Source organism: Streptomyces sp. NPDC029292, assembly GCF_055569295.1.
In genome coordinates this window covers 136,739-193,064 of the sequence record NZ_JBVHXR010000021.1, presented here as the reverse complement: position 1 = coordinate 193,064, position 56,326 = coordinate 136,739, and the positions used below count along the sequence as shown (strand labels likewise).

Here is a 56,326-nt window from a genome sequence, read left to right as displayed (position 1 = left end):
ACGGCCGCGCTGCTGCGCGAAGGGCTGGTCATGGCCGCGGTGACGTCGTCACCGGACCCCGTGACGGGCTGCTCCGTCCGTGCCCTCGGCCGGATGCGCTATCTGCCGGTGGCGAGTCCCGGCTTCACGGAGCGATGGCTCGGCGGCCCGAAGGACGCGCCCCTGCGCGCGGTGATCGGCGACGCGCCCCTGGTCGTCTTCGACCGGAACGACGGCCTCCAGGACGAGTTCGTCCGCGCGATCCGAGGTGGCCGCGCCGCGAGCGCGCGGCGGCACTTCATGCCCACGTCGGAGGGCTTTGTGGACGCCGTGGTGGCCGGAATGGGCTGGGGCATGGTGCCCGACGTGCAGGCCGAACCACTGCTGCGTGCCGGGCGGTTGGTCAACCTCGCGCCGGACCGGATCGTCGACGTCCCACTGTTCTGGCAGCAGTGGAAACTCGACTCCCCGGCGCTCGCGGCGGTGGCCGAGGCCGTGGCGGCGGTCGCCGCCGAGACGCTCGCCACCGTGCCGGGTTCCTGAACCCTGGCTCCTGAACGACTCGCCACCGGCCGGGCCTCGGCACCACTCGCAGCCGGGCCGGACTCGCGAACCGGTCAGCGCCGGGCCAGGGCCGTGAGCCACAGCCGGGCCGGACTCGTGAACCAGTCACAGCCGGGCGGGTCCCAACGTCGCACGAACCCGGTATCTTCGCGCTGAGCACATCTGAGCGCAACCGCGACAAGCGGCGCGCGCAGCCCCGTGCTCCTGAGGGCGTCGAGGTGCGGTCAGGAGCCTGGGAGGCGCATTCTTGCTGTGTTACCCCCCTGGCGGCGGGCGGACGAGGGCAGACCGATGACTGGGAGCGCCGAGTGTGAGGACCAGGCGCTGGCAAGCCTGGCAGCCCTGCTCAGCGGGGCCGTGGCGGACGCGATCCGGGCGGCCCGCGCCTTCGCGGGAGGCGTGTATCTGCGCTCGACCACACCCGGACTGCTGAGGCTGGCCGTACTCGCGGGGCTGCCCGGCCCGCTCTTCCGCCCCTGGTGGCGCATGCACGTGGACCTGCCGTTCCCCGTCGCCGACGCCCATCGGCTCGGCGTGGAGGTGCTGCTCACCGACGCCACGGAGACGATGCGGCGCTACCCGCAGCTCGCGGCCGGGCTGCCGTTCCAGTTCGGTTCGCTGTACGTCCCCGTCGTGGGCGCGTCGACATCCTTCGGGGTCCTGACGGTGCTGCGTCCCGCCGCCTCGGACGCCACCGAGGTACTGCCGGACCGCGAGCGGATGACGGCGGTGGCGGACGGTCTCGGTGCCGCCCTCGCGGCGCTGGAAAAGAACGGGCCCGCAGTCGTCTGGGACGGTGATCCCCTGTGTGTGCGGCCGCCGGCCGACGGCCCCTCCGCGCGGTGTGTCGGAGGGTTCACCTGGGACCCGGCGGTCGGCACGGTCACCGCGGACGATGCGCTGTGGTCCCTGCTCGGCGCCCGTCCCGAAGGCTTCACCGGGACGCCGGAGGCGCTCGCCGACGCCGTGACCCATGACGACCCGCGCCTGCTGCTGGCCGCGCTGCGCGAGACGTCCGCGGGACGCCCGCCGCCCCACCCCTTGCCGGTGCGTGCCGCCGACGGCGGGCTGCGTCTGCTGGAGATGTGGACCTCGGGTGCGGCACCCCTTCCGCCGTACCGGGTCAGCGGCGTGGTCGTCGATCCGGGCCCGGGTCCGGCGGCGGCCGGAGCGGCGGATCTGCTCCCGGAGGGCGTGTTCGCGCTCGACCGGCTCGGACTGATCACGTACGCCAATCCGCGCGCCGCCGAGCTGCTCGGCCGACCGCGGGCGGAGCTGCTGGGGCGGCCGCTGTGGCAGGCCGTGCCCTGGATGGACCGGCCCGCGTACGAGGATCATCTGCGCGGGGCGCTGCTGTCGCCCGATCCGGTGCACTTCCAGGTCAGAAAGCCGGGCGGGACCAGCCGGGAGTCGACGCCCGGGCGCACCGGAGGCACGTGGCTGACGGTGTCGGTCTATCCCGGCCCCGGCAGCCTGACGTGCAAGCTCGTGCCGATGGGGCGTGTCGCGGACACCACGGAGGCCGCGCCGTTCGACGCGGGCGCGGCATCGGCCCAGGAAGCCGACGTCGACGAGGACGGAGCTGCTCTCCCCACGACGGGGCCGCTGTACCGGCCCATCGTCCTCGCCATCGCGTTGACGGAGGCGGTGACGGCCCGGCAGGTGTCCGAGGTGGTGATGCGGGAGCTGCTGCCCGCGTTCGGCGGACGCCGGCTCGCCATCTATCTGCTCCAGGACCGGCGCCTGTACCTGGCCTGGGAGACCGGTTTCCCACAGGGCTTCCTCGCCCCCTTCGACGGCGTGGGCCTGGACGCGAAGCTGCCCGGGGTCGAAGCGCTCACCGGTGGCCGCCCGCTCTTCTTCGAGTCGATGCACCAGTTGGCGGCCGCCTATCCGGGCATCGCGCTGGACTCCAAGGAGGGCTCCCGCGCCTTCCTGCCGCTGATCGCCTCGGGGCGGCCGGTCGGCTCCTGCATCCTCGGCTTCGACCGTCCCCGGGGCTTCAGCACCGAGGAGCGTGCGGCATTGACGGCGCTCACCGGGCTGATCGCCCAGGCCCTGGAGCGGGCCCGGCGCTACGACAACGAGGCCGCCCTCGCCCGCGGTCTCCAGGAGGCCCTGCTCCCGCACCGCCTGTCGTCGCATCCCCAGGTCAGGACGGCCGGACGATATCTGCCCGGCACCCTGGGCATGGACGTGGGCGGCGACTGGTACGACGTCGTCGAGACCGGCGACGGGCTCGCCCTGGTCATCGGTGACGTCCAGGGGCACGGCGTCCAGGCGGCGGCCACCATGGGCCAACTGCGCAGTGCTGTACGGGCGTTCGCACTCGGCGACCGCTCCCCCGACGAGGTGATGAGCGGCACCAACCGGCTGCTCATCGATCTCGATCCAGGTCAGTTCGCCAGTTGCTGCTACGTCAGGCTGGACCCGGTCACCGGTGTCGCCCGAGCCGTGCGGGCCGGGCATCCGCAGCCTCTGCTGCGCCACCCCGACGGCCGTACCGAGGTGCTGGACCTGCCCGGTGGGGTGGTGCTCGGGGTGGATCCGAAGGCCCGGTACCCGGTGGCCGACCTGCTGCTGGAACCCGACGCCATCCTGGCCCTGTACACGGACGGCCTGGTCGAGCGGCCCGGGACCGACATCGACGAGGGGGTCGAGGCCCTGCGCGCGACCCTGGCCCGCGCGGCCACCCCGCGCGGCCGGCCGGGCGGGGCCGCCTTGTCCGCCGCCGCCGACCTGCTCACCGCGGAGGCCCGGCAGGCCACCGAACGCCCCGACGACATCGCGCTCCTCCTCACGACACGCCGACGCCCGCGCGCCGATGGCCCGTAGGCACCCATCACCGGCTCCTCAGTGGGCCGCGTCCAGCCGGGCCCGCTGATCCGGCGTCAGTTCCAGGTCCACCGCAGCCAGGTTCTCCTCCAGTTGCGCCACGGAGGACGCCCCGGCCAGCGGGATCACCGGCAGCTCCGCGCCGATCTGCCAGGCCAGCACCACCTGGTTGACGCTCGCGCCCGTCTCCTTGGCCACGTCCCGCAGTACGGCGAGCCGGGCGGGCGTTCCCGGGTGGTCGTAGTCGGACGGCAGCGGCTTGTCCTGCCGTACGTAGGCGCCGGTCAGCAGCGGCGAGTAGGCGACCAGGGTCAGGGTGGGCTCGGCCCGCAGGTAGCTGAGCAGTTCCCCCGTCGCCGCGCCGAGGTTTCCCTCCGGGAAGAGTTCGCTGGGTACGTCGGCGCGGGGCCGCAGGAGGCTGTGGTGGTACTGGAGCACCTCGTAGCCGGGCAGTCCGGCCGCCGCGGCGAGGGCGCGGGCCCGCTCCACCCGCCAGATGGCATGGTTGCTCACCCCGAGCAGCCCGACGCTGCCGTCCGCCACGAGTTCGCCGAACGCCTCCACGGTCTCCCGGGGTGCGACGGTCCGGTCCTCGATGTGCGCGTACAGCAGATCGATCTTCTCCACACCGAGGCGTTCCCGGCTGCGCTCGGACGCCTCGCGTATCACCTTGGCGGACAGGCCCTCGGGATTGTCGACGTATCCGGTGCCAGGGGCCAGCGGTCGCGCGCCCAGCTTGGTCGCGACGACGATCTCGTCGCCGATGCCACGACTGCGCCGCCAGCGTCCGAGCAGTGTCTCGCTCTGCCCTCCCTGGCCGCCGTCGGTCCAGAAGGCGTAGTTGTCGGACGTGTCGATGAAGTTCCCGCCTGCCTCGACATAACGGTCGAGTACGGCGAAGGACGTCTTCTCGTCCGTCCGTGAGCCGAACAGCATCGCGCCGAGCGCGAGGACACTCACCTCACGGCGGGTCTTCGGGTCGGCGCCGATCGTGCGGTACTTCATGGTGTCCCTCCCGTTCGGGCCCGCAATCCGCGGGCCCGAACGGGAGTCTGGAACTTGAAGTGCTCTTCAAGTCAAGCCCTCTTGAAAGGTCCGTCGAGAGCCGCCCACTGCAACAGCATGATGGTCTTCGCGTCGGCGATCTCTCCGGTGCGGATCATCTCCAGGGCGCTGGTGAAGGGCAGTTCGACGATCTCGATGTCCTCACCCTCCTCGTCCAGCCCTCCGCCCTCGTGGGTCCGCGTGGAGGGGCCGTACGAGGCGGCGTAGAAACTCACCCGCTCGGTGACCGAGCCGGGGCTCATGTAGATGTCGAAGACGTGCTGGACCTCGCCGACGGTGTGGCCGGTCTCCTCGATGACCTCGCGGCGCACGGCGACCTCGGGATGCTCGTCCTCCTCGTCGAGGAGTCCGCCCGGTGTCTCGATCAGCATTCCGTCGGGGTGCCCGTTGACGTACACGGGGTAGCGGAACTGCCGGGTCAGCAGCACCGTTTCGCGCTCGGCGTCGTACAGCAGGAGGGTGGCCCCGTTGCCCCGGTCGTGGGTCTCGCGCTCCTGGGTGCTCCAGGTGCCGTCGGCGTGCTGGAAGTCGAAGGTCGTGGTCCGCTCCACGTACCAGTGGCTGGACAGGAGTTTCACGTCCTGGACCTTGACCCGGGGGTTGCCGGTCAGGTCGCGGCCCGCGTTGTCGAGTCCGGTGCGGCCCCGGCGGTCCGGGGTGTCGATGCCTGCGGTCATCGCGCGCGGGCCGGGCGGGAGCGGGAGAAGTCGGTCATGCCCACTGTCTACCATCCCGAATCGAATACCGAGGTCACAGCGGAGCTTCGCCCGTCTAGGCTCACGGCATGGAACAGACGGAGATCATCCTGCGCGCCATCGGCGTCCTCACCGAGACCAACGCGATGGTACGCAGGATCGCCCAGGACGAGGACGCCGAGGTCGAATCGACCGAGACCCAACTCGGCGCACTCGTCACAGAGGTGTTCCCCAGGGTCGAGGTGCCCAGTGACGCCGGCCCCGCGGAAGCCGGACAGGCCGTCGCGGACGCCTACCTGCCCGCCACCATCTCGCTCGTCGGAGCCTTCGCGTTCCTCTTCTCCGAACTCGCCGACCTCCACGACTCCGGACGGACCGACGTCAAGACGGCCGACCTGCTCCAGAATCTCGCCCTGCGGATGTCCCGGGCGGACAACACCTAGGAATCAGCGGTGTGCGGACCCGCCCGGCGAACCGGTCACCTCTTCTGCTCGACGCGCACCCAGTCGATCTCGGCCTGCACTCCCCCGGCAGCGACCTGGTCGACGCTCGACTGGGGCAGCCCCCAGTACGGCGTGGTGGCCTGGTTCCATCCCGCCGGATAGGCGCCACCCAGAGCGAGGTTGAGGATGACGTACTGGTTGTGGTCGAAGACCCATTGACCGCGGGTGGACTCCAGCTTGTTGCGCGTCGTCTCCTGGACCAGGGCGTCATCGACGTAGAAGCGCATGGCCGTCGGGGTCCACTCCACGGCATAGGTGTGCCACTGGTCGGCGCGGCCCCCGGCGGGGTAGGTCTGACGGGCCCCGATGTTGCCGTCCGCCGAGTAGCCGGGGCCGTGCAGGGCCGTGCTGGTCCAGTCCGGGTAGCCGATGTTCTCCATGATGTCCGTCTCGCCGGAGGCGGGCCACGACACGGACGGATCGTCGACGTTGCTGCCCAGCAGCCAGAAGGCGGGCCAGAATCCGTCGCCGACCGGCAACTTCATCCGGGCACTCACCCGCCCGTACGTGAAGTCGAATTTGGTGTTGGTGTCGACGCGCCCGGAGGTGAAGTCGTAGGTTCCGCCTCCTGCCTGGGTGCAGCCCTTGCAGTACTTGGCCTTCAGGACGAGGCTGCCGTTCTGCGTGCTGATGTTGTCGGTGGAGTCGACGTACGCCTGGGACTCCCCGTTGACCGGGCCCATCTCCTGGCCGGTTCTGACGACCCGCCACTTCGAGCGGTCGAGGCTCGCTGTGGTGAAGTCGTCGAAGAACGTCGTCTGGTACGTCCCCGACTGTTCCCCGGCCAGTGCCGGGTACGCGGCGGCTGCGCTGCCTCCGGTGCCCCAGACCTGGAACTCGTAGAGGGAGTAGCCGAACTGGGCTGTGGCGGGCGCGGGGTTGTAGAAGGAGCGGCGCTCCTTGCCGAGCATCCGCACATAGCGGCCGGTCGCGAGCTGCGGCAGGGTGACGGTGTCGTGGCGGCCCACCGCGTCCGCGGGGGATTTCACGTCGGCGCGGCGGGCGGCGACCTCGGCGGCGGACGGCTGGTAGACGGTGCGCCAGGTTCTGTTGTCGTCGGAGACCTGGACTTGGTAGTCGACGGCGTAGGCCGCCTCCCAGTACAGGTCGACGGTGTCGATGGTCGAGGTCGCGCCCAGGTCGACGGAGATCCAGCGGTCTGCGTTCCAGTCGCTGGACCAGCGGGTCGAGTCGGCCTTGAGGTCGGCGGGCCAGCCGCCGTCGGTGGCGAAGGCGGGTGAGTTGCCCGCGTGCTGGTAGAGGTTGGAGTAGGCGGGGTGGTGGAGGGCGAGGTTCGAGCGGGTGGTCGAGGCCGGGGCGGGTTCGCCGCCGTAGACCTTGAAGGCGTACAGCGAGTAGCCGTACGGCGTGGCGCGTTCGACGCCGCGCATCCGCACATAGCGGCCGGTGACTTCCTGCGGGTAGGTGTGGGCGGTGACCGATCCTCCGGCGCCGGCGTTCTCGGTGTAGAAGGGCGTCCAGTCGGTGCCGTTCTTGGACACCTCCAGCACATAGCGCTTGCCGTAGGCGGCCTCCCAGTCCAGGGCGACCCGGTCGATGCGCAGGGTGGCGCCGAGGTCGACGCGGATCCAGGCGTCGTCGGCGAACTGGCTGGACCAGCGTGTCGAGGCGTTGCCGTCGAAGGCGAGGCCCGGCGTGGTGCCGGAGTTCTCGCTTCCCGAGGCGGTGACGGCGCCCGGGTTCGCCGCGTAGGCGGCCGCTGCCCGGTCGGTGTCCCAGGTCGCGTCGGCGGCCGCCGCGACGCGCTCGGGCGCCGGGTCCGGGACCGGGACCGGGGCCGGGGCCGGGGCCGGGGCCGCGAAGGAGGGTCCTGCCGGGAGCAGCGCCAGGGCGGACAGGGTGGCGAGGGCGGTCATCAGCGTGCGGGGGGTACGGGGTGGCATGCGGCTCTCCTAGGGGAGGTTGGGGGTGCCGGTTCCGTGAACTGATGTGCTGATGTGCTGATGTGCGGGGGTACGGGGGTACGGGGGTACGCGGATGCAGAGGTACGGGGTTCGGTGGCGCGGTGACGTGAGGGGTCCGGCACCGACGTGCCCGGCGCCGGGGGTGTGCTGCCCGGCGGGTGGTACCGGAGAGGTATGTACGGTGCTCGCAGTGCGTCTAGAGGGCCGGTGTCGACCGGCGCGCGATCATGCGCGTGGGAAGGACGACCGGGGCGGTCGGCGACTCCTCGCCGGCCAGGCGGGCGAGGAGCATCCGGGCGGCCGTCTCCCCCATCTCCCGCATGGGTTGGCGGACCGTGCTCAAGGAGGGCTCGGTGTGCGGGGCCACCGGAATGTCGTCGAAACCGATCACCGCGACGTCGTCCGGAACCCGGGTCCCGGCGTCCCGCAGGGCGCCCAGAACACCGACCGCCGCGAGGTCGTTGTGCGCGAAGACCGCGTCGAACTCCCGCCCCTCGGCGAGCAGTCGGCGCACCGTCGCTCGGCCGTCGGCCTCGGTGAAGTCGCCCTCGACGACGAGGTCGACCCCCACACCATGCTCGGCGCAGGCGGCGCGGAACCCGGCCAGCCGGTCGCGTACGCAGCCGAACCGCAGGGGCCCGGTGAGCACCAGCGGCCTGCGTCGGCCCGCGGCCAGGAGATGACGGGCCGCGGCCGCCCCGCCCTCGGTGTTGGCTGCGGTGACGGACGGGAACTCCGGGTGGTGTCCTCGATCGTCGACGAGGACGACGGGCAGGCCCTCGCGGTGCAGCGCCGTCAGCATGTCGAGGGTGTTCTCCGGCTCCACCACGAGCAGCCCGTCGAAGGCGCGCGCCGACACCTGGCTGGTGAAGCGTGCGACGGACTCGGCGCCCCGGTTGCAGGTGAACAGCAGCAGGCCGAAGTCGGCGGCTTCCACCGTGTCGACGACACCCTGCAGGACCTCGCCCATCCACGGCCAGGTCAGTGAGGGGACCAGCATGCCCACGGTCCGGCTGCTGCCCCGGGCCAGGCCGACGGCACCGGAACTGGGCACATAGCCCATGCGGTCGATGACCTCGCGGACCCGGGCAGCCGTCGACGCGTCGACCTCGCCGCGGGTGTTCAGCACCCGCGACACGGTCGTCTTGCTCACGCCGGCCGCCTGGGCCACATCGGCGATGGTCACAGCCACAACTGCCTCCCGGCACACGGGGATCGCACCTTCGCGCCCTCACCGGAACCGGTACCGGAACCGGTACCGGCGCTGGGCGGGGAGTCAACCGGACTGTCATAGTGCCGTCAATACTTCACGTCGAAATTGCCTTGCCTTGACGCCAACACCGGCGACGCCTTCAGAACTTGAACGCTCTCGGTCGAAGCGGTGCCGGGTGGGGCTTGACCAACCCACCCGGGACGGGGAGTTCACGGAGTTGAGCAGCGGTGTCGCAGGTGCGGCGATCATCTCGGTGCGGCCACCTGGGCGGGTTCCGGCGCGGTGGGTTCCGGCGCGGGCCGAGCCGTCAGGCGGCCCGAGCGCGCCAGCAGGCCGACGCACCCGGCACACAGTGCTCCGGTCGCTGCGAGCGCCCACCATGTCAGCTCCGGATGCCCCATGCGGTCGGCGGCGTCCCAGACAGCGCCCGTGGCCAGGTTCCCCAGAGTGATGCCGAGGCCGGAGACGGTGTTGTACAGACCGTAGTGGGTGGCGACCAGACGCCCGCCCGCGAGCGAGACGACGATGTCCATCTCGAACGGGTAGACCACCGCCGTGCCCAGCCCGAGCAAGGTGACCGTTGCGAACAGGGGCGCGAGAGCCGTCAACCAGCCGAGGACATCGGCATCTCCGCGCACCGTCTCGGTGCCGGAGAGCATCGGCAGGAAGGCTCCGCCCATGAGCGCGATGCCGTGGATGATGGCGCGCCGCGAGGTCCAGCGCGCCCGGGCCCACGCCGTGATCTTCACCTGCCCGGCCACGGCCACCGCGGCGGAGACCGCGAACAGGGCCGTGGTCAGCGCGTCGCCACTGTCCGGTGCCACACGGCGCGCCTGCAGCGGCAGCGCGAGGTAGATCTGGAAGGACAGGACGTACGAGCCGATCATGGCGGCGGAGAAGAACAGGAAGGGCCGGTTGCGGACGACGGTGCGCCAGTCGGCCAGGACTCCCCCGGGTTCATCCGGCCGGGTGCCCTTGCTGTCGGGCAGCATGCGGAACTGAATGACCGTCAGGGCGAGGAACAGTACGGCCGCAACGGAGCAGACCAGTCCGAAGTCGGCGGCCAGCAAGGCGAGTCCGATCAGCGGACCGACGAACATCCCGGCTTGATAGAAGACGTTGAACGTCGCGAACGCTTCCACTCTCCGCTCCCCGGCCTCCTGCGCGAGGCAGGCGCGGACCGCCGGGTTGAACAGGGCTCCGGCGAACCCTGTCGCCGCCGATGCCGCGACGAGAGCCGACAGCGAGTCGACGCATCCGAGCAGTCCGAATCCGACGGTACGGAGCACACATCCGGCCATGATCATGGGCTTGTAGCCGACCCGGTCGGCGAGCGTGCCACCGACCAGGAACATCCCCTGCTGGGTGAAGTTGCGTACCCCCAGCACCAGGCCGACCGCCCAGGCGGCCATGCCCAGCCCGTCCGCGAGATGAACGGCGAGATAGGGCATCAGCATGTAGAAGGCGGTGTTGATGGTGAACTGCTGGACCATCAACAGCCGGACGCATCCGCTGAACGAACGGAACTGTTCGGCCAGTGACGTCATCGCGCCGCCCCGTCCGCCTGGACGGGTGCGGTGACGCCGGCGCAACGGGTCCAGCGCCCGACCGTGCGCTCGCCCGGGTGCGTGATCTCGTCCGGCTCGGCGGCCGGGAAGCGGCGGAGGAGGTCATGGGTCCGGCAGTAGTCGTCGCTGTAGACCGTGTTCCAGTAGCGGTGCACCCCGTCGGGGAAGATCGCCGCGATACGCGTGCGCGCAGGCTCCGTACGGGCCAGCCAGTTCGCCACCAGCGCGACCGCGCCGACACTCCATCCGCCACTGGCGTAGTGGCCGCGGGCCAGCTCGCGGCAGGTCCACACCGCCTCGCCGGGGGCGACCCAGTGGACCTCGGCGAAGGCGGCATGGTCGACGTTGCCCGGATGGATGCTGCTGCCGAGGCCACGCATCAGGCGCGGGCCCGCGGGCTGGCCGAAGGCGGTCGAGTTCACCGAGTCGACGCCGACGAGTTTGAGGTCCGGATGGAAGGCGCGCAGGGTGCGGGCGATGCCCGCCGAGTGTCCGCCGGTGCCGACGGCAGCCACGAGGACGTCGATCCGCCCGAGCTGGACGGTGAGTTCGAGGGCGAGCGAGGCGTAGGCGGCGGCGTTGTCGGGGTTGTTGTACTGGTCGGGGCACCAGGCCGAAGGCGTACGGGCGAGCAGTTCGCCGACCCGTTGTCTGCGGGCCTCCTGCCAGCCTCCCACCGGGTGGGGCTCGGTGACGACGTCCAGGTGCGCGCCGAGGGTGCGGAGCTGGTGCACCATCAGTGGCTCCAGCCCGGGGTCGGTGACCAGCGTGACCGGGTGGCTGTAGGTGATCCCGGCCAGCGCCAGGCCGAGGCCGAGGGTGCCGCTGGTGGACTCGATGATCGGGGCGCCCGGCGCGAGGTCGCCGCGCTCACGCGCCGCGGAGACCATGTGCAGCGCCGGGCGGTCCTTGATCCCTCCGGGGTTGGCGCTTTCGAGCTTGGCCCAGAATCCGCGTCCCGGGGGGTTGAAGGGCTCGCCGATCCATAGGACGGGGGTGTTGCCGACCATGCCGGCGGGCGACCGGTGTGGTGCGCCGACCGGGTCGGGGAGTTCATGTGCCGCGAGGAAGGAGGAGAGGTCGCGCGAGGAGATCCGGCGCAGGGCTGTGCTCATGTCGTGGTCCTTCCGCGGCCCCTGACGAGGCCGCGTGTCTGTGCCGTACGGGAAGGTGTGCCGGAACACCCGGCGGGCATGCCGGGCGGGCAACGTCAGGTACGGCTGACGCAGACGAGTCGCAGCAGTTGGGGACCGCCGGGGGACCGTGCGCCGACGGTTTCTCCTCGCCCCGGTGGTCCGCGGGACGTCGCCGGGCCCTCCCCGCGGCGGCGGAACACGAGAAGCGTGAGCAGCGACAAGGCCAGGAGCAGGGCCCCGGTCGGCGCGCGCAGGTTCGCGGTCCAGTCGGCCGGGTCACAGCAGGTGGCGCCGTGTCCCGGGTGTTGGTCGGCTTCGCCGTTCGCCGAGCAGTGCGACAGGTGGGTGACCAACCGCGGCACGTCGGCGCCGGATTCGGCATGCGACTCCGCATGCGTCGAGGACGCGGCCGCCGCGGGGTGCATGTGACTCTCGGCCGCGTGCGCGGCACACGCCACGACATGGGCCATGAGTAACAGAGCCAGGCCCACGAGGAGAGCGCGGGCCGGCTTGCGCGGCACCGCGCGGCCGACTGGTTCCTGCGGCATGCGACTGATCGTAAGGGCAACATCCCGGTACATCCGCATTCGCCCTCTTTTGCGATCTCCGGTCACGCCTTTGCCCTCACCCCCGGGGCGAAGGCGCAGGCCCTCGGCATCGACAATCCGACCCCCGCCACCGCACCGAACCCCTGAACAGATGGCCCGCACCCGCTACTGCGCGCTGGGCCTCGCGGCGGGCTCGGCCGCGGACGGCACGCTGCCACCGCTCGCCATCATCGCGCTGCCGCTGATCTTCGCCGCCGGCATGAGCCTGATGGACACCACCGACGGCGTCTTCATGGCGAAGGCATACGAGTGGTCGTTCTCCAACCCCGTACGCAAGATCTACTACAACCTCACCATGACAGGACTGTCGATCTTCGTGGCGTTCGTGGTCGGCACGGTGGAGCTGGTCTCCCTGCTGGCGGACCGGCTCGGCGCCGCCGATCGACGGCCCTGGTCGTGGCTCACCGGCATCGACCTCAACACGATCGGCATCGTCATCGTGGTCACCTTCCTGATCACCTGGATCGGTGCCGTCGCACTGTGGAAACTGCGTCGTTTCGACGAGCGGTATCCGGTCCGCCAGGGAGCCATGGAGCAGTAGGGCGCCCAAGTCGGCGTAGGCGCCAGTGGGCCTGAGATTCCTTGCGCCGACGTATGCCGAAGCGGCCCACGCCGGTCAGGACGGTGACCTTCACCAGGACGACGCCCACGGCCCAGCCCGTCCAGTGCCAGTTCGCCAACAGGACCGAGCCCAGCCCGAGGTGTACCGCGAGGGCCAGCACACCGGCCGCCACAAGGGCTGTCGTCGTGCCGTGCCGACGGTTTCCTACGACTCCCCCTCGCGGCGCCGGAACCACGCCGGCGGCTTCGCCGGGCGATTGCGTCGCGGCTTCGAGCCCCTGCCACGTCGCCGCCAGCCCCTCGCGCCTGCCGAACCTCTCCACATGCCCGGCGACGAGATCTTGGAGACGCCGCAGGTTCTCCTTGTCCACGGCTTCGACGTGCACCGTCAGCGCGCCCCTCGTCACGAGGTGCCCCAGTCCTCAGCGGCGGCGCCACCGACGTCGTTTCCGGTGAGCCTGGAGAACCTTGAGGTTGTCGGCGGCGACAGGGTTGCCGGCCTCGGCCGACCGGCGGAGCCAGCTTTCGGCCTCGACGCGGTCCCCGCAGTCACGCACCAGGAGCCCGAGCAGCACCGCGCCGCGGGCCGTGGGGTCGTGGGGCCCGTGACCCCAGTGCTCCACAGCATCGTGACTGACGGTCACTTTCCTTGTTTCGAGCACCTCTTGAACTCAACCGCTCCACCGCCACACAGTCCGAGTGAAGCCCAAATACTGCTGAACTACCGCACACCAAACGCCAGTTGGCCGCTCACGAGGCAACAACATGCGCGACTCCGGTCGCAACTCTTGACGCGTCGTTCACACGGATGAAGCATGCATCGGCAAGAGAGCGCTCCCCGCACCTTCCATCGTTCACTTCCTGAACCAGGAGAGTCGCCCCCATGCCCCCTGCCCCCACACCTGCCTCGGACTCCGGCCGCTCCCCACTGGCCCGGCGGTCCGTTCTCGGAGCGATGGCCGCGGCGGCCACCGCGCCCGGTCTGCTCGGCCTGTCCTCACCGGCCTCCGCAGCACCCGTCCAGCAGCCGCGCGCCCTGCCCGGCGGCGGCGATCTCGGCCCGAACGTCATCGTCTTCGACCCCTCGACCTCCGGCATCCAGGCCAAGCTGGACGAGGTGTTCAGACAGCAGGAGTCGGCCCAGTTCGGCACGGGCCGCTTCGCGCTGCTGTTCAAGCCGGGCACCTACAACGGGCTCAATGCCCAGCTCGGCTTCTACACCTCGATCGCGGGCCTCGGCCTGTCCCCGGACGACACGACGATCAACGGTGATGTGACTGTCGACGCGGGCTGGTTCAACGGCAACGCCACGCAGAACTTCTGGCGTTCGGCGGAGAACCTCGCGCTGAGCCCGGTCAACGGCACCAACCGGTGGGCGGTCGCACAGGCCGCCCCCTTCCGGCGCATGCATGTCAAGGGCGGTCTCAACCTCTCCCCCACCGGCTACGGCTGGGCCAGCGGCGGCTACATCGCCGACAGCCGCATCGACGGCTCGGTCGGTCCGTATTCGCAGCAGCAGTGGTACACCCGCGACAGCTCGGTGGGCGGCTGGGTCAACGCCGTCTGGAACATGGTCTTCTCGGGCGTCCAGGGCGCACCCGCGCAGTCCTTCCCGAACCCGCCCTACACCACGCTCGACACCACGCCAGTGTCCCGGGAGAAGCCGTTCCTCTACTTGAGCGGCAGCGAGTACCGGGTCTTCCTGCCCGAGCTGCGCACCAACGGGCGCGGCACCACCTGGGGCAACGGCACGCCGCGCGGCTCGTCGCTGGCGTTGACGCAGTTCTACGTGGCCCAGCCGGGTGTCACCGCCGCCACCCTGAACGCCGCACTCGCTCAGGGCCTTCACCTGCTCCTGACGCCCGGGATCTACCACCTCGACCAGCCGATCCAGGTCAACCGCGCGGGCACCGTCGTCCTGGGCCTCGGATACGCCACTCTGATCCCGGACAACGGCGTCACCGCGCTCAGGACGGCCGACGTGGACGGCGTCCGGCTGGCCGGATTCCTCATCGACGCCGGTCCCGTCAACTCGTCCACCCTGCTCGAGGTCGGGCCCTCCGGGGCTTCGGCGGACCACTCCGCCAACCCGACCACCGTGCAGGACGTCTTCATCCGCATCGGCGGCGCGGGCGCCGGCAAGGCCACCACGAGCATGGTGATCAACAGCCGCCACACGATCATCGACCACACCTGGGTCTGGCGCGCCGACCATGGCACCGGCGTCGGCTGGGAGACCAACCGGGCCGACTACGGCATCCGCGTCAACGGCGACGACGTCCTGGCGACGGGTCTGTTCGTCGAGCACTTCAACAAGTACGACGTCCAGTGGTACGGCCAGCGCGGCCGCACCATCTTCTTCCAGAACGAAAAGGCGTACGACGCGCCGAACCAGGCCGCCATCCAGAACGGTGCCATCAAGGGGTACGCCGCCTACAAGGTCGGCGACTCCGTGACCACGCACGAAGGATGGGGCCTGGGCAGCTACTGCTACTACAACGTCGATCCGACGATCGTCCAGCACCACGGATTCGCGGCGCCGAACACACCGGGCGTGAAGTTCCACGACCTGCTGGTCGTCTCACTGGGCGGCCAGGGGCAGTACGAACGCGTCATCAACGACACGGGGTCGCCGACCTCGGGCACCTCCACCGTGCCGTCCACGGTGGTCTCGTACCCCTGACCGGGCCGCACGGAGCCTGCCCTCAGCACGAGGTCAGGCTCCCGAGGTCCACCGCGTCGGCCATCGCCTGCATTCCCTTGTCGTTGGGGTGCAGGTGATCGCCGCCGTCGAAGAACGGCAGGATCAGTTGCGGGTCGTACGGACTGCGCGTGATCTTGTCGAAATCCGTCACGGCGTCGAGCGCGCCGCTGTTCCTGATCCAGTCGTTGACGCCCTGGCGCACGGCCTCGGAGGCGGCGTCGTACTCGTACCAGCCCTTGAACGGCATGACGGTCGCGCCGACGACACACTTGCCCGCCGCGTGCGCCCGGTCGATGATCTGCTGATAGCCGGCGATCATGTCGTCCACCGTGACGCCGGAGTGGGCCTTGATGTCGTTGATGCCTTCGAACAGGAACACCGTGCTGACCCCGGGCTGGGAGAGCACATCACGCTGCAGCCTGTTCAGCGCGGCCTCCCCGGCGCCGTCCGCGAGCACCTTGTTGCCCGAGATGCCCTCGTTCGCCACTCCCTTCACGGTGATGCCGGACGCGGCCTGGAGCCGCCGGGAGAGATAGTCGGGCCAGCGGCGGTTCTCGTCCGTGGTCGAGGCCCATCCGTCGGTGATGGAGTCGCCGAGGGTCACGATCGAGCTGACCGCCGTGGACGTCTCCACGTCGACGGCGTCGAGCCAGTACCAGGAGCCCATCGGATCGGTCCAGTTGACCGCGCCCTCCTCGGCGGCGTGGTTGCCCGCGGTCGCGTAGTTGGTCTGCATGGCCATGCCGTGCCCCGTCGTCGGTCCCTGGGCTCCCGTCACGTACAGGCTGATGACGAGATTGCTCTGGGCGGCCAGCTTCCCGGGCAGCGGATCGCTCAGCACGGTCTCGCCGGCCGGGACGGTGACGGACGCCGCTCCGCCGAAGGACAGGGGGCGGTTCGAGCCGTGGACCAGCGCCGCACCCTGCTTCTGCAGCCCGGCGTACGCGCTCGCGAAGGTCACCGGGTGGTCGCCGAAGGCGTTGGACAGCCGGATACGCATGTTCGTGCCGCCGACGCTGGTACGCACGATCAACCGGTAGCTGCGGTCTGCGGGCCCGGCACCCTGCCGGTCGGCACTGGCGCCCCACGTGACGACGGAGTGCTTGCCCTTCGCGGCGGCCGGGGTCGCCACCGTGCCCGTCGGGGCCTGCGACAGCGGCTGCGCCTGCGCTGGGGACTGCGCCTGTGCCACCGACGAGGCGGCCAGGGGTCCGCAGACCGCCAGGACCAGTGCGGAGACGACACCCACCGCGCGGCGCCGGTACCGGGCGGCCCTCATCCGAGGTTCCGCAGCGTGACGGACTCACCGGGCTTGAGGCTGATCTTCCGCGAGGCGCCGTTGACGACGACGGTCGCGCCGCTGCCGCCGACGCTCTTCAGCGTCGCCAGGGTGACTTTGCCGTTCCTCCAGCTGAGGTCGGCGACAAAGCCTCCGCGGACGCCCACGCCGGACGCCGAGCCGGAGGCCGCCCAGGCGACGGGCAGCGCGGGCAGCAGCTCGATGTGCCCCGGACGCGAGTAGACCAGCATCTCGACGATCGCGGCCGGGGTGCCGAAGTTGGCTTCGATCTGGAAGATGCCGTGGCCCTGTGCCACCTCGTAGATGTCGAAGAGGTTGAACGCGGTGCCGTTGCTGCCGTTGGCCGACGGCTTCAGGTTGTTCACGACCAGCTGGTACGCCTTCTCCGCGTTCTTCAGCCTCGCCCAGCACAGGCTGCGCCAGGCGTTGGCCCAGCCGAAACTGTTCATGCCGCGCGCGGTGAGGAGGGCCGTCGCGCCGTCGAGGATGTCCTTCGGGGTGGAGTCGTCCGGACGGATCCGGTCGCCGGGGAAGAGGCCGAAGAGCGGGGAGAGGTGCCGGTGCGTGGTCTCGCCGAGGTTGTCGGGCGACATCCACTCCTCCAGCCAGCCGGTCTTGGGGCTGACCACGGGCAGGTACAGGCGCTCGCGCAGACCGTCGATGGTCTTGCGGTAGGCGGCGTCCTTGGCGAGCGCCTCGGTCGCCGTGTGGAAATTGCCGAAGAGGTTCCACACCAGTTCCTGGGCGTAGGTGATGCCCTTGGCGTCCAGCGGGCCCTGCTCGGGCGACCAGTCGCTGTCGGCGATCAGGACCTCGCGCGAGGCCCCGGACGCGTCGGTGACGGTCGTGGTGATCAGCCGGGCCTCCCAGAACTCCACGGCGCCCTTGAGGAGGGGGTAGACCTTCTTGAGGTAGGCGCGGTCCTGGGTGTACTCGTAGTGCTCGAACAGGCTCTGGCAGAGCCAGGCGTTGCCGGCCGGGTGCCACCACCAGCCGCCTCCGCCGTAGGGGTTGGTGGAGATGGCCACGGTCCAGCCGGCGATCTTGCCGCTGGAGTTGCGGTATCTGTTGGTGGAGTCGTTGAACAGCCGCTGGGTGACGTCCGTCCAGTCGGGCAGCTGCGCGAGGCAGTAGTCCGTGAAGGCGTCGAAGCAGTCGGACAGGCCCGCGCGGTCGGCCATCCAGTAGTTCATCTGGATGTTGATGTCGGTGTGGTAGTCGGCCATCCAGTCCGGGTCGTTGCCGTCCAGCCACGGGCCCTGGAGGCCCATCGGCAGGCTGCCCCGCGATCCGGAGATCATCAGATAGCGGCCGAACTGCAGGTAGGCGGCCTCCAGTTCCGGGTCGGGGACGTCGTCCCGGTGGCGCGCCTGCACCCGCGCCCAGGTGTCCAGTTCGCGCTGCGCGGCGGACGACGTGCCGAGGTTGATGTCCAGCTGTCCGAACACGGCGCGGAAGTCCGCGACATGCGTGTGCAGCAGCGTGCCCGCCGAGTGGCCGGCCGCGCCCAGGACCTTGGTCCTGGCGAGACGCTGCGGGTCCACGGACGGGTCGCGGAACTTCGCGGCCGCGTCGGGCGCGTAGTTGGTACCACCGCTGACGACGACGGTGAGGTCGTTGCAGCCGCTGAAGGAGATCGACGTACCGTCGACGCGGACCCTGCCGGTGCTGCTGTAGGCGGTGACGGCGGCGCCGTACTTCAGGCCGTTGGCGAAGGAGGCGCCGAACGACGCGTACCGGCCCGCGCTGTTGGCGGTGGTGGACTCGCCGTGGGTGCCGGCGAGGGAGACGGTGCCGGTGTAGGAGCCGCCGCCCTGCTGGGAGAAGTACAGGACGATGGCGTCGTCGGGGCGGCTGGCGAAGATCTGCCGCCGGTACGTCACGCCGGAGATGTCGTACCAGGTGCTGACCAGGCCCTGGGCCAGGTCGAGGGTGCGGCGGTAGTTGTTGACGTTGGCCAGGTCGTGGTCCGGGATGGCGACGGTGAGCTTGGCGAGCAGGGTCAGGGAGCCGAAGTCGTCGCGGCCGTAGGGGAATTGGCCGTCGCTCTGCAGCTTGTCGTTGAGACCTCCGGTCCACAGAGTGGCGTCGGTGATCATCAGAAGTTCATTGGAGGGGTCGTTGCTCGCGAGCGCCCCGAGGCGCCCGTTCCCGACCGGCAGCCCCTGCTCGATCATCGAGTTGGAGGAGCCGGGAGCCTGCCACCACAGCTGGTTCTTCGCGGCGTCGGCCGCGGACAGCATCGGCGACTCGGTGGGGCGCAGGGGGGCCGCCGAGGCGGTGAAGGCGGGCAGACCGCCCAGTGCGGTGGCCGCGCCGGCAGCGGCGGCGAGAGCGAGGAAACCTCTGCGGTTGGGTCTGTCGTCACGTGGTTCGGTGTGCTGGATGTCCACTGTGGTGCACTCCAAATCCGGGGAACGGCTCGTGCAGGGACGGCTCGTGAAGGAACGGCTCGTGCAGAAACGACGACTGCGGGCCGTCGGCGTTGGGCCGGTCCTCGCGGGGCCCGGGTCGTGACACCGGGCCCCGCGGGAGCGGGTCGGACGGGCTGAGAGAGGTCAGACGGATTGCGGGACGACGATCCTGTCGATGTCGGGTGCGTATCCGCTGCCGCTGTCGAAGGTGATGGTGTTGGAGCCCGCCTTCAGGGCCAGCTGGACGCTGACGGTCTCGGCCGTGCTCCAGTCACCCGTGGAGGGGAACTTCTGGCTGGCGCCGTTGCCGCTGTTGGAAGAGACGGTCACCGAGCGGGCGTCGCCGCTGACGTAGGCGACCTTGACGGTGTAGATCCCGTCCTTCTTCACCGTGATGTCGTTGAACCGCAGCTTGCCGCCGGTGTAGAGGTTGCCGACCTTCTTGCCGCCGGAGCAGGCGTCGCAGCCGGCGACGGAGGCGTTGCCCGACAGGGTGTTGGCCGCGGCCTCGGCCTCGTAGCTCGTGGTCGTCAGCGTGCTGCCGCCGGGATTGACGGTGAACAGCCGCGAGCCGTGGGCGGGCAGCGCCTCGGTGATCTTGTTCTTGTAGGTCCCGAGGTTCGCCTTGTTCCACAGGTCGCGCACGGAGGCGTTGCCGGTGAAACCGAAGGAGGCCCAGTTCGCGGTGACGGAGGCCGGGGAGTCGCCGAGATTGAACAGGGCGACGGTGTAACTGCCGTCGGCGTTCTTGGTGCCCCAGACCTGCTGGTCGCCGACCGGGGTGACCGGGCGCGCGACGGGTGAGTCGTTCTGGTCGACGGCGATGACTTCCTTGTTGGTCAGCAGGGAAACCCCGTAGCTGTCCAGCTTGGTGATGTCGTCACCGGTGAACAGGGGCGACTTATTGATGGCCCACAGGGTCATGTAGCTCTGCCGCTCGGCCTTGGTGAGGCCGTCCATCTCCCCGTTGCCGACGTCGATGCCGTCGAGGTCGTTCCAGCCGCCCGGGCCCGCCTTGCGGCTCCACGCCGGGGCGTCGTCCCAGCGGTCGTTGACCGAATTCTCCCAGCTGACAAGGGTGTTGCAGTAGCACTCGACGTCGGTGTCGATGCGCCAGCCGTTGGAGTACTGCTTCCAGTCGGCGGCGTGGCCGATGTCGAGCGACCAGGAGAGTTCGAGGTGGATCGGGCGCCCGGCGGCGGCGATGGCCTTCTGCCAGGCGGCCACGTCGGCGACGTTGTTGTAGTTGTCACCGGACTTGAACGAGCCCGGGCCCACACCGTCCAGCTTGAGGAAGTCGTAGCCCCAGTCGGCGAACATCTGCGCCTGGGAGTCGATGTACTTCTGCGCACAGGAGTTGTCGAAGTCCAGTTTGTAGGCGCTGTCCCAGCCGTTGGTGGTGCGCAGGTCCGGGTAGACGATGTCGGCGGTGGTGCAGCCGGGGGCATTCCAGATGGGCACCTTGCCGTCGCCGTACGCCCCCTTCTCCAGCCCGACGGGCAGGTAGATGCCGGCCTTGAGGCCCTTGGAGTGGATGTGGTCGGCGACCGACTTCATGCCGTTGGGGAAACGGACCGGGTCGGGCGTCTGCCGACCGTACTGGTCGAACCCCGACTTCCAGTTCTTGTCCATCCACCAGCCGGCATCGATGTTCACATGGTCGTAGCCGTACTGCTTCAGCTTGGAGGCGAGGGCGTCCGTCTGTTTCAGGACGTTCGCCTCGGTGAGGTAGCTGTAGTCGCCGTCCGGGTTGAGGCCCGGGTATTTCGACGACTGCATGCTCCAGCTCGACCAGCCCATGTACGGCTTGGCGGCGATCGGTGCGGCGGCGGTGTCCACCTGAGTGGAAGTGGTGTCGGCCTGGGCGGCCGGGACGGTCGTCGCGACACCGGTGAGGGCGAGGACCAGCACGGCTCTCAGCGCGCGGATGGGCATGACGGAGTACGAGGATGACCGCATGGGTCGGACCTCCAGGGACGGTGTCAGCGGGGGCGGTGAAGGCGGGGGCGGCTCGCGCCCCGGCGTTCCGGCGGCTCAGCCCTTGCCCGAGCCGATGGTGAGTCCGCTGATGAACTGGCGCTGGAGCGCGAAGTACACCAGCAGCGTGGGGATCGCGGTCATGAGCGCACCGGCCGCGATGAGGTTGGGGTTGGTGAAGTACGCACCCTGGAGGTTGGCCAGGGCGGAGGTGATGGGGCGCTTGTCGCCGGACTCGATCAGCGCGAGCGGCCAGAAGAAGTCGTTGTAGATCCAGATCGATTCGAGGGTCGCGAGGGCCGCGAAGGCGGGGCGGCACAGCGGCAGGATGATCTGGAAGAACTGACGCCAGACGGGGGCGCCGTCGACGAGCGCGGCCTCGGAGATCTCCTTGGGGATCGTCTTCATGTAGTTGCTGAGGACGAAGGTGCAGAACCCGGACTGGTAGGCGATGTGGATCGCGATGATGCCCCAGGCCGAGTTGTAGAGGAGGAGCGAGTCGCTCATCCACTGCGGCAGCGGGATGAGGAGGTAAAGGCGGTACAGGGGGGTGATGAGGACCTGCGCCGGGAGCAGGTTGCCCGCGGTGAAGAGCATCAGCAGGACGATGTTCCAGCGGAAGTCGAAGCGGGAGACGAAGAAGGCGACGGCCGCCGAGAACAGGAGGGTGCACAGGACCGACGGCACGGTGATGAGGACGGAGTTCCAGAAGAAGTGCGGCATCCCGGACTGGTTCCAGGCGTCGCTGAAGTTGCCGAAGCTGAGGCTGTGGGGCCAGGAGAGGTACCCGTGCTTCGCGGTGTCCGAGTAGGGCCGCAGCGAGGTGTACATGGCCCACAGCAGCGGGACGAGCCACAGCAGGGCGATGCCGCCCAGCATCAGATGACGGCCTGTCTGGCGCCGCGGCCCCGGTGAGGTCCTCGGCTTCTGCGGCTCCCGACGGGTCCGCAGTCGGGAGGCCGGACGGGACACGGTCGTGGTCACTGGTCCTCCTTGCGGAAGTTCTGGACGAGGAAGGTCCCGATGGCGGCAAGGGAGACCACGAGCAGGACGACCGCGAGGGCGGACGCGTAACCGATGTGACTGGACTCGCCGATGATGTTGTCGGTGATGAGGAGCGACAGGAGTTCCATGCCGGGCTTGCTTCCGACGCCGCCGCCGAGGACGTAGACGACGTCGAAGGACCGCAGGGACTCCATGACCGTGATGACCAGGATGATGACGTTGACCGGTTTCAGGGCCGGGAAGACCACCCGCATGAAGGTCTGGCGCCCGTTGGCTCCGTCGAGCGCTGCGGCTTCCTTGAGGGCCGGGTCGAAGCCTTTCAGGCCTGCCAGGTAGAGGATCATGATGTAGCCGGTGTGCCGCCAGCTGGAGGCGACCAGGACGGCCCACAGGTTCAGGTCCGGGTTGCCGAGCCAGTCGATGTGGTGGCTGGATCCGGCGGCGCTCAGGATGCCGTTGAGGAGTCCGGTGTCGGGGTTGTAGATGATCTCCCAGATGAAGCCCACGACGGCCAGCGAGAGCACCATCGGCAGGAAGATCGCGGTCTGGTAGATCCTGGTGAAGCGGATCTTCCGGTCGAGCTGGTAGGCGAGGAAGATGCCGAACGGCGTGGGCAGCAGGGCCGTGAACAGCAGCCAGATCACGTTGTGCCGCACCGCGGGCCAGAACGGCGGGTAGTTGGTGAAGATCTCCTTGTAGTTGTCCAGGCCGATCCAGTGGATGTCGGCGAGGTCGATGCCGTCCCAGGTGGTGAAGGACAGCCCCAGGGAGGCCAGTGCGGGCAGCCAGACGAAGAAGAGCAGAGCGGCGAGCGGGATGCCGATGATGACGGTGAGGAAGAGCCGGTCGCCGGGGCCTAGGCGGCGGGGGCGGGAGCGGTGGCCGAGTCGGGGGCGGGGGCGTTCGGGCGTGACGGGCGCGGTGGACACGGTGGGGCGACCTTTCCGGTCTGGATCAGGCCGTGAAGAAACGCGACCGCTGGGACTCGATCTTCTTCAGCGTCCCCGAGCCGTCGTCGGGATGGCTGAGCCACTCGGTCAGGCCGGGCAGGACGACGGTGGAGATGAAGCCGGGGTCACTGTCGCGGTCCGCGAACTGGCTGATGTGCTGGGCGGAGGCGATGAGTTCGGCTGATTTCTTCTGGAGTGCGTTGTACGAGCCGGTGTCGGCCTGCTCGTTGACGGCGAGGTTGCTCGGGTCGACGCCCATGTACAGCTCTTCGGTGTGGGCGCCGCCGAGGAACTCCAGGAACTTCTTGGCGCCGTCCTCGTTCTTGGGCCTGCGGCTCAGCATGAAGCCGTCGGTGGGGGCCTCGACGGCGTCCTGGCCGTGGGTGGCGTCGATCTCGGGGAAGGGGAAGAAGTCGATGTCGGCGCGTATCTTCTCGTCGGTGATCTGCTGGCCGAGGAAGAGGCCGATGACGGCCATGCCGGACTTCTTGTCGAGCAGGGACTGGGCGGCGTCCTGCCAGGAGCGGCCGCCCGCGCTCGGCTGGTAGTAAGGGGTCAGCTCACGCCACAGGTCGAGGATCGCGAGGGTGCGCTTGTCGGTCCAGGAGACCTTGCCGCGCATCAGGGACATGTGGAAGTCGTAGCCGTTGGCGCGGAGGTTGAGGTAGTCGAAGGCGCCGAGGATGCTCCAGCTGTCACCGCCGCCGTATCCGGAGGCGATCGGGGCGAGGCCGTCCTTCTTCATGCGCTTGGCGAGCGCGATGAACTCGCTCCACTTCTGCGGGACTTGGTAGCCGCGCTCCTTGAACAGACTCTTTCGGTAGAAGACGGCCCACGGGTAGTTGTACAGCGGCACGAAGTAGTACTTGCCGTCCTCGCCGCGCGAGAGCTGCTTGGTGGCGTCGCTGAAGCCGGCGCCGATCTTGTCCCACACGTCGTCGAGGGGGCTGCAGAGCTGCTTCTTGGCGAAGTACTGCATGCGGTAGCCCGCGAACCAGGTGAAGACGTCGTCCGGGGTGCCCTGCAGATAGGTGGAGATGCTCTTCTGGAAGGTGTCGTGGTCGACGGTGTTCGTCTTCACCTTCAGCCCGCTGTCCTTGGCGAACGCGTCGGTCACGGCGGCGTAGGCCTTCTTGGGCGTGGCGTCGGCGCCGTTGGATCCGAAGGTCACCGTCTTCGGGTCGGCGCCCGCTCCCCCGCCACAGGCGCTCAGGACGGGCGCCCCCAGCGCGGCCGCGCCGAGTCCGAACAGCCCACCGACCACTCTGCGCCGACCGGGGCCCCGCGCAGCCAGGTGATTGCGGCTCTGCTGCGTCATCGTTACTCCTCGTGCGTGCTAGTACGTGTCTGATCTGATGAAGGACTGGATCGCGGTGGCCGCGGCCCCGCGCGCCCACTCCTCGAAGGGCAGCGGGCGGGTCTGTACGTCGCACCGCGCGGCCGATCCGAAGGCGGCCGCGGCGAACGCGTCGCGGATCTGTTCGGCGAACAGGTCGTAGGCGGCCAGGCCCTCGCCGGAGATGATCACCCGCTCGGGGCCGAGCAGGTTGGCCACGGTCGCGATACCGCGGCCGATCGCCTCGCCCGCCCGTGCGTACACCTCCCGTGCTCCGGGGTCGCCGTCATGGGCCAGGTCCAAGGCCTGCGCCGCGTCGGCCACTTGTACGCCGGTCACCTCGCGGATTCTGCCGACGATCGCGGAATCCGCGGCGATCGCCTCGACGCAGCCGCGGTTGCCGCAGTGGCAGAGGGGGCCGGCCGGGTCGATGGCGACGTGCCCGATCTCGCCGGCGACGCCGTGCGCCCCCGACACGACCTGCCCGTGCACCACGAGACCACAGCCGATGCCCGCGCCGACGGTCACCACCGCGAAGTCGGAGAGCCCCACTCCGGCGCCGAACCACTGCTCGGCGACGGTCAGCGCCCGGACGTCGTTGTCGACCGTGACGGGCAACCCCGTTGTCATTGCGGCCAGTTCGGCGAGCGGAACGTCGCGCCACTCCAGGAAGGGCGAGTAGCGCACCGCCCCGGCGGCACGGTCCACATCGCCGGACACCGCGATGCCCAGACCCTGGACCTGCACTCCGAAACCGTCGGCCTCGGTCAGCAGCTCCTGGACGAGCGCCGCGGTCGAGGCCAGCACCGCCTTGGGGTCATGGGTCGTGAGGGGCACATGCCGGGCGACCCTGATGCGGCAGCACAAGTCCGTCAGCACCGCGATCAGTTCGTCACCCGTCATCTTGACGCCGATGAACAGCGCCCTCCCGCCGTCGACCCGCACCGGGTTCGCGGGCCGCCCGAGAGACGGCTGCCGCGCGTCCTCGTCGATGTCCTCGATGAGGTAACCGGCCTCGATCAGAGGCCGGACCGCCTTGGTGACCGCCGCCGCCGACAGCCGCGTCCGTCCGGCTATCTCCGACCGGGTGAGCGGGCCGTGCGACAGCACGGTGGTGAAGATCTGAGAAGCGGCCGGCGTGTGGGCCGGGAACGCCTCGGTACGAGAGGTCGAGCGCATGGCCGGAACCTAAGTCCCTTATTTTCTGCTGTCAATGAAAGAAGCAGGATTATCTTGAGGACCTTCTTTGATCGACCTATGACCTGCAAATGCCAGACACCCATGAAGTGTTGACATGTGATCGAAGGTCACGGTTGGCTTTCGAGTGTCTCGTGGCACCACCGCAACGTGAGGAACCCTGTCGATGATCTCCTTCGCCCCGGACACCGGGGTCTGGCTGCTGGCCACACCGCATACGTCGTACGCGCTGAGAGTCGACGAGACCGGGGCGCCCTGCCATCTCGCGTGGGGCCCCCGTCTGACACTTGCGGAAGCCGGGGAACTCGCCGCGCCCCGGGCCCCGGCGACCAGCAGCTTCGAGGGAAGACCCCCGGTCGGGGAGGAACTTCCCGTCGACGGCGGAACGCGCTACGGACCGCCGTCCCTGCAAGTGCGGTTCGCGGACGGCTCCCGCGCCTTCGAGTGGCAGCCGACGGGCCATCGTGTCGACGGGGGTGAGCTGGAGCTGGCCTTCCGTGACCGCCGCTACCCCCTGCATGTGGCGCTCCACTACCGGGTACGGGACGACACGGACGTGATCGAGCGCTGGACCGTCATCCGCAACACCGGCGACGAGCCCGTCACACTGCTGCGCGCCGACTCGGCCGCGTGGACCCTGCCCCCGCTACGGGACTACCGACTCGGCCACGTCACCGGACAGTGGTCCGCCGAGAGCCAACTGCGCCGACATCAACTCCCGTACGGCGAGACCATGTTGACGAGTCGACGTGGGATCACCAGCCATCACGCGAACCCCTGGGTGATGCTGGACGGGGGCGAGGCGACGGAGGACCACGGCAGAGTCTGGAGCGCCGCGCTCGCGTGGAGCGGGAGTTGGCGGATCACCGCGCAGCGCACTCCGGACGGGCGGGCCGGATTCACCGGAGGCGCGGGCCACGACGGTACGACCGTGCCGCTCGCGCCGGGCGAGGAGTTCGCCACTCCCCCGTTCGTGGGCCTGTGCACCGACGGCGGATTCGGCGCGGCCAGTCGCGCCTGGCACACGTACACCCAGGCCCATGTCCTGCCCCATCCGGACGAGGTCGCACCGGTGCTCTACAACTCCTGGGAGGCCACCGGCTTCGACGTCGACGAGGTCGGCCAGAAGGCGCTCGCCGAACGGGCGGCGGAGCTGGGGGTCGAGCTGTACGTCGTGGACGACGGCTGGTTCGGGGCGCGGCGCAGCGACCGGGCCGGACTCGGCGACTGGACGCCCACCCCCGACCGCTTCCCGGAAGGGCTGGCACCGCTGGTCCGGGCGGTGCACCGGCTCGGGATGGGCTTCGGCCTGTGGGTGGAGCCCGAGATGGTGAATCCGGACAGCGACCTCTACCGCCGGCACCCGGACTGGGTCCTGCACTTCCCCGACCGCCCCCGCTCCGAGCTGCGCAACCAGCTCGTCCTCAACTTCGCCCGCCGCGACGTCGCCGACTGGGCCTACGACTGGCTGACCCGGCTGGTCGGCGACCACGGCATCGACTTCCTCAAGTGGGACATGAACCGGGCGTTCAGCGAGGCCGGATGGCCCGGACAGCAGGACGGCGCCGATCGCGTCGGAGTCCAGTACATACGCAATCTCTACGAGGTCATCGACCGCCTCCGCGCGGACCATCCGACGCTGCGGATCGAGTCGTGCAGTGGCGGTGGCGGCCGGGTCGACCTGGGCATCCTGTCCCGTACGGACCAGGCCTGGGCGTCGGACAACACCGATGCCGCCGACCGGATGTGGATCCAGCACGGCTTCGGCCAGGTCTACCCGGCGCGCACGATGGGTTCGTGGGTGACGGACGTGCCGAACCAGCTCACCGGCCGTACGGTTCCGCTCCGCTTCCGTTTCCATGTGGCGATGGCCGGAGCCCTGGGCATCGGGGGTGACCTCACCCGCTGGTCGGAGGAGGAACTCCGCGAAGGCGCCGCCCTGGTGGCCGAGTACAAGAAGGTCCGCCCTCTTGTGCAGCACGGCAGGCTGGACCGCCTGTCTCCGCCGTCCGAGGACGCGGTCTGTGTGGTGCAGTACACCGCCGCGGACGCCTCGGAGACCCTGCTGCTCGCGTGGCGGCGCGTCTCCCGCCACGGCGCCCCGCAGCTGCCGGTCCGCCCACGCGGCCTGACCCCCGCGGCCCGCTACCGCGACGCCCGCACCGGCACCGTGCACCACGCCACCGTGCTCGGCGAGTACGGGCTCCACATCGACCTGCCGCCGGGCGACTGGTCCAGCACGGCGGTGCACCTGGTGCGTGAGCCGGAGGCCTGACGTCGGTCAACGGCCCTGAACGCGCTCGGCGTTGAGCGGGTCCACCGCGCCCCGGGTGTCCCCGATCGTCGCGTGGTCCACGGCGACGAAGTTGACCGGCCGGCCACGCCCACGCTCACACTGGTGGACGCGGTGCAGTACGTCGTCACGTCGGTTGATCTGCCCCGCGTCCAGTCGGCTGGATGCGGCAGCCGTGGCCAATCGGACGACTCGCCCTCGGGCATCCGATCCGGCGACGGACGGCTCCGCCCCGCAACGGTTCGAATCGGCGCCCGGGGCGCGGGCGCGCGGCTGAGTCACGGGCGCGCGGGCCGACGAAGGGGTCAGTAGCGCTGTGCCTTGGCCAGCCGGGGGGTCAGTACGGGTTCGGCCGGCTGCCTGCTGATGGCGATGGGCTGGGCCCGCGCCCCCGGGGCGAGGTTCTCCGCTCCGACGAACCTGGTCTCCACGACCTTGCCGTCGGAATCCTTGAAGTCGATCTGCACGGCGTACGACGCCTTCTTGTCGGTCTTGTTGGTGATGGTGACGAGCACGGCGAGCAGCCCGCCGGTCTCTGCCCTGGGCAGGCCGGTCATGGCGACGTCGGACATCGCGTTGCCGCTGCCCTTCACGTCCTTCAGCTCCTTCTCCGCGGCTGCGGAGGCACGCGCCGTGTCGGCCGAGACCGACGCCTCGAACGCCGACGCGGCGGCGGACGCGGACGAGGCCGCCGCCGACGCCGAGGCGCGCGCGGAGCCGATGATCGAGGACGCGGCCGAGGACAGGGCGGACGGCGGCGTGCCGGTGAAGTTGGACTCGTTCGGCGCGGTGGCGCGCGGGGTGACCGAGGAACCGCCGCTGTTGCCGCTGTCCGTGCTGCACGAGACGAGCACGGAGCCGCACGCGAGCGTGGCGGCCAGGAGGACGGCGATCCGGCGTGACCGACTCGATCGGCCGTGGTTGTCGGGAATGCGTCTGCTCATGAGGGCTCGTCCTCTTCCTGCCGTACGGGACTCCCTCATGTTCCGTGCCGGGCTCGGGGTCCGCGAACGGCGACGGCCCATCGGAGTGACTCAGGGGGCGGCCGGGCCGCCCTCACGTGCGAGCCAGTGCTCCGAGATCGCCAGGGCCACCGCCATGATGCTCAGCTGCGGATTGACCTCCGGACAGCTCGGCAGGACCGAGCCGTCCGCGACGAGGACTCCGTGGACGCCGCGCAGCAGGCCCTCGGGGTCGGTCGGGGCCCGCTGGGGATCGGCGCCCGCGGCGGCCGTGCCGGTCGGGTGGAACGCCGAGAGGTGCAGGTTCCGTGGCCCAACTCCCCTGAGCAGCATGTCCAGTTCGTCGAGCGAGCGGGCGTGCGGTGCGTTCGGGACGCCGGTGAGGACCTCCTCGGCGCCCGCCGCGAAGAGCAGGCGTCCCATGGCTCGTACGGCCGTCATCAGCCGGTCGCCGTCGCGGCGGTCCAGGTCGTAGCGGACGAGAGTACGGTCCCGGCCGATGACCCGGCCCGAGGGGCGGTCGGCGATCATGGCGCCGAGGGTCGCCAGGTGTTCCACGTCCTCCAGCTCACGCCGCAGCTCGCGTCCCAGGCCGGGCAGGACGAAACTTCCCAAGCCGGGCGGGCTCGCGGTCGCCTCGATGAGTACCCCGCGCCCGTGCAGTTCCTCGATTCCGACGCTCTGCAGCACGCCTCGCCACGAGGTGACCGGTTCGGCGAAACGTCCCGCGACGCTGGTGGCCGGGTGCACGCTCAGGTTGCGGCCCAGGCGCGGATGTCCGCCCAGTCCCGAGCGGCGCAGCAGAGGCGGTGTCTGCAGTGCCCCGGCCGCCGTCACGACGAGCGGGCTGAGGATCTCCAGTTCGCTGCCGTCCGGCCGCCGCGCCTGTACGCCGGCGGCGCGCGGCGGTCCCGGACGGTCGTGGTCCAGCAGGATCCGGCGTACGCGCGCGCCCGTGACGATCCGGGCCCCCGCGGCGCACGCGTCGGGCAGGACGGACAGCTGCACACTCTGTTTGGCCCCGGTGGGGCAGCCCACCACGCACTGGCACGAACCCTTGCAGCCGGGCGCGTTGCGGCGCAGCGGTCCGGCCCGCCAGCCGAGCCGCTCGGCACCGGCGAGTGCGAGCAGGCCGTTGTCGCCCAGGACGTCGAGCGGCTGGGTGGCCACGCGCAGGGTGCGTTCGATCTCGTCGAGCCGGGGCCCGAGGTGCTCGGCGAGCGCGAACCCGTACTCAGTGCTCCACCGGGCCAGCGCATGATCCGGAGTCCGGTAGCAGGTACCGGAGTTGACCACGGTGGTGCCGCCGACGACCCGTCCCACGGGCAGCAGGAGCGGCGGGTTGCCCAGGGCCACCGTGCCGCCGCCGTCCCGGTACAGCTCGGCGAAACGTTCGAGCGGCGCCCGGCGTCCGAAGGAAGCCGTCGAGTGGTGTTCGCCTTCTTCCAGGACGACGACGCTCAGTCCGGCGCGCGCCAGCGTCCGGGCGGCCACGGCACCGCCCGCGCCGGACCCGACGACCACCACGTCGGCGGTGGAACGTGCCGGCCACTCCTGCGCCGGTGTGCAGTCGAGGGGCGGGTCCTCGGGTGCCGTCACGGCAACCGGCGGGACCGGCATCCTCTCGGTGCCCGCCGCCAGCATCACAGGCACCTTGAGGACGTCGAGCAGCGGGACGAGCCGGGGGCGTTCGGCCACCGAGCCGAGTACGCCCTCGCGTTCGTCGGGATCGAGTGCGGCCAGGCGTCTGCCGGTGCGCAGGACGGCGTACGTCTCCAGGGCCGCGACCGCGGCGTGTATCCCGGCTCGGGCGGGCCCGGGCAGCGCGGCGAGCACCGTGTCGAGTCGGTTCGGCACGCGGGCGGGCCAGTCCTCGTCGCCCGTGTCGGCAAGCAGCGCGGCGACGAGCCCTTCGGCGGTCACCGGTCGCCCGCCTCGGCGTGCGCGGTGCCGTCCAGGGCCCAGGAGGCCTCCGAGCGCCAGCGGCCCCACCAGCGCTCCAGCACGATGCGGGCATCGGCGGACTCACTGTTGCGGCACACCGCGCGAGCACCGTCCGGGTCGCGGTATTCCAGGGTGAGGGTGCGGTCGGCGGGCTGGCGGACCTCGACGCGGATGCGGCGCAGCGCCGTCCGGCCGGTCACGGTCCACTCGGGCAGGCCGAACTCGGCCCGGAAGCGTCCGACACCCAGCCAGCCGATCGCGGACCGCTCCGCCCGCCGCGGCCAGGTCCGGCCGCGGCGGCGCAGGCGCAGGAAGACCAGCGGAGGCAGCCGCCGCAGGCCCGGCCGGGTGGACACCGCCGCAACGATCTCCAGTACGTCGCCGTCCCCCAGCTCCGCGTGGAGCCATGTCCACCGGTGGGCGTTGCCGTGCCCGTAGATGCGGGCCGATGCGCCGGGTGCGCCGTGCAGGGTCAAGGTGTGCTCGCCGTAGGAGAATGCGCCCTCGTACGTGGCCCGCGCGGCCGGGAGCATCTGGGCGGCGGGCAGCAGCGGGCGACGCCAGGACCAGCGCGGGAAGGTGAACAGCGGTGGCCCCGTGGGCTGTTCGGCGAGGTCCCAGCTGAAATCGCCGGCGCTGCCGGTCAGTCGTCCGGGCGTGGCCGTGACCTTGTCTCCCGCGAACCCGTCCGCGGGCCGGGTCCAGGGGGCGGGCCCGAAGCGGGCGTGCCGCACCTCGCCCTTGCGGGGAAATGCCGCGACCCATCCGTGGGCCACCGGCTCGGAGCCGTCGGCGGGCGCGGTCATTTCGTGGTGCAGCCAGATGCCCGTGCCGCTCTCCGGGTCGGTCAGCGTGGTGTACCAGACCTCGGTGCGGCCCGGTGTGCCGTTCCAGCGCGGCGCGCAGTGCTCGGCAGGGCTCTCGCGCCGTGGGAAGCGGAAGCTGAGGAGGAACGGGGCGAGGCCGGTCGCCAGGGGGAAGCGCAGGACTCCTTCACCCACGCGCGCGTCGCCGTCGTACAGCGTGAACGGCAGGACGGTCATCGACGCGACCGGGCGGCGCGGGGTCACGGACTTCCAGCCGTCCAGCGTGAGGCGGCGCCCGTCGGCGGTGAACGCCAGCTGATAGCGGATCCGCCGCCGGGCAACCGGCGACACCTCCAACTCACCTGTGGCACAAGGGTCGTCGGCGCATCCGGTGATCCGCACCCGGCCGCTCAGACGCGCCTGGGTCGTCCGGTGCGGGCGCAGTACCTCGTCGGCGTCGGCGCGCAGGTCGAGGCGTATGCGGCGCACCCGCGTCTCGGCGTCGAGCCGGACCGTCCCGAGCATCGTCTCGGTGAACGCGGTGCCCCTCACGCGAGGCCGTCCAGCATGGCGCGCTCGGTGGCCCGCAGGTAGGCGTCGGCTGCCGCGTGCGCCTGTCGGGCGTCACCGGCCGTCACCGCTTCCACCACCGGTGCCAGCCGTTCGTACGCCGCCGCCGGGTCGGTGAAGGGGCCCTTGAGCAGGGAGCGGACGGGCAGGTAGGCGTTGAACAGCGTGTTCGTCAGCAGGACGTAGACGCGGTTGCCGGTGGCCCGCGCGAGGGCCCGGTGCACCTCGACATCGGCCAGCTGCACCGCGTCGGCGCTCTCGGCCTCCCGTACGGCTTTCAGAAGCGCGCGGAGCTCGCCGTGCTGCCTGCGCGTGGCTCTCGTCGCGGCGCGCTCGGCGATCAACGCACCGACGCTGCACCGTACTTCGAAGATCTCGTGGACCCATTTCGCGTCGTGGCGCACGAGCATGGGCAGCAGATCCGCGCCGCCCAGGCGTGCGTAGTCGCGCACCCGGGTACCGACGCCGTGCCGGGTTTCGAGCAGGCCCGCCTGGACGAGTCGACCGAAGGCGTGCTTGAGCGTGGTGCGGGTGACTCCGTAGCCGTCGGCGAGTTGCCGCTCCGGGGGCAGGTAACTGCCCGCCGGGTGACGGCCGTTGAGGATGTCCGAACGCAGCCGGTCCTCCAGAACGTCCACGATGGTCTCGCGGGGCAGTGCCTCCACGGTTCCCCCTCGGCAAGTGGATGAGTGGCTGATCCACTGAACCAGTGAGCGTCTTTTGTGGTCAACCCCTCGTCAACGGACGGTCGTTGGACTGCTTCCTCACAGGAGTTCAGGTGGTCGGCACCCTTTCCGCGACTCCAACGCGTGTTGGCCCAGCGTGTTGATGACGCTGTGCCCAGCGGACGGCAAGCGGTGCCGCCAGGCCCGTCAGGGTGAACAGTGCCCCGACGACGTACCACCCGGGGCGGCCCCAGGTGATGCAGAGCGAGATGAGCAGGCTGGGCCCGACGGCTTCGGCCAGGCCGGCACCCAGGCCGAACACGCCCAGGTACTGGCCGGTGGCGTGCTGCGGGGCGAGGGCGAAGGACACCTCGAAGCCCGCGGCGGAATGCCACAGTTCGCCGACCGTATGGATCACCACCCCCGTCATGAGCAGCGCCGCGGCAGCCCACGCCGGTATCCCCGCCGACAGCGAGATCAGCGAGCAGGAGACGAGGAAGGCCACGCCCGACCGACGGTAGGCACCCGCGCCGGCCGCGGGGGAATCGATGGTGCGGCTGGCTCGTACCTGAAACGCGATGACGATGACGGTGTTGACGAGCATGGTGCCCGAAATCAGCCAGCGCGGAGCGGTGGTGGCCCCGATCAGCCAGAGCGGAATGGCCACGGTGAGCACCTTGAACTGTATGGCCATGATGCCGTCGAGGGTGGTGAGCAGCAGGTAGGGCCGGTCCCGCAGGGCGACCCAGCGAGGGCCGCCGGCGGTAGCGGCGGACCTGACCGGCGGCAGGTGGACCAGGACGGCCGCGGAGGCGGCGGAGGAGATCGCGACGCCGATGACGAGCAGCTGGTAGGCGGTGTGGGTGCCCGTTTGAACGGCCCAGCCCGCCAGTAAGGCACCGAGGGAGATGCCGATGTTGGTCACGGCACGGAGATAGGGTCGCCCATGAGGGGCGAGCCGACGCCTACGGCCGTTGCCCCGGCGGCCAGATGGGCCCGGGCGGCGGCTTCGTCGACGCCACCGACCGGCACGAACGTCTCGTGCGGGAACGGGCCGCGCAGCGCTGTGACATACGTGGGCCCACCGGCCTGGGCAGCCGGGAAGATCTTGAAGGCTTCGGCGCCGAGGGCCCGCGCGGCGAGGATTTCGGTCGGGGTCATCACTCCGGCGAGTACGGGCATGCCGAGGTCCCACGCGGCCCCCACGCCGTCGCCCAGACCGGGCGTGACCGCGAAGTCCGCTCCCGCCCGGTGCGCGGCACGGGCGTCGTCGGCGCTCAACACCGTCCCGGCCCCCAGAGGTCTGCCGGGTCCGAGCACCTTCCTCGCCCGCTCGATGACGGTGAGCGCGTCCTTGCCGGTGAGCGACACCTCGATGAGCTCGACGCCCTCTTCGGCCAGGGTCAGCACGGTGCGCAACGAGGCTTCGGCATCGCGGCCGCGCACGATGGCGACGAGGCGATGGAAGGCCAGGGCGGCCTGCAGGTCCACGGGTGGTGGTTCCTTCCTCGGGCGTACGGATCACCGGACGGCATTGACCAACGCACGGCATTGACCACCGGACGGCATTGATCAACGGACGGTACTGATCATCGGATCGCACGGGGCCCGAGGGCGGCCGAAATTGGACCAGACCAACCGTGCGCACATCGTTGACATGTACGCCGCCCAGCGCAACGCTTGAGAGCGTGCTTGAGAGCGCTCTCAAGGAGACACCGCACAGCTCCCGTCCACAGGAATCCACCTGATTGGAATCCCCATCAAGGAGGAAGAGAGTGCCCAGACAACTCAGATGGCGGGCCTTAGCAGCGGCCGCGGCCACCCTCACCGCTGCGCTGTTGACGTTCGGGTCCCCGTCCCGGGCCGAGGCCGCCGTCCCGGCGACCATCCCGCTGACGTTCACGAACAACTCCGGCCGCAGCGACCCGGTCTACGTCTACGACCTCGGAACACTGCTGTCGACGGGCCAGCAGGGCTGGGCCGACGCGAACGGCACGTTCCACGCCTGGCCCGCGGGCGGCAATCCGCCGACGCCCGCACCGGACGCGTCGATCGCGGGACCGGCCAACGGGCAGTCGAAGACCATCCGGATCCCCAAGTTCTCCGGACGGATCTACTTCTCCTACGGGCAGAAGCTCGACTTCCGGCTGACGACCGGCGGTCTCGTACAGCCTGCCGTGCAGAATCCGAGCGACCCCAACCGCAACATCCTCTTCAACTGGTCCGAGTACACACTCAACGACGCCGGACTGTGGATCAACAGCACACAGGTCGACATGTTCTCGGCCCCGTACGCCGTCGGAGTCCAGCTCGCCGACGGGACGACGAAGAACACCGGCCACCTCAAGCCGGGTGGGTACACCGGGTTCTTCAACGCCCTGCGGGGCCAGCCGGGCGGCTGGGCCAATCTGATCCAGACCCGGTCCGACGGCACCGTCCTGCGGGCCCTCGCGCCCGGCCACGGCATCGAGGCGGGCGCGCTGCCCGGCACCGTCATGGACGACTACGTCAACCGCGTGTGGCAGAAGTACAGTTCGTCGACGCTGACGGTGACCCCGTTCGCCGACCAGCCGAACACGAAGTACTTCGGCCGGGTCTCCGGTGACGTCATGAACTTCACCAACAGCGCCGGAGCGGTCGTCACCAGCTTCCAGAAGCCCGACTCCGACAGCATCTTCGGCTGCTACAAGCGGCTCGACGCCCCCAACGACCTGGTGCGCGGCCCGATTTCACGCACCCTGTGCGCGGGCTTCAACCGCTCCACGCTCCTGGTCAACCCCAACCAGCCGGACACCGGTTCGGCGAACTTCTACCAGGACGTGGTGACCAACCACTACGCCCGCAAGATCCACGCACAGATGGCCGACGGCAAGGCCTACGCGTTCGCGTTCGACGACGTCGGGAACTACGAGTCGCTCGTGCACGACGGCAATCCCCAGCAGGCCTACGTCACCCTGGATCCGTTCAGCTGACGTCGTCGGGGTCGAGGCAGAGTACGGGGACCCGCTGGACGAGGTTGTTCGCGAAGCCGCCCCGGTTCCACGGCTGGTCCAGGGGCTGGGTGTGACCCTCGGCATCGGTGGCCCGCGCGCTGAGCACATGACTGCCGGGCGCGGCCGTCCAGGTCTGAGTCCAAGGACGCCAGGCCCAGCGGTGGTCGCTTCCCGGGCCGAGGTCGGCCGCGCCCCAGGAACGTCCCCCGTCCGTGCTCACCTCGACCCCGGTCACCGGTGCGCGCCCCGACCAGGCCCGTCCCTCCAGCCGTACGGCACCGGGCCGGACCACCCGCGTCCTGGACATGAAGTCCGGGAAGCCGGGCGGGATCAGCAGGGCGCGCGGGGCGATCAGGGTGACCGGTTCGCCTTCGTCTCCGGCGTCCTGCCGGAGTCGGTAGGCCACGGCCTGCTGGAAGCCCGTGAACCGCGTGTCGGTCACCGTGATGTCGCGCAGCCACTTCACATGCGCCATGCCGTACCAGCCGGGCACCACCAGCCGCAGCGGGTGTCCGTGCTGCGGCGGCAGCGGGGCGCCGTTCATCGCGTACGCCACGAGAACCTCCGGCTCGCCGCCGGTGGCCACGTCCAGCGGCAGGGCACGCTGGTAGTCCTGCTCGACGCCCCGCTCGACCCCGTGGTCGGCGCCGGTGAACACCACGTCCACCGCCCCGGGTTCGACGCCGGCCTCGGCGAGCAGCACCCGCAGCGGCACGCCGGTCCACTCAGCCGTACCGACTGCCTCGACCAGCCACGGCTGACTCACCGGCCGGGGTGTCAGCAGGGCCCGCCCGTTACCCGCGCACTCCAGCGTCACGCGCTGTGTACTGGCGGAATACGTCCTCAGGTCATCGACCCCGAGCCGCAGTGGCTGCCGCACCCTGCCGCCGAGCGCGAGCGTCCACGAGCCGTCCTCCGCGTACGGGATGTCGTAGTGGGTCAGCACATAGTGCAGGCCCGGCGGGGTGAGGTCGTAGCGCAGGGCCTCCAGCGGCAGCCCGTGATTCCGGGCGGCGAGGGCCAGTTCCTCCTGGCTGATGCCCTCCTCCGGGCCGGCCAGCCGGGCAGATCCGCTCACATCATCAAGGCGAAGCCCCATACCCGCATTGTCCGCCTTCCCTGTGAGGGGGCGCTAGGCGGACAGCGGGCACGTACATCGGTCCACGAGGTCGTGCCAGCCGGACTCCAGGCGCTCCAGGGACATACCGCGCTGTCGGGTCAGGTGGTGGATGAGGGCGGGTTCCAGGTATCCCATCAGGGTCTGGGCGATGAGTTCGCAGTCCGCGGCGGGGACGGCCTCGCGGAGCAGCATGGTGACGTGCGTGAAGCGGACGCGGTACGGGGCGGAGTTGAAGCGGCGGTCGGCGTCCGGTTCGGCCGCGAGGTACAGGTCGAGCTGCTCGGAGTTCTGGCGCAGGGCGCCGCAGCCGAAGGCGTGCAGCCGCTCCACCGGCGAGGCGCCGGGACCCATCGGGGGCGGACCGCTGAAGAAGGCGGCCTGGAACCGCTGCTCGGTGTGGTCGAGCAGTGCCATGAGCAGGCCGGTGCGGTCCCCGAACCGCCGGAAGACGGTCCCCTTGCCCACCGATGCCGCCGCGGCGACGGCCTCCATCGTCACATTGGCCACCCCCTGCTCCTCGACCAGGCGGGCGGCGGCCTCCAGCAGACGCGCGCGGTTGCGCGCCGCGTCGGCCCGCAGCTGCGGCGCGGCGCCCCTGGACGTGAGCTCCAGCAGGACGGGCTCACCGGATGGTTCCTGCCCCTTCGGGAAGGGCGGCAGTGGGGTGGACATGAAGCCAGCGTAACGGCAGACCAGGACAACTGGACTCCGGTCCGCTTCGGTGGTAGACATTTAAGCGGACCTCGGTCCGGTTTGTTGCCGCAATGTTTCAGCTTCGGGAGTTCTCATGTCTGTACGTATCCTCGCTCTGGTCGGCAGCCTGCGCGCCGGCTCCCACAACCGCCAGCTCGCCGAGGCGGCCGTCAAGCTCGCCCCCGAGGGCGCCGAGGTCGAGCTGTTCGAGGGCCTGGCCGAGATCCCCTTCTACAACGAGGACATCGACGTCGAGGGCAGCGTGCCCGCCGCCGCTGCCCGTCTGCGTGCGGCCGCCGGCCAGGCCGACGCCTTCCTGCTCTTCTCGCCGGAGTACAACGGCACGGTGACGGCCGTGCTCAAGAACGCCATCGACTGGCTGTCCCGCCCGTTCGGTTCCGGCGCCTTCGGCGGCAAGCCGGTCGCCGTGGTCGGCACGGCGTACGGCCAGTTCGGCGGCCTGTGGTCGCAGGACGAGGCCCGCAAGGCCGTGGGTATCGCGGGCGGCACCGTCCTGGAGGACGTCAAGCTCTCCATCCCCGGCTCCGTGGTCCGCTTCGCCGAGACCCACCCCGTCGACGACGCCGAGGTCGCCGGCCAGCTCACCGAGGTCGTCCACCGTCTCTACGGCCAGGCCAAGACGACCGACGCCGCCTGACAACTCCCGTGCGGGCCGGTCCGGTTGACCCGGCCCGCCTCTTCCGTGGGTCCGGATCTCCGCGCTCCTGGCGGAATGAAATCCTCCGGGACAAGATGCCCGCATGAAGGGTGATCTTTTTTCCAGTGACCACATGGTGCAGCCCGCCGTCGCGCCGGGCATGACCATCCAGAACGCCAAGTCGATCAAGTACGCCGTCAACGGCGACATGCTCGCGCGGCAGGGGGCGATGATCGCCTACCGGGGGAATCTGCAGTTCGAGCGCAAGGGCCAGGGCGTGGGCGGCATGCTCAAGCGGGCGGTCACCGGTGAGGGACTGCCGCTGATGACCGTGCGCGGACAGGGCGAGGCCTGGTTCGCGCACGAGGCGCAGAACTGCTTCATCGTCGGCATCGAGCCGGGCGACGTGTTCACCGTCAACGGGCGCAACGTCCTGTGTTTCGACGCCACGCTGTCGTACGAGATAAAGACCGTGAAGGGCGCGGGCATCACCGGCGGCGGCCTCTTCAACAGCGTCTTCACCGGTCACGGCAGCCTGGGGCTGATCTGCGAGGGCAACCCGCTGGTCATCCCCGTCTCGCAGCAGCAGCCGGTGTACGTCGACACCGACGCGGTGGTGGGCTGGACCGCCCACCTGCACACCTCGCTGCACCGCTCGCAGTCGATCGGCTCGATGATCCGAGGCGGCTCCGGTGAGGCCGTGCAGTTGAAGCTGGAGGGCGAGGGCTACGTCGTCGTACGTCCCAGCGAGGTGACGCCGCAGAAGGCGCAGCAGCACTGAGACCGGACCGGAAAAGGGTGCCCCGCCGGATGGCGGGGCACCCTTTTTACCCACGTCCGTCAGTGTCCGGCGGAGGGGGTGTTGGCGGTGGTGACGTTGACGGCGGCCCACGCCTTGTCCACCGTCATGTACTCGGTGCTGCTCGCCCCGTACATGTCGGCGGCGGCCTTGAGGGTGGCGTTCCGCGCGTCGTGGAAGTCGGTCGTGGAGACCATGTAGCGGGTGAGCGCCCGGTAGAAGATCGCCGTGGCCTTGGCCCGTCCGATGCCGGTCACCTGTGAACCGTCGTACGTCGGCGAGTCGTACTTCACGCCGCCGATCGTCTTCTGGCCGCTGCCCTCGGCGAGCAGGTAGTAGGCGTGCGAGGAGACGCCGGAGCCCGCGTGGACCTCGGTGTCGTAGACCTCGGGCGACCAGTAGTCGATCGTGCCCTCGAGCTTGTCGAGGGAGGGGTGGTCGAGGCGACGCAGGAACTTCTGCGCCAGGCCCAGCTTCTCGCCCATGAGGTAGTTCGGCGGGTTCTTCGGGTTGTTGGCGGAGAACTCGACGTTCGAGCCGAAGATGTCGGCGAGCGACTCGTTGAGGGAGCCCGGCTCGCCGTACTGGTTGCCGTCGGCGTCGACACGAGTGGGTTCGAGGGCGGCGGTGGCGTCGACGACGCCGTGGGTCAGCTCGTGACCGGTGACGTCCAGGACGACCAGCGGCTTCTTGAACAGGTCGCCGTCACCGTCGCCGTACAGCATGCAGCCGCACACCGAGTCCCAGAAGGCGTTGCCGACCTTGTTGCCGAAGTGGACCATCGCGCGGGCACCGGCGCTGTTGTTCTTGATGCCCTTGCGGCCGAAGGTCTTCTTGTAGAAGTCCAGGGTCTTGGTGATGCCGTACTGGGCGTCGACCGCGGCGGTGGTCCGGCTGGCGGTGGTGCCGGTGCCCCACTTGTTGTCGCCGTCGGTGAACTTCTTGCCGCGCGAGAAGGCTTCCAGTTCCTGCCCCTTGGCGTCCCGGGTCTCGGTGTTCCACCGGGTGGGGTCCTTGAGGAGGAAGCTGGTGCGCGCGGTCTGGGTGGTGGTCAGGCCCACCTTGCCGGCGAAGAGGGACGCGCCGCTCCCGGTGGCCTTGACCGGGTAGTGGGTGGCTCCCGTCGCGCCGACGAGGCCGGACTGCTGGGCAGCCACGCCCGTCGCGGGGGTCGCCTGCTCGCCCCGCTTGCGCAGCGTCTCCGCCAGGGACGGCGAGATGAACTCGTCGCTGTCGGGGGTGTTGCTGCGTATCTTGCCGGTCCGGGCGTCCACGACGACCGTGCGGGAGCCGCCGGCCTCCGTGGAGTCGCTGTCCGTCACCCGCACCTGGTAGGCGAGGGTGGCCGCACCGTCGCGGGCGTCCACGACGAGTTCGGCGCTGCCCGCGTCGCCCTGGGCGGCCGCGGCGGCCTTCTGCTCCGCCTGCTCGGGCGTCAGCTTCGCCTCGGTCGTGGCCGGCTTGACCACGTGGTCGGCGGCCCGGGTCACGCCGAGGTAGGCGGACCGCTTGCTGAGGTGGACGACCAGGTCGCCACCGAGGACCGGGAGCCCCTCGTGGGTGCGGACGAAGCGGACGTGCTGCTTGCCGTCCGGGTCCGTCATGACGTCCTTGGCCCGCAGGGTGTCGCCCTGGGTGACACCGGTGGCCGACGCGTGGGCGAAGGCTGCGGCCCGGGCGGCGTCCACCGGCGAGGAGGCCGAAGTCGCGGCGCGGGCGGGCGAGTCGGACGCGGCCGCGAAGGCGGGGCCCGACGGGAGCGTGACGGCCGTCGTCACCGCGACGGCGATCGCCACGCGGCGTATGTGGGGTCTACGCACTGAGTTCCTTCGAACAGGGGCGGCCGGGATCGCCAACCGCCATGAGACACAGCGCTGTTGGGCGCCGTGGGGGCTGTCGGGCCCCGAGGCGCAACCTTCACTGATTCACCATGTACATGTAAAGAAGGAAAATCCCTTTTACGGTTTTCCGGGTGATCTCTTTACGAATGTTCACTTCTCGGTGATCAAGGCGTGACCAACTGTGCGTCGCCCGGACAGATGTGCGGCGGAATCAGGTGGTTGCCTGGTGGGGCACGATGACACGTGCATGTGACCGACGTCGCAGCACCTCCGGCCCCCGCAGCGGACGGGGCCGGAGGCGAGGAGGCGTCAGATCGCCCGGTGGGCCAGGGAGGACAGCAGAGCACGCAGCTCGCCGGCGGGGCGGGCGGCCAGGGACGCGTCCGCCAGGAGCAGGTGCGCGGCGCCGAGATGACGGCGGGCCTCGCGCAGTGCCGCGGTGCGGCCTCCCGCCTGTTCGACGAGGATGGCCGCCCCGCGTACGGCGGTGTCGTCGAGGGCGACCGGCGAGGCGAGGAGTTCGGCGAGCGCGGCGTGGCCGGGCGCGTTCAGGGCGGCGAGGACCGGGAGGGTCTTCTTGCCCTGACGCAGGTCGCTGTGGACCGGTTTGCCGGTGACAACCGGATCGCCCCAGATGCCGAGAAGGTCGTCGGCGATCTGGAAGGCCACCCCGAGATGACGCCCGGCGCGGTCCAGAGCGGTGACCGTCTCCCGTGGCGCCCCCGCCAGTTGGGCTCCCAGGGCCAGCGCGCAGCCGAGCAGAGCACCCGTCTTCTGCTCGGCCATCGTCTCGTACTCCCCCACGCCCACCGCCTCGGGACCGGTCCAGGGGCGGTGGGCGAACAGCAGGTCGTCCGCCTGGCCGCGGACCAGGTCGCCCAGGGCCGTCGTCAGCAGTCGTACGGCCTCTCCCGCGTGGGGAGTTGCGGGTGCCGCGGTGAGCGTCTCCACGGCCAGGGCGAACAGCGCGTCGCCCGCGAGAACGGCCGGGCCGGTGCCGTACGCCGTCCACACCGCGGGGCGACCCCGGCGCAGCGCGTCGCCGTCCATGATGTCGTCGTGCAACAGCGAGAAGGTGTGCACCAGCTCCACCGCGACGGCCCCCGGCACCCCCGCCTCGGCCGGACCTCCGGCCGCCTCCGCTCCCAGCACGGCCAGCGTCTGCCGTACGCCCTTGCCCTGGCTGTGGGTCGCGGGGGCGCCGCCCACCTCGCAGCGGCCCAGCGCGTATCCGGCCATCTCGGCCACCCAGGGGTGCAGCCCTGCGATCGCCTCCGTCAGCGCGGGGGCGACCAGTTCGCGGCAGCGGTGCAGGATCCGAGGGGCGGCGGGGGCTTCCGGGGATGCGGACAGCAGCTTCATCGAGCGGCCTCCGCACCCTCGGCCGGGGCCGCGGCGGACGGCACGAGGCCGAGTTCCTTCCGCGCCCGTTCGACCATCTGCCGGGCGTGCCGCAGCCCGATGTCCTCCAGTACGCGGGCCAGTTGATCAAGGTCTGCGGCGGTCTCGGCGCGTCCGCGGCCCAGGCGTGCCAGCGACTTGACGAGCCCCAGCCGCGACAGGGCCCGCCCGCGCGGCTCGCTCATCTCCTCGAACTCCGCCAGCGCCTGCGTGTAGACGTCCCGGGCCTCCTCGTAACGCCCGGCCCGGTAGAGGACGTTGCCGCGCATCTTGTGGTTGTAGGCGAGCGCGCCGGACAGGTTCATCGCACGGCAGGACACCTCCGCCTCGCCGAGCAGCTCCAGGGCGCGGTCCGCGTCCCGGTCGCGCACGGAGACTATGTCCGCGAGACCGCGCAGCGCCCAGGCGTGGCCGCGCTTGTCCTCGGCGCGGGCGGCGATCTCGGCCGCCTCCTCGAACATGGCGTACGCAGTGTCGTAGGCGCCGGTGTTGCGGTGTATCTGCGCGATGCCCTCCAGGGCCCACACGGTGTGGCGGGCCTCGCCGCGCTTGCGGGCCTCGGCCAGGAGTTGCTCGTGCAAGGCGGTCACGGCCGCGTAGTCGCCCTGGATGCGGCCGGTCTCCGCCATCCCCGCCAGGGAGTAGCCGCGCACCACGACATCCCCCGCGTGCTCACCGAGTTCGGCGGCGAGCCGCAGCAGCCGCCAGGCCAGCGGGAACGCGCCGCGCTGCCGGGCCAGCGTGCCACCGCTCCACAGCGCCCACGCCATCGCTCCCGCGTCCCCGGCCTCGCGGGCGGTGCGGTAGCTCGCCTTCCACGCCCGGTCGGCGTCCGCCACCTGTCCCAGGCGGCGGTGCGCCTCGGCGACCGCGAGGCCCGACCGGGCCGCCTCGGCCCGCGCCCCCGCCCGCTCGGCGGCGCGCAGTTGCTCGGTGCCGGCCGCGAGGACCTCGGTCAGCGAGGAGTTCACGGACAGGGTGGTCAAAGCGCCCTGGTACTCCGGGGCGAAGGCCTTGCCGTACATGAATGCCTTTCCGTCTGCCACCGGTCGGCCGCGTCGGACCGCCGACCCGTGGTGCTGTCTGTCGCTGGGGCGACGGCGCGCGACCACTCCTCTATGCACTCGACGTATACATAGCGTGTATACGCAGAGCGTATAGCGAGCTGGATTTCCACCTGGGAATCCCTGCTTCTCCACGGTCGACGCGCTGCTCACCCGTTGCCGATCAAGACGACGGCGGTGCGCGGAAGGTTGCCTGGCATTGTGAGAAGGCCCCAACCGGCCTCAGGATTGAAGGAGTTGATCTCCCGACCGGAAGCAGGCACGGATGACCGAAGGGTCGATGCACGCCCACGAGATACGGCTCGACGAATCGCTCGTACGGAGGCTGCTGGCCGCGCAGTTCCCCCGGTGGGCGGACCTGCCGCTCAAGCGCGTCACCTCGTCCGGGACCGTCAACGCCCTCTACCGGCTCGGCGACGACATGGCCGTACGCCTTCCCCGCATCCCGGAGGGCGCCGACGACGTGGACAAGGAGCGGGAGTGGCTGCCGCGGCTCGCTCCCCTGCTGCCATACGCCATTCCGGAGATCCTCGACGCCGGTGTGGCCGGGGAGGGTTACCCGTGGCCCTGGAGCGTGCTCCGCTGGCTCGATGGTGAACTTCCCGTCCCCGGCTGCCTCCCCGACGCGGGGGCGCTCGCCGCCGACCTCGCCGCGTTCGTGGCAGCCATGCGGCAGGTCGGCCTGCCCGGCGGGCCGACCGCCTACCGGGGCGTGCCCCTGGCGACCGCGGACACCGAGACGCGCTCCGCGATCGAGGAACTGCGCGGCACGATCGACACGGTGGCCGCCACGGCGGCCTGGGAGGCAGCCCTGGCGGCGCCCGCATGGGCAGGCCCGCCCGTGTGGCTCCACTCCGATCTGATGCCCATGAACCTCCTCACCCGCCAGGGCCGTCTCAGCGCCGTCCTCGACTTCGGCACCGTCGGCACCGGAGACCCCGCCTGCGACCTGATCGTCGCCTGGAACCTCCTCCCCGCCGAGGCGAGGCCCGCCTTCCGGGACGCAGTGGGCGCCGACGACGCCATGTGGACCCGCGGCCGCGGCTGGGCCCTGTCCATGGCCCTGACCCAACTCCCCTACTACCGCACGACGAACCCCGTGATCGCGGCCAATGCCGAGCACGTGATCCGTGAAGTCCTTGCCGACCTCGCGTCCGGCTAGGCACTGATTCGAATCCTTGAACGGACCGCAGGGATACGGGATCATCCCGCCCGTGGAAGAGCTCGGCACGGCATACGAGATCCGCTACGGGTGGACTACTCCCGGGGCGTGGCTGGCGCTGATGTTGGCGCTGTTCATCGGGGTCGGCTTCCTTCCCGGTGTCACGCCTCCGGGCGACGACCACATCGAGCTGGTCGGCGCTCCCTTCCTCGCGGCGATCCTCTTACAGGCGTCCTTCCGCCGAACCGCCGTCCTCATCGGCCCGAAAGGCATCACGCTGGGCGGCCTGCTCTTCGTACGCAGGGCGGAGTTCGTGCCCTGGCCCGAGATCGTGTCCGTCAGCTTCCACAAGGAGCCGAAGGGGGCCGGCAGGATCAAGCTCTCGCACCTCGATGTCCGGCACAGGAAAGGGACCGCCCCACCGTGGGAGCCTGCCACCTCCCCCGCGGTGCGCGCGATCGACACCTACCTGGACACTTCCGTGGACGCCGAGTTCGTGGAGACCTTCCGGGGCACCACGGTCTCGACCCGTCCCATGGGCCTTCTGTGCCGGATGGATCCCGCCCGCCTCAAGAGGGCGGTCCAGGCGTTCGACCCCGACGTCCGCGTCTTCGGGAACGTCGACTAGCCGGGCAGGCCCTTGAGGAGCCAGGCAGGCAACACGGCGAGCCGCTCCTCGGGCGGACGCTCAAGGGCTGTTGGCCACTGTGCTCAGAGATATCCGGCCACCACGGTCTCGACTTCGCGTCACCGGTCGGACAAACCCCGGCTGGACGCCAGAACACGATCGCATGCCGCCCGACCTGCGGGTCCCCAAGTCGGCTGGCCGCCGGGGAGGCCCTGTTCCCAGGCTTGGCCGATGCCGATGAGGGAGATGCTGCACAGGACGGCCCATCCTCGTGCGCGCCGGATCGTCGCCTCGTCCACGTGGGCGCAGACGTCGAGCCCGCAAGGTCCGGATGCTGTTCATGCAGGAGGGATCGCACCAGGTCCTCGTCGATCTCGATGTTGTTCATGTCCAGAGCCCACCCCGCGGGGTGCCGACCGCCCCAACCCGACGCCCCTCATGATCGCCTGAACAAGGCCTGCGTGGCCAAGTAGCGCTGCCAGTGGTCATCCATCGCTGCGCATCACACCCCCTGGTGGCGACCAACGCGTCATGGAACATACATTCGATTACCGAGGTACGCTGGCCCCATGGCCACGCACCTCCAGGGCTCGCTCTTCGACCAGACCGACGAGGTCCACCTCGGTCCGCTGACCGGGATGCGCCGGACCGTGCTGGGCGACGGGGCGTGGATCGACCTGCTGCCCGGGTGGCTCGGTGGGGCCGACGCCCTCTTCGCCCGGCTCGCCGACGAGGTGCCGTGGCGGGCCGAGCGGCGACAGATGTACGAGCACGTGGTGGACGTACCGCGGCTGCTCGCCTACTACCGTGCGGGCGAACCGCTGCCGCACCCAGTCCTCGACGAGGCGCGGGACGCGCTGTCCGCGCATTACGCCGCCGAACTCGGCGAACCGTTCACCACGGCCGGGCTCTGCTACTACCGGGACGGCCGGGACAGCGTGGCCTGGCACGGGGACCGGATCGGGCGGGGCGCGCGCGAGGACACCATGGTCGCGATCCTCTCCGTGGGCACCCCGCGCGATCTGCTGCTGCGCCCGCGCCATGGCGGGGACTCCGTGCGGCGCCCCCTCGGACACGGCGACCTGATCGTGATGGGCGGCTCCTGCCAGCGCACCTGGGAGCACGCCATCCCGAAGACGGCGCGGGCGGCGGGACCTCGGATCAGCATCCAGTTCCGCCCCGACGGGGTGAACTGAGTCCGCCACCCCGGGCGGTAGGCGCTACCAGCGGTCCCAGTGCGCGACGTCGGCGACCGGCCGCCGCCGTACCGGGCCGAACCGCCCGACCGGCCAGCCCACCGGGACCACGGCGAAAGTCCGCATGCCCTCGGGGATGCCCGGTTCCCACTTCCACTCCTCTTCGAGGAACAGGTGCCAGATGGTGAGGTTGGCCGCGAGGCCCAGACCGCGCGGCGAGCAGCAGGTTCTGGACGCCCGGGTAGACGCACGAGCCCTCCGCGAGCGCGACGAACCGCTCCTGTCCGGCACCCATGCGGGCGGTCGTGTCCGGGCCGAGCCCCTCGGGCTGAAGCCCGAGGATTCTGGCCTTCACGTGCGGTCAACTCCCCTACGGTTTCAGCGGCGTTCGTGTACGTGAAGGTCTTCGTGATCACGGATCATAGGTGTGCTGGACCGGCGTTCGGGGGCCGTCGGCCGCACCCCCTGCGCTCACGGCGTGAGGTGGGCCTGCACCATCGGGGCGTACCGCTCGACGATGTCGTCGATCGAGGTGGCGCGCAGACTCGTGCCGCGGGCGATGCCGTACATCACGCCGAGGCCGAGCAGGGTGCTGACGGCGAGTTCGGCCCGCAGGCCCGCGTCGGGGCCGGTGAGGCGCTGGGCGAGGCGGTCGCTGACCTGGGTGCGGAAGTTGGCGCGCAGTATGTCGCCCTGCTCGCCCTGGAGCGGGGCGAAGACGATCCGCAGGATGGGATCGGCGCCGCGCTCGGTCTGGCCGACGAGGAGATGGCGGACCATGTGGCGGCCCAGCTCCTCCAGCGGCGCGTCGAGCAGGGCGTCGGTGTCGGACTCGAAGGACATGACCCGTGCGAACAGCGCGTCCTTGTTGCCGAAGTACTTCAGGATCAGCGGGGCGCTCACCCCCGCCCGGTCGGCGACCGCCTTGAGCGTGATGTCCGCGTGCGCGTGCCGGGCCAGCAGATGACGGGCCGCGCGCAGGATGGCCGCCTTCGTCGCCTCGGCGTCGCGGCGCGGCGCGGCGGCGGATGCCGTGAGACCGGGGTGCGGGGTGGTCACGGTGCTCATGCTCCTTCGAGGGCCTCGTCGCGGGGCGCTCCGGTACGGCCGCGGGCGCGTCGGGTGCCACGAGAGGTGGGGTCGGCGGGTATGGAGAGGGCGGCGGCGCAGGCCACCAGTGCGACCGTACCCGCCGTGGCGAAGGCCAGCAGATAGCCGTGCAACGTGGGGATGGGTGCGCCGCCGACGAGGGTCGTGTGGTGGACGAGTACGGCGGCGACGGCGGCGCTGCACACGGCCTGCCCGATGGTGCGCATCAGGACGTTGACGCCGTTGGCGGACGCGGTCTGCCCGGCGGGCACCGCGCGCAGGATCAGGGTGGGCAGGGCGGAGTAGGCGAAGGTCGTTCCGATCGCGCAGACCGTGGCGCCCAGAATGATCATCCACAGGTCGCGGCTGTCCATGATGCGTACGACATAGCCGAGGGCGATGATCGCCGTCCCGAGGGCCAGCGTCACCCGCGGGCCGCGGGCCGCCGAGATGCGTGCCGAGACGGGGGAGAGCAGCAGCATGGTCACCCCGCCGGGCAGCAGACACAGGCCGGTCGCCACGATGGACAGCCCGAGGCCGTAGCCGGTCGCCTTGGGCGCCTGGACCAGCTGCGCCGTCACCAGGGAGTTGCCGTAGAAGGCGAATCCCGTCAGGAGCGCGGCGAGGTGCGGCAGCGCGACCCGGGGACGGGCGGCCAACTTCAGGTCGACCAGCGGCCGTTCGGCGCGCAGCTGCTGCACCCACCACAGGCCGAGGACCAGGACGCAGGCCACGAACAGGCCCACGATCCGAGGGCTGCCCCAGCCCCACTGGCCGCCCTGCGACACCCCCAGCAGAAGGCAGACCAGGCCCGCCGCCAGGCCCAGCGCGCCCAGCGTGTCGAAGCGGCCCGGTTCCCGCACCGGCGACTCGCGCACCGCCCACCAGGCCAGCGTCAGCCCGGCGGCGCCGAGCGCGGTCGTCGCCCAGAACATGACGTGCCAGTTGGCGTACTGGACGATCAGCGCGGCGAGCGGGAGGCCCAGGGCGGCGCCGATACCCACGGTGGAGCTCATCAGCGCCACGGCGGAACCCGTGCGCTCCGGAGGGAGTTCGTCGCGCAGGATGCTGATCGACAGCGGTACGACGGCGGCCGCCGCGCCCTGCAGGGCGCGCGCCGCGATGAGCACGCGGATGTCGGACGTGAGGGCACACAGGAGCGAGCCCACCGTCATCATCCCGAGGGCCATCAGCAGCACGCGCCGCTTGCCGTACATGTCTCCCGCGCGCCCCAGCACGGGGGTCAGCACCGCTCCCGACAGCAGCGTCGCCGTCACCATCCAGGAGACCGCGCTCGCCGAGGAGCCCGTCAGCCGCGGCAGATCCGGCAGCAGCGGCACCACCACGGTCTGCATGACGGCCATGAGGATCCCGCCGAATGCCAGGACAGGGACCGCCAGTCGGTCACGCAGGGCCGCCATGGGAGCTCCAGAAGTCGACGCGAAAAAGTAGGTGAATAGTGATTCACCATACCGGTGAATCGCCATTCACCCAATGCGCGGTCCACTTCTCCGCCGTGGTCCGTCTGCACGAAGGAGAAGGTGAAGGAGTCGAAGACCTCGGTCGCGCCGAGCCCGATGGCAGCCAGTGCCCACCCTTGACGTTCACGCCAGATTGCGGGCGTGAGCCGCGCCACTCGTGACGAGTCACGCCCGGAAGATCACCAGCAGTAGATCGATCCGCGGGAGGAATTCCACCTTCCGGCGGGGCTCGGACACTTCCGACAGCAAGATCATCTTCGTTCAATCCTGCACGACATTTGCTTAATTGTCCGGATCGCAGCCAACCGACATGCGGCGATTTTTCCTGCTCTCCGACAAACAGATAGGCATGACGGGTCATCAACAAAGCAGTTCACAGGAGGTATCCGCATGCCGGAACTCACCCGTCGCCGTGCCCTCGGAGCCGCGGCCGCGCTGGCCGCCGCGGCCGGTTCCCAGGCCGTCGCCGCGCCCCCGGTGGCCGCCGCCGACCACCACCACGGCGGGCCCGAAGCCTTCGACGAGGTCTACCGGGGCCGCCGCATAGAGGGGCGCCCCGTGAGCGGGAGCGGTCACCACCACGGCGCCGGATACGCCGTGTTCGTCGACGGCGTGGAGCTGCACGTGATGCAGAACGCCGACGGCAGCTGGATCAGCGTCGTCAGCCACTACGACCCCGTACCCACCCCGCGCGCCGCCGCCCGCGCCGCGGTCGTGGAGCTGCAAGGCGCCCCGCTCGTCCCGTTCAACGCCAACTGACCCGCCCCGCAAGCAGATCGTGGAGTCCCGCACATGACCGTACGCAAGAACCAGGCGAGCCTGACCGCCGACGAGAAGCGGCGTTTCGTCGACGCGCTGGTGCAGCTCAAGCGCAGTGGCCGGTACGACGCCTTCGTCACGACGCACAACGCCTTCATCCTCGGTGACACGGACAACGGCGAGCGGACGGGTCACCGGTCACCGTCGTTCCTGCCCTGGCATCGCAGATTCCTCCTCGAGTTCGAGCGAGCTCTCCAGTCCGTCGACTCCTCCGTCGCCCTGCCGTACTGGGACTGGAGCACCGACCGCTCGACGCGCTCGTCCCTGTGGGCGCCCGACTTCCTCGGCGGCACCGGGCGCAGCCTGGACGGCCGGGTGATGGACGGCCCCTTCGCCGCCGCGTCGGGCAACTGGCCGATCAACGTGCGCGTCGACAGCCGTACGTACCTGCGCAGATCGCTCGGCGGCGGCGCCCGGGAGCTGCCGACCGGCGCGGAGGTGGACTCCGTGCTCGCCATGGCGACGTACGACACGGCGCCCTGGAACAGTTCCTCGGACGGTTTCCGCAATCACCTCGAGGGCTGGCGGGGTGTCAACCTCCACAACCGGGTGCACGTGTGGGTGGGCGGCCAGATGGCCACCGGCGTCTCCCCCAACGACCCGGTCTTCTGGCTCCATCACGCCTACATAGACAAGCTGTGGGCCGACTGGCAGCGCCGCCACCCCGGCTCCGGCTATCTGCCGGTGGCCGGGACCCCGGACGTCGTCGACCTCGACGAGACGATGAAGCCGTGGAACGACGTGCGACCGGCCGACCTGCTGGACCACACCGCGTACTACACGTTCGACACCGCCTGATCGCCAGGAGCTCCGCACCCGGCGGCCCGTCGCACACGGTGCGCCGGCGCCGGACTCAGGCGTTGCTCGTCTCGGCCGCACGGCACTCGGGGTGCCCCCAGCCCTGGCCGTTCTTGGCGATGGGCTCGCCCGCGGCATAGGAGCGGCCGCAGAGGCAGCGGCCGGGGAACTTGGCCTTGATCGTGCGGGCCGAGGCACCCTGTCGGGGCGTCTTGGCGGAGGTGCCGCGGCGGGTGACGCCGGAGGAGGCCGGGGTGTCCGGGGACGGTGGCGGCTCCGGGGAGCCGAGGTCGCTGCCCGCGGGCTCCTGGACGACGGCCGCCTGGCTCGCGGCGCGGTCGGCGAAATCATTGAGGCGGTCGCCGTCGACCTGGTGTGCGGGGACGTAGCGGAACTCCACGGTGCGGCCGTCGAGGAGTTCGTCGATGCGGGCGACCAGTTCCTGGTTGGCGACGGGCTTTCCGGCGGCCGTCTTCCAGCCCTTGCGCTTCCAGCCGGGCAGCCAGGTCGTGACGGCCTTCATCGCGTACTGGGAATCCATCCGGATCTCCAGCGGCACGTCCGGCGCGATCGCCGTCAACAGGCGCTCCAGCGCGGTGAGTTCGGCAACATTGTTGGTCGCCGTGCCCAGCGGTCCGGCCTCCCAGCGGGTGGGGGTCTCGTCCCCGTCGGCGACGACCCAGGCCCATCCGGCGGGTCCCGGGTTTCCCTTCGAGGCCCCGTCACAGGCGGCCACAACGCGTTCAGACATGACCCCGATCATGCCACGGACCCGGCCGGGGTCCGGCCCGTGGCGGGGGTCACCCAGCCCCGGAGAGGCTGTCCGCGCCCAGCAGCCGCAGGCCCAGCGGGGTCGCCATGTGCAGGACGTACTTTCCGTCACGGTGGCTGGCCACGAGTCCGCCGTCGCGCAGGACGCCGATCTGGTAGCTGACACTGGGCAGCGCGATCCCCACGGCCTGGGCCACCTCGGAGGTGGTGTGGGCACCATGCCCCGCCACTTCGGTCAGTACGGCGGTCCGGGTACGGCCCAGCAGGCGCTCGAGCCCGTCGTCCGTGCCGGTCGCGAGGACCGCGAGGGGCGCCTTCTCCACCGGGTACACCAGCACGGGATCGAGACCGGGGTCCGCGAGCGCGGTCGGCCGGCGCCAGCAGAAGAACGAGGGGACCAGGAGCAGGCCGCGCCCCTCCAGGTGCAGATCGCGCTCTACGGGGTAGTCCACTTCGAGTACGGGGGCCTTCCAGCGCGCCAGGGGCCGCAGTCCGTCGAACAGCGCCTGGGTGCCGCCGTCGAGGAGAGCCCGGGAGCGCAGGTCGACATCGTTGCCGACCGCTGTGCGGATGTGCGGCCAGTACGGTTCCAGCAGGGCTCGGAAGTAGATCCCCAGGGCGTTGGCCAGGGACTTGAGTCCGTCGCCGCCGGGTCTGCCCAGCGAGGCGGCCCAGTTCGGCACCGGGCGGGACTCGGCCAGCCGCGTCAGCTCGCGGACCAGCTGCGTGCGGGGTGTGCGCCGCAGCTGGTCGAGGCCGGCCGACAGGCCCCCGCCGGTGACCGGCGGCGTGAGGAAGTCCGGAATGTAGCCGGACGCGGGGATCAGTGTGCGCAACGGGCGCAGCGCCCGTCCCGCGACCGAGTCCCTGGAGAGCCGGTCACGGGCCGAGCTGCGCCAGTGACCGAAGTCGAGCGGTCCTTCGCCCGTTTCCAACCGGCAGACGCTGCACATCAGTTCCCACAGCGGATCGGGCTGCCGGGCCACGCGGATGTTCTGCAGATCGTGCGAGGTGAAGTGAATGCGCAGCATGCGGTCTCTTTCGCTCGCCATCCTTGTGGGGGCTCGGCCGCCCGAAGGTGCAGCGGCCACAAGCGCGGCCACAAGAAGGGACGAGATACCGCACACGCGCGGTTGCCCTCGCGGGGGAATGCGTCACACGTCTGCCATCTGAGGCATCTCCCCCTGGGTGGTCTTGGTGTCGATGACGGAGAACGACGCGCCCTGCGGGTCGCTCAGCGCCGCGAACCTGCCGAACGGGCTGTCCATGGGCCCGAAGCGCAGCACGCCGCCGCGGTCGGTCGCCTTCGACACGGCCGCGTCGCAGTCCTCGACGGTGAAGTAGAGGTTGACGTACGGCGGTACCTCGGGCGGGAAGTCGTCCGTCATCTTCATCCGGCCCAGAACCGGGTTCTCGCCGAGGCTGAAGATCCGGTAGTCCACGCCCTCGTCCGCCATCTGCTGGGCGCTGAAGGGGAAGACGGCCGGGAAGAACGCGTCGGACTTCTCGGGCTCGCGGGTGAAGACCTCGGCCCAGCCGTACGCGCCGGGCACGCCCGTCGCCTCGAAGCCCTCGTGGGTGCCCGCCTGCCAGACGCCGAAGACGGCGCCGCTGGGGTCGCGGGCCAGCGCCATCGTGCCGAACTCGCCGACCTGCATCGGCTCCATCAGCACCTCACCGCCGTTGTCCTTGATCTTCGCGGCGGTCGCGGCGGCGTCGGGGGAGGCGAAGTACAGACACCAGGCGGACTGCCCCTCCTGCCCGGTCATCGGCGGCACGACGGCGGCCACCGCCTTGCCGTCCGAAAAGGCCTGCGTGTAGTTGCCGTACGCGGAGGACGACTCGCCGAACGTCCAGCCGAGCACGTCAGCATAGAAACTCTTGGCCCCCTCGACATCGCTGAACATCGCGTCCGCCCAACAGGGCGTTCCCTCAGGTTGTACGGCCATGACGTCGACCTTCTCGGGTTCGGTGGACGGTTCCGCGTTTCACGCTAGCCAGCCTTCCGCCGGGCCGCGCGCCGAGCGGGACGGCCTGCACGACACTGGAGAGCGGGCACGGGCGTCCATCGACGAGACGGGGACACGGGATGATGCACGCGTGGGAAGTGGCCCGGCCTGGGCCGATCGAGCGGGAGCCGCTGCGCTTCGTCGAGAAGCCGGTCCCGACGCCGGGACCGGACGAGCTTCTCGTGCACGTCCGCGCCTGCGGGGTCTGCCGTACCGACCTGCACGTCAGCGAAGGCGACCTGCCCGTGCACCGGCCTGGTGTGACGCCCGGCCACGAAGTCGTCGGCGTGGTCGCGGGGATGGGCGAGTACGTGAGCGGTCACGCCCTCGGCGACCGGGTGGGCGTGGCCTGGCTGCGCCGTACGGACGGCAGCTGCCGGTACTGCGTGCGCGGGGCCGAGAATCTCTGCCCGGGTTCCGAGTACACCGGCTGGGACGCCGACGGCGGATACGCGGAGTACACGACCGTTCCGGCCGCCTTCGCCTACCGGCTGCCCGGTGACGTGGACGACGTCGCCCTGGCACCCCTGCTGTGCGCGGGGATCATCGGCTATCGCGCGCTGCTGCGGGCTTCGCTGCCCGCGGGCGGGCGGCTCGGGCTGTACGGCTTCGGCGGCAGCGCCCACCTGTGCGCGCAGCTGGCTCTCGCGCAGGGCGCCACCGTGCACGTACTGACGCGGGACCCGGCCGCGCGGCGGCTGGCGCTCGACCTCGGAGCCGCGTCCGCCGGCGGGGCGTACGAGGAGCCACCCGAGCCGCTGGACAGCGCGATCCTGTTCGCGCCGGTCGGCGACCTCGTCCCGGTCGCCCTGCGGGCGCTCGACCGGGGCGGGATCCTGTCGGTGGCGGGGATCCACCTGAGCGACACCCCGCCGCTGCGCTACGAGCGCGAGCTGTTCTACGAGAAGGAGCTGCGCAGCGTCACCTCCAACACGCGCGAGGACGGCCGGGACTTCCTGGCGCTCGCGGCCCGGTACGGCGTACGCGCCACGACCCACGCCTACCCGCTGTCGCGGGCGCAGGAGGCTCTCCAGGACCTCAAGGCGAGCCGCTTCGACGGGGCGGCCGTGCTGGTGAACGATCTTCCGCCGCGCCACTGACGGCTTGGGGTGCGGGCCCGCCGCCCACGTGCGTGGATGGACCCAGGCGTGTGTTGCGGTGGAGGTGGCATGACGGGCCGAGGCGGTGGCGACACTGCGGGTGCGGGGGCGCCGTTCGATGCCGTGGAGGAGGCCGTCGAGTCCATCGGCACCACTCTGGACGAGCGGACCACGTGTACCGAGCTCGCCGAATTCGTCTGCCGTCATTTCTGCGACGCCGCGGCGGTGGATCTGCTGCCCGCGGACGTCGCGGCCAGCCGGCACTCACCCGAGCCGGACCTCTCGCGCGTCGCCGAGGCGGGCCACCCCGAGCTGCTGGCCCCGTGGCCCCCGCAGGGCGCGCGTCCCCTGTCCGTCCAGGCGCTGGACGAGGGACATCCGATCACCGCCTCGATGGACCTGTCCGGCCGGATGGCGCGGCAGGTCATGACGGTGCCGCTGCTCGCGCACGGCCGCCTGTACGGGGTGCTGCTGGCCGTCCGGCAGGGGCCGGTGTTCACCGACGCGGATGCCTCCGGCACGCACTACGCGGCCCGTCTCGCCGCCGTCCACCTCGGACATTCACGGCAGCACAACGCGGTGCGCAGTGCGGTCCTCGACCTTCAGCGGGCACTGCTGGCCGAGCCGGGCCGGCCGCATCCGAACCTCGACCTGGCCACCCGCTATCTGCCGGCCGGTGGCAGCACCCTGGTGGGCGGGGACTGGTTCGAGACCGTACGGCTGCACTTCGGGCGCACGCTGCTGGTGGTGGGCGACGTCATGGGGCACGGTCTTGACGCGGCGGTGGACATGAACGCGTACCGCTCGATGCTGCGCTATGTCGCCTCCACGGACCTGCCGCCGCACCGCGTGCTGCGTCGCCTGGACGCCGCGGTCGCCGAGGACGGCATCCGGCGTCCGGCCACCTGTCTGCTCGTCCAGGTGGACCCGGCGCGCGGCATGGCCTCGCTCGCCAGCGCCGGACACCTGCCACCGGTCGTGTTCGCCGAGGACGGCACCGGGGAGCTGCTGCATCTGCCGGTCGGTCCACCGCTGGGCACCGGGGTGGGCGGCTACGAACAGGCCACCCGCGCGCTCGCTCCCGACGACACCCTGGTGATGTTCACCGACGGTCTGGTGGAGCGGCGCGAGGAGGACATCGACGCCTCACTGGCCCGGCTGGCCGGACTGTGGGTGCCGCGCGGGGCGAATGTCGACGAGCTGCTCGACGAGGTCCTCGTCAAGCTCGACGCGCGTCATGCGGAGGACGATGTGGCGGTGCTGGCCGCCCGCATTCGCCAACGGCCCGCGACGTGAGGCTCGACCAGCCTGTTCAGAGCTCCAGTTGGGACTCGATCTCACGCAACCGGGCCTGCGCCTGGGCGAGTTGTGCGCGACGACGGTCCAGTATCAGGTAGAGGTAGATCCCTTGGAGCTTGCGCTGGGCGACCGGGCGGATGAGGTGGTACTCGTCCGTCAGGGTCACCAGGATGTCCTCCAGGCTGTCGACCGGGTAACCGAGGACGGACAGGGCGTGCAGTTTGGCCCGTACGACATCGGTGTCGACCTCTCCCGCCTTCTGCAGGTCGAAACCGCTCACGCCGCCGCGTACGCCCAGAGTCACCCGGCTGAGATAGTCCACGACGGCCGCGCCGAGTGCCCCTTGAATCGCCATGGCCTCGGTCAGCGCTCGCTCTGTCTCCACCCTGCGCTCCTCCCGGCGAGGACGCCGTCCAGTGTGACCGCGGGATGCAGCACATCCAAGGTGTCCGGGCCAGAGGACGCCGGTGATCCGCACCCCCAAGGCGCACCCGGAGGTGACGAGCGACGCGCCCCGGGGGGGGGGGGGGGGGGGGGGGGGGGGTGCGCCCGCCCCCCCACCCCCCCCACCACCCCCCCCCGCATGGATCCCCCTCTCCCCCCGTTTGTTTCTCTTCTTCCTCCCCCCCC

At 70.6% G+C, this 56,326-nt stretch carries 50 protein-coding genes and 1 pseudogene (1 of these 51 only partly in view); 16 read left to right on the top strand and 35 right to left on the bottom strand.

Features of this window, described 5'->3' with window-relative positions; translation table 11 throughout:
* Together ACZ4WS_RS37190 and ACZ4WS_RS37185 are read left to right on the top strand one after the other, a co-directional pair.
* On the top strand, positions 1-522 hold the 3' portion of the coding sequence (locus ACZ4WS_RS37190; RefSeq protein WP_467987344.1) for a LysR family transcriptional regulator ArgP. The gene continues 399 nt to the left of window position 1, outside the view; the window shows 522 of its 921 coding nt (coding positions 400-921); its start codon lies off the left edge, out of view; it ends in the stop codon at positions 520-522.
* A gap of 312 nt (positions 523-834) precedes the next feature.
* Positions 835-3,378: a SpoIIE family protein phosphatase gene (locus tag ACZ4WS_RS37185; protein ID WP_467987342.1), complete on the top strand. Its 2,544-nt coding sequence runs from the start codon at positions 835-837 to the stop codon at positions 3,376-3,378.
* Between the two features lie 18 nt (positions 3,379-3,396).
* On the opposite strand, the gene ACZ4WS_RS37180 is transcribed toward ACZ4WS_RS37185, so the two are convergent.
* Positions 3,397-4,383: an aldo/keto reductase gene (locus tag ACZ4WS_RS37180; protein ID WP_467987341.1), complete on the bottom strand. Its 987-nt coding sequence runs from the start codon at positions 4,381-4,383 to the stop codon at positions 3,397-3,399.
* Between the two features lie 71 nt (positions 4,384-4,454).
* Positions 4,455-5,120 carry an NUDIX domain-containing protein gene (locus ACZ4WS_RS37175; protein ID WP_467987340.1) on the bottom strand — a complete coding sequence of 222 codons (666 nt, stop codon included), beginning with the start codon at positions 5,118-5,120 and terminating at the stop codon, positions 4,455-4,457.
* A 107-nt stretch (positions 5,121-5,227) separates the two neighbouring features.
* Here ACZ4WS_RS37175 and ACZ4WS_RS37170 point away from each other — a divergent pair, with 107 nt between their 5' ends.
* Positions 5,228-5,581, top strand: coding sequence for a hypothetical protein (locus ACZ4WS_RS37170; RefSeq protein ID WP_467987338.1), 354 nt, complete (start codon positions 5,228-5,230; stop codon positions 5,579-5,581).
* Between the two features lie 35 nt (positions 5,582-5,616).
* Here ACZ4WS_RS37170 and ACZ4WS_RS37165 read toward each other — a convergent pair whose 3' ends face one another.
* The 5 genes from ACZ4WS_RS37165 to ACZ4WS_RS37145 all read right to left on the bottom strand — a co-directional run bounded on the left by ACZ4WS_RS37165 (position 5,617) and on the right by ACZ4WS_RS37145 (position 12,031).
* Positions 5,617-7,545 (bottom strand): discoidin domain-containing protein, encoded by a 1,929-nt coding sequence (locus ACZ4WS_RS37165; RefSeq protein ID WP_467987337.1) that lies wholly within the window; start codon positions 7,543-7,545, stop codon positions 5,617-5,619.
* 217 nt (positions 7,546-7,762) lie between these two features.
* Complete coding sequence (locus ACZ4WS_RS37160; protein ID WP_467987336.1) at positions 7,763-8,758, bottom strand: LacI family DNA-binding transcriptional regulator; 996 nt, start codon at positions 8,756-8,758, stop codon at positions 7,763-7,765.
* Positions 8,759-9,024: 266 nt separating this feature from the next.
* The gene (locus tag ACZ4WS_RS37155; RefSeq protein WP_467987334.1) at positions 9,025-10,326 is read right to left on the bottom strand and encodes an MFS transporter; all 1,302 of its coding nucleotides are present in this window, start codon (positions 10,324-10,326) and stop codon (positions 9,025-9,027) included.
* On the bottom strand, positions 10,323-11,462 hold the full coding sequence (locus ACZ4WS_RS37150) for a PLP-dependent cysteine synthase family protein (RefSeq protein ID WP_467987333.1): 1,140 nt from the start codon (positions 11,460-11,462) through the stop codon (positions 10,323-10,325). Before ACZ4WS_RS37150 ends, ACZ4WS_RS37155 begins: the two co-directional genes overlap by 4 nt.
* A gap of 95 nt (positions 11,463-11,557) precedes the next feature.
* Positions 11,558-12,031 carry a hypothetical protein gene (locus ACZ4WS_RS37145; RefSeq protein WP_467987332.1) on the bottom strand — a complete coding sequence of 158 codons (474 nt, stop codon included), beginning with the start codon at positions 12,029-12,031 and terminating at the stop codon, positions 11,558-11,560.
* Between the two features lie 151 nt (positions 12,032-12,182).
* Here ACZ4WS_RS37145 and ACZ4WS_RS37140 point away from each other — a divergent pair, with 151 nt between their 5' ends.
* On the top strand, positions 12,183-12,632 hold the full coding sequence (locus ACZ4WS_RS37140; protein WP_467987331.1) for a HoxN/HupN/NixA family nickel/cobalt transporter: 450 nt from the start codon (positions 12,183-12,185) through the stop codon (positions 12,630-12,632).
* On the opposite strand, the gene ACZ4WS_RS37135 is transcribed toward ACZ4WS_RS37140, so the two are convergent.
* Together ACZ4WS_RS37135 and ACZ4WS_RS37130 are read right to left on the bottom strand one after the other, a co-directional pair.
* On the bottom strand, positions 12,547-13,059 hold the full coding sequence (locus tag ACZ4WS_RS37135) for a DUF2218 domain-containing protein (RefSeq protein WP_467987330.1): 513 nt from the start codon (positions 13,057-13,059) through the stop codon (positions 12,547-12,549). The genes ACZ4WS_RS37140 and ACZ4WS_RS37135 overlap by 86 nt on opposite strands.
* A gap of 15 nt (positions 13,060-13,074) precedes the next feature.
* On the bottom strand, positions 13,075-13,296 hold the full coding sequence (locus tag ACZ4WS_RS37130) for a hypothetical protein (RefSeq protein WP_467987328.1): 222 nt from the start codon (positions 13,294-13,296) through the stop codon (positions 13,075-13,077).
* A gap of 239 nt (positions 13,297-13,535) precedes the next feature.
* On the opposite strand from ACZ4WS_RS37130, the gene ACZ4WS_RS37125 reads away from it, so the two are divergent.
* The gene (locus ACZ4WS_RS37125; protein WP_467987327.1) at positions 13,536-15,335 is read left to right on the top strand and encodes a coagulation factor 5/8 type domain-containing protein; all 1,800 of its coding nucleotides are present in this window, start codon (positions 13,536-13,538) and stop codon (positions 15,333-15,335) included.
* A gap of 22 nt (positions 15,336-15,357) precedes the next feature.
* Here ACZ4WS_RS37125 and ACZ4WS_RS37120 read toward each other — a convergent pair whose 3' ends face one another.
* The 7 genes from ACZ4WS_RS37120 to ACZ4WS_RS37090 form a co-directional block, all read right to left on the bottom strand.
* Positions 15,358-16,635 carry an SGNH/GDSL hydrolase family protein gene (locus ACZ4WS_RS37120; RefSeq protein ID WP_467987326.1) on the bottom strand — a complete coding sequence of 426 codons (1,278 nt, stop codon included), beginning with the start codon at positions 16,633-16,635 and terminating at the stop codon, positions 15,358-15,360.
* Complete coding sequence (locus ACZ4WS_RS37115) at positions 16,632-19,049, bottom strand: glycosyl hydrolase family 95 catalytic domain-containing protein (protein ID WP_467987325.1); 2,418 nt, start codon at positions 19,047-19,049, stop codon at positions 16,632-16,634. The genes ACZ4WS_RS37120 and ACZ4WS_RS37115 overlap by 4 nt, the downstream gene beginning before the upstream one ends.
* A gap of 165 nt (positions 19,050-19,214) precedes the next feature.
* Positions 19,215-21,029 (bottom strand): alpha-galactosidase D, encoded by a 1,815-nt coding sequence (locus tag ACZ4WS_RS37110; protein ID WP_467987324.1) that lies wholly within the window; start codon positions 21,027-21,029, stop codon positions 19,215-19,217.
* 75 nt (positions 21,030-21,104) lie between these two features.
* Positions 21,105-22,031 (bottom strand): carbohydrate ABC transporter permease, encoded by a 927-nt coding sequence (locus ACZ4WS_RS37105; RefSeq protein ID WP_467987323.1) that lies wholly within the window; start codon positions 22,029-22,031, stop codon positions 21,105-21,107.
* Positions 22,028-22,981 (bottom strand): carbohydrate ABC transporter permease, encoded by a 954-nt coding sequence (locus tag ACZ4WS_RS37100; RefSeq protein ID WP_467987322.1) that lies wholly within the window; start codon positions 22,979-22,981, stop codon positions 22,028-22,030. Before ACZ4WS_RS37100 ends, ACZ4WS_RS37105 begins: the two co-directional genes overlap by 4 nt.
* Before the next feature lie 25 nt (positions 22,982-23,006).
* Complete coding sequence (locus ACZ4WS_RS37095) at positions 23,007-24,320, bottom strand: ABC transporter substrate-binding protein (RefSeq protein WP_467987321.1); 1,314 nt, start codon at positions 24,318-24,320, stop codon at positions 23,007-23,009.
* Positions 24,321-24,338: 18 nt separating this feature from the next.
* Positions 24,339-25,517, bottom strand: a complete 1,179-nt coding sequence (locus ACZ4WS_RS37090) for an ROK family protein (protein ID WP_467987320.1) — start codon at positions 25,515-25,517, stop codon at positions 24,339-24,341.
* Positions 25,518-25,701: 184 nt separating this feature from the next.
* Between ACZ4WS_RS37090 and ACZ4WS_RS37085 the strand changes: the two genes are divergently transcribed.
* Entirely contained in the window at positions 25,702-27,810 is a 2,109-nt protein-coding gene (locus ACZ4WS_RS37085) for an alpha-galactosidase (RefSeq protein ID WP_467987319.1), read from the top strand.
* 6 nt (positions 27,811-27,816) lie between these two features.
* On the opposite strand, the gene ACZ4WS_RS37080 is transcribed toward ACZ4WS_RS37085, so the two are convergent.
* The 7 genes from ACZ4WS_RS37080 to ACZ4WS_RS37050 form a co-directional block, all read right to left on the bottom strand.
* Positions 27,817-28,011, bottom strand: a complete 195-nt coding sequence (locus ACZ4WS_RS37080; RefSeq protein ID WP_467987318.1) for a hypothetical protein — start codon at positions 28,009-28,011, stop codon at positions 27,817-27,819.
* A 122-nt stretch (positions 28,012-28,133) separates the two neighbouring features.
* Positions 28,134-28,772, bottom strand: coding sequence for a hypothetical protein (locus ACZ4WS_RS37075; protein WP_467987317.1), 639 nt, complete (start codon positions 28,770-28,772; stop codon positions 28,134-28,136).
* A gap of 90 nt (positions 28,773-28,862) precedes the next feature.
* Entirely contained in the window at positions 28,863-30,713 is a 1,851-nt protein-coding gene (locus ACZ4WS_RS37070; RefSeq protein ID WP_467987316.1) for a GMC family oxidoreductase, read from the bottom strand.
* Entirely contained in the window at positions 30,710-32,092 is a 1,383-nt protein-coding gene (locus ACZ4WS_RS37065; RefSeq protein WP_467987314.1) for a hypothetical protein, read from the bottom strand. The genes ACZ4WS_RS37070 and ACZ4WS_RS37065 overlap by 4 nt, the downstream gene beginning before the upstream one ends.
* Positions 32,089-32,775: a FadR/GntR family transcriptional regulator gene (locus tag ACZ4WS_RS37060; protein ID WP_467987313.1), complete on the bottom strand. Its 687-nt coding sequence runs from the start codon at positions 32,773-32,775 to the stop codon at positions 32,089-32,091. Before ACZ4WS_RS37060 ends, ACZ4WS_RS37065 begins: the two co-directional genes overlap by 4 nt.
* 109 nt (positions 32,776-32,884) lie before the next feature.
* Entirely contained in the window at positions 32,885-33,700 is an 816-nt protein-coding gene (locus ACZ4WS_RS37055; RefSeq protein ID WP_467987312.1) for an MFS transporter, read from the bottom strand.
* Positions 33,697-34,266 carry a bifunctional 4-hydroxy-2-oxoglutarate aldolase/2-dehydro-3-deoxy-phosphogluconate aldolase gene (locus ACZ4WS_RS37050; protein WP_467987310.1) on the bottom strand — a complete coding sequence of 190 codons (570 nt, stop codon included), beginning with the start codon at positions 34,264-34,266 and terminating at the stop codon, positions 33,697-33,699. The genes ACZ4WS_RS37055 and ACZ4WS_RS37050 overlap by 4 nt, the downstream gene beginning before the upstream one ends.
* Before the next feature lie 347 nt (positions 34,267-34,613).
* Between ACZ4WS_RS37050 and ACZ4WS_RS37045 the strand changes: the two genes are divergently transcribed.
* On the top strand, positions 34,614-35,747 hold the full coding sequence (locus ACZ4WS_RS37045) for a glycoside hydrolase family 64 protein (protein WP_467987309.1): 1,134 nt from the start codon (positions 34,614-34,616) through the stop codon (positions 35,745-35,747).
* Here the strand turns inward: ACZ4WS_RS37045 and ACZ4WS_RS37040 are convergent.
* Positions 35,740-36,867 carry a sulfite oxidase gene (locus ACZ4WS_RS37040; RefSeq protein ID WP_467987308.1) on the bottom strand — a complete coding sequence of 376 codons (1,128 nt, stop codon included), beginning with the start codon at positions 36,865-36,867 and terminating at the stop codon, positions 35,740-35,742. The two genes, ACZ4WS_RS37045 and ACZ4WS_RS37040, sit on opposite strands and share 8 nt — an antisense overlap.
* Positions 36,868-36,900: 33 nt before the next feature.
* Positions 36,901-37,560, bottom strand: coding sequence for a TetR/AcrR family transcriptional regulator (locus ACZ4WS_RS37035; protein WP_467987306.1), 660 nt, complete (start codon positions 37,558-37,560; stop codon positions 36,901-36,903).
* Positions 37,561-37,675: 115 nt separating this feature from the next.
* Between ACZ4WS_RS37035 and ACZ4WS_RS37030 the strand changes: the two genes are divergently transcribed.
* Together ACZ4WS_RS37030 and ACZ4WS_RS37025 are read left to right on the top strand one after the other, a co-directional pair.
* Complete coding sequence (locus ACZ4WS_RS37030) at positions 37,676-38,239, top strand: NAD(P)H-dependent oxidoreductase (RefSeq protein WP_467987305.1); 564 nt, start codon at positions 37,676-37,678, stop codon at positions 38,237-38,239.
* 103 nt (positions 38,240-38,342) lie between these two features.
* Entirely contained in the window at positions 38,343-39,020 is a 678-nt protein-coding gene (locus tag ACZ4WS_RS37025; protein WP_467987303.1) for an AIM24 family protein, read from the top strand.
* A gap of 59 nt (positions 39,021-39,079) precedes the next feature.
* Here the strand turns inward: ACZ4WS_RS37025 and ACZ4WS_RS37020 are convergent, their stop codons facing one another.
* From ACZ4WS_RS37020 to ACZ4WS_RS37010, 3 genes are all read right to left on the bottom strand, one after another.
* Positions 39,080-40,858: a M4 family metallopeptidase gene (locus ACZ4WS_RS37020; protein WP_467987302.1), complete on the bottom strand. Its 1,779-nt coding sequence runs from the start codon at positions 40,856-40,858 to the stop codon at positions 39,080-39,082.
* A gap of 330 nt (positions 40,859-41,188) precedes the next feature.
* On the bottom strand, positions 41,189-42,241 hold the full coding sequence (locus tag ACZ4WS_RS37015; RefSeq protein ID WP_467987300.1) for a polyprenyl synthetase family protein: 1,053 nt from the start codon (positions 42,239-42,241) through the stop codon (positions 41,189-41,191).
* Entirely contained in the window at positions 42,238-43,305 is a 1,068-nt protein-coding gene (locus tag ACZ4WS_RS37010; RefSeq protein WP_467987298.1) for a tetratricopeptide repeat protein, read from the bottom strand. Before ACZ4WS_RS37010 ends, ACZ4WS_RS37015 begins: the two co-directional genes overlap by 4 nt.
* A gap of 304 nt (positions 43,306-43,609) precedes the next feature.
* Here ACZ4WS_RS37010 and ACZ4WS_RS37005 point away from each other — a divergent pair, with 304 nt between their 5' ends.
* The 3 genes from ACZ4WS_RS37005 to ACZ4WS_RS36995 all read left to right on the top strand — a co-directional run bounded on the left by ACZ4WS_RS37005 (position 43,610) and on the right by ACZ4WS_RS36995 (position 46,330).
* Positions 43,610-44,506, top strand: a complete 897-nt coding sequence (locus ACZ4WS_RS37005; protein ID WP_467987297.1) for an aminoglycoside phosphotransferase family protein — start codon at positions 43,610-43,612, stop codon at positions 44,504-44,506.
* A gap of 16 nt (positions 44,507-44,522) precedes the next feature.
* Entirely contained in the window at positions 44,523-45,134 is a 612-nt protein-coding gene (locus ACZ4WS_RS37000) for a hypothetical protein (RefSeq protein ID WP_467987296.1), read from the top strand.
* Positions 45,135-45,703: 569 nt separating this feature from the next.
* The gene (locus ACZ4WS_RS36995; protein WP_467987295.1) at positions 45,704-46,330 is read left to right on the top strand and encodes an alpha-ketoglutarate-dependent dioxygenase AlkB; all 627 of its coding nucleotides are present in this window, start codon (positions 45,704-45,706) and stop codon (positions 46,328-46,330) included.
* Between the two features lie 24 nt (positions 46,331-46,354).
* Here ACZ4WS_RS36995 and ACZ4WS_RS36990 read toward each other — a convergent pair.
* The 3 genes and pseudogenes from ACZ4WS_RS36990 to ACZ4WS_RS36980 form a co-directional block, all read right to left on the bottom strand.
* Positions 46,355-46,652, bottom strand: a pseudogene (locus tag ACZ4WS_RS36990) (nitroreductase family protein); the annotation flags it as partial.
* 149 nt (positions 46,653-46,801) lie between these two features.
* The gene (locus ACZ4WS_RS36985) at positions 46,802-47,398 is read right to left on the bottom strand and encodes a TetR/AcrR family transcriptional regulator (RefSeq protein ID WP_467987294.1); all 597 of its coding nucleotides are present in this window, start codon (positions 47,396-47,398) and stop codon (positions 46,802-46,804) included.
* On the bottom strand, positions 47,395-48,840 hold the full coding sequence (locus ACZ4WS_RS36980) for an MFS transporter (protein ID WP_467987293.1): 1,446 nt from the start codon (positions 48,838-48,840) through the stop codon (positions 47,395-47,397). The genes ACZ4WS_RS36985 and ACZ4WS_RS36980 overlap by 4 nt, the downstream gene beginning before the upstream one ends.
* Before the next feature lie 450 nt (positions 48,841-49,290).
* Here ACZ4WS_RS36980 and melC1 point away from each other — a divergent pair, with 450 nt between their 5' ends.
* The gene (gene melC1 / locus ACZ4WS_RS36975; protein WP_467987291.1) at positions 49,291-49,659 is read left to right on the top strand and encodes an apotyrosinase chaperone MelC1; all 369 of its coding nucleotides are present in this window, start codon (positions 49,291-49,293) and stop codon (positions 49,657-49,659) included.
* A gap of 33 nt (positions 49,660-49,692) precedes the next feature.
* Positions 49,693-50,517, top strand: a complete 825-nt coding sequence (gene melC2 / locus ACZ4WS_RS36970) for a tyrosinase MelC2 (RefSeq protein WP_467987290.1) — start codon at positions 49,693-49,695, stop codon at positions 50,515-50,517.
* A 55-nt stretch (positions 50,518-50,572) separates the two neighbouring features.
* On the opposite strand, the gene ACZ4WS_RS36965 is transcribed toward melC2, so the two are convergent.
* From ACZ4WS_RS36965 to ACZ4WS_RS36955, 3 genes are all read right to left on the bottom strand, one after another.
* The gene (locus tag ACZ4WS_RS36965) at positions 50,573-51,280 is read right to left on the bottom strand and encodes a ribonuclease H family protein (RefSeq protein WP_467987289.1); all 708 of its coding nucleotides are present in this window, start codon (positions 51,278-51,280) and stop codon (positions 50,573-50,575) included.
* 37 nt (positions 51,281-51,317) lie between these two features.
* On the bottom strand, positions 51,318-52,319 hold the full coding sequence (locus ACZ4WS_RS36960) for an ArsR/SmtB family transcription factor (RefSeq protein WP_467987288.1): 1,002 nt from the start codon (positions 52,317-52,319) through the stop codon (positions 51,318-51,320).
* Positions 52,320-52,442: 123 nt separating this feature from the next.
* Positions 52,443-53,237 carry a VOC family protein gene (locus ACZ4WS_RS36955; RefSeq protein WP_467987287.1) on the bottom strand — a complete coding sequence of 265 codons (795 nt, stop codon included), beginning with the start codon at positions 53,235-53,237 and terminating at the stop codon, positions 52,443-52,445.
* A 143-nt stretch (positions 53,238-53,380) separates the two neighbouring features.
* Here ACZ4WS_RS36955 and ACZ4WS_RS36950 point away from each other — a divergent pair, with 143 nt between their 5' ends.
* Entirely contained in the window at positions 53,381-54,397 is a 1,017-nt protein-coding gene (locus ACZ4WS_RS36950; RefSeq protein WP_467987371.1) for a zinc-binding alcohol dehydrogenase family protein, read from the top strand.
* A 69-nt stretch (positions 54,398-54,466) separates the two neighbouring features.
* On the top strand, positions 54,467-55,693 hold the full coding sequence (locus ACZ4WS_RS36945) for a PP2C family protein-serine/threonine phosphatase (protein ID WP_467987285.1): 1,227 nt from the start codon (positions 54,467-54,469) through the stop codon (positions 55,691-55,693).
* Positions 55,694-55,709: 16 nt separating this feature from the next.
* Here ACZ4WS_RS36945 and ACZ4WS_RS36940 read toward each other — a convergent pair whose 3' ends face one another.
* Entirely contained in the window at positions 55,710-56,051 is a 342-nt protein-coding gene (locus ACZ4WS_RS36940) for a hypothetical protein (RefSeq protein ID WP_467987369.1), read from the bottom strand.
* Between the last annotated feature and the right edge of the window lie 275 nt (positions 56,052-56,326).

Bases quoted from the DNA above. Each gene is read 5' to 3' on its own strand.
- ACZ4WS_RS37185 (WP_467987342.1), top strand. From the start codon at position 835: ATGACTGGGAGCGCCGAGTGTGAGGACCAGGCGCTGGCAAGCCTGGCA.
- ACZ4WS_RS37180 (WP_467987341.1), bottom strand. From the start codon at position 4,383: ATGAAGTACCGCACGATCGGCGCCGACCCGAAGACCCGCCGTGAGGTG.
- ACZ4WS_RS37175 (WP_467987340.1), bottom strand. From the start codon at position 5,120: ATGACCGCAGGCATCGACACCCCGGACCGCCGGGGCCGCACCGGACTC.
- ACZ4WS_RS37170 (WP_467987338.1), top strand. From the start codon at position 5,228: ATGGAACAGACGGAGATCATCCTGCGCGCCATCGGCGTCCTCACCGAG.
- ACZ4WS_RS37165 (WP_467987337.1), bottom strand. From the start codon at position 7,545: ATGCCACCCCGTACCCCCCGCACGCTGATGACCGCCCTCGCCACCCTG.
- ACZ4WS_RS37155 (WP_467987334.1), bottom strand. From the start codon at position 10,326: ATGACGTCACTGGCCGAACAGTTCCGTTCGTTCAGCGGATGCGTCCGG.
- ACZ4WS_RS37150 (WP_467987333.1), bottom strand. From the start codon at position 11,462: ATGAGCACAGCCCTGCGCCGGATCTCCTCGCGCGACCTCTCCTCCTTC.
- ACZ4WS_RS37145 (WP_467987332.1), bottom strand. From the start codon at position 12,031: ATGCCGCAGGAACCAGTCGGCCGCGCGGTGCCGCGCAAGCCGGCCCGC.
- ACZ4WS_RS37140 (WP_467987331.1), top strand. From the start codon at position 12,183: ATGGCCCGCACCCGCTACTGCGCGCTGGGCCTCGCGGCGGGCTCGGCC.
- ACZ4WS_RS37125 (WP_467987327.1), top strand. From the start codon at position 13,536: ATGCCCCCTGCCCCCACACCTGCCTCGGACTCCGGCCGCTCCCCACTG.
- ACZ4WS_RS37120 (WP_467987326.1), bottom strand. From the start codon at position 16,635: ATGAGGGCCGCCCGGTACCGGCGCCGCGCGGTGGGTGTCGTCTCCGCA.
- ACZ4WS_RS37110 (WP_467987324.1), bottom strand. From the start codon at position 21,029: ATGCGGTCATCCTCGTACTCCGTCATGCCCATCCGCGCGCTGAGAGCC.
- ACZ4WS_RS37095 (WP_467987321.1), bottom strand. From the start codon at position 24,320: ATGACGCAGCAGAGCCGCAATCACCTGGCTGCGCGGGGCCCCGGTCGG.
- ACZ4WS_RS37090 (WP_467987320.1), bottom strand. From the start codon at position 25,517: ATGCGCTCGACCTCTCGTACCGAGGCGTTCCCGGCCCACACGCCGGCC.
- ACZ4WS_RS37085 (WP_467987319.1), top strand. From the start codon at position 25,702: ATGATCTCCTTCGCCCCGGACACCGGGGTCTGGCTGCTGGCCACACCG.
- ACZ4WS_RS37075 (WP_467987317.1), bottom strand. From the start codon at position 28,772: ATGAGCAGACGCATTCCCGACAACCACGGCCGATCGAGTCGGTCACGC.
- ACZ4WS_RS37040 (WP_467987308.1), bottom strand. From the start codon at position 36,867: ATGGGGCTTCGCCTTGATGATGTGAGCGGATCTGCCCGGCTGGCCGGC.
- ACZ4WS_RS37035 (WP_467987306.1), bottom strand. From the start codon at position 37,560: ATGTCCACCCCACTGCCGCCCTTCCCGAAGGGGCAGGAACCATCCGGT.
- ACZ4WS_RS37030 (WP_467987305.1), top strand. From the start codon at position 37,676: ATGTCTGTACGTATCCTCGCTCTGGTCGGCAGCCTGCGCGCCGGCTCC.
- ACZ4WS_RS37025 (WP_467987303.1), top strand. From the start codon at position 38,343: ATGAAGGGTGATCTTTTTTCCAGTGACCACATGGTGCAGCCCGCCGTC.
- ACZ4WS_RS37015 (WP_467987300.1), bottom strand. From the start codon at position 42,241: ATGAAGCTGCTGTCCGCATCCCCGGAAGCCCCCGCCGCCCCTCGGATC.
- ACZ4WS_RS37010 (WP_467987298.1), bottom strand. From the start codon at position 43,305: ATGTACGGCAAGGCCTTCGCCCCGGAGTACCAGGGCGCTTTGACCACC.
- ACZ4WS_RS37005 (WP_467987297.1), top strand. From the start codon at position 43,610: ATGACCGAAGGGTCGATGCACGCCCACGAGATACGGCTCGACGAATCG.
- ACZ4WS_RS36995 (WP_467987295.1), top strand. From the start codon at position 45,704: ATGGCCACGCACCTCCAGGGCTCGCTCTTCGACCAGACCGACGAGGTC.
- ACZ4WS_RS36985 (WP_467987294.1), bottom strand. From the start codon at position 47,398: ATGAGCACCGTGACCACCCCGCACCCCGGTCTCACGGCATCCGCCGCC.
- ACZ4WS_RS36980 (WP_467987293.1), bottom strand. From the start codon at position 48,840: ATGGCGGCCCTGCGTGACCGACTGGCGGTCCCTGTCCTGGCATTCGGC.
- melC1 (WP_467987291.1), top strand. From the start codon at position 49,291: ATGCCGGAACTCACCCGTCGCCGTGCCCTCGGAGCCGCGGCCGCGCTG.
- melC2 (WP_467987290.1), top strand. From the start codon at position 49,693: ATGACCGTACGCAAGAACCAGGCGAGCCTGACCGCCGACGAGAAGCGG.
- ACZ4WS_RS36965 (WP_467987289.1), bottom strand. From the start codon at position 51,280: ATGATCGGGGTCATGTCTGAACGCGTTGTGGCCGCCTGTGACGGGGCC.
- ACZ4WS_RS36960 (WP_467987288.1), bottom strand. From the start codon at position 52,319: ATGCTGCGCATTCACTTCACCTCGCACGATCTGCAGAACATCCGCGTG.
- ACZ4WS_RS36955 (WP_467987287.1), bottom strand. From the start codon at position 53,237: ATGGCCGTACAACCTGAGGGAACGCCCTGTTGGGCGGACGCGATGTTC.
- ACZ4WS_RS36950 (WP_467987371.1), top strand. From the start codon at position 53,381: ATGCACGCGTGGGAAGTGGCCCGGCCTGGGCCGATCGAGCGGGAGCCG.
- ACZ4WS_RS36945 (WP_467987285.1), top strand. From the start codon at position 54,467: ATGACGGGCCGAGGCGGTGGCGACACTGCGGGTGCGGGGGCGCCGTTC.
- ACZ4WS_RS36940 (WP_467987369.1), bottom strand. From the start codon at position 56,051: ATGGCGATTCAAGGGGCACTCGGCGCGGCCGTCGTGGACTATCTCAGC.